We start from the raw sequence: 40,734 nt of genomic DNA, 5'->3' as shown, positions 1-40,734 counted from the left end.
AAACCACTCGCCTGCTGACGAGGGTGCGGAACTCCAACCCCGTCGCGGTCAGGAGGACCCGGCCATAGATCGAGATGATCGTGCTGAAGACCGCGACCACGGAGAAAACGCCTACACCACCGACCCACCACCATTTTCCCGGTTCATGCGTGGTCAAGCTCATCGCCACCATCACACCAGCGAGCGCCAGCATCAGGATGCCGGTCCGCCACCAGTACCTCTGCCGATCACGAGAGTTGAAGCCGATCCACACATCGGGCATGTCCATAACACTACCGACGCACGCACAAACAACGACCACCCTGGCTTGACGAGTTACCTGCCCGAGATGTCTCGGATCGTGTCCCTCGTCGTGGTGTACGGGTCAGCGGCTGGGAGTGCGCGGGCGTCTGCCCGGGGCGCACTTCCACGGGTGAGTACCGGTCCTTCATCGCCCGCCGCCGGTCACTGCGGCCCAGTGAGGAGTACCGCGAACGCACCGTGCAGGAATGGCAGGACTTCCTCGCCCACTTCGAGCTGCGAAAGGTCGCCCTCGGCGTCTGCGCACGCGACTTCGGCACCCCCTGCGTCCATGAACACGCCTGCTTCTCTGAACTAAGGGCCGCAGCAAAACGCGAGACTTGAGGTCGACAGCAAAGCCCCTTCACTCACCCACCGTTCGCAACCTGGACGGTTTCCGGTACCCCGGGATCGAAAGACTGCGGCATCGGACACATGGACACTCGGTCAGCTTATTGGCGCGTTCCCCGGCGTAGCCACCCTTCATTACCCAACGGCCGAGTCAAACATGGCCACGCCCACTGCGACGACAAGCAGGATGACCCCAAGCGACGCGTACTGAGCTCCGCGGTCGAGCTTTGGGATCTGGCCAAGAGTGCCTTTGGCGATTTGACTCAGCAGCTGACCTGCTACGGCAGGACTCACTGGCGGAACGGCTTCCGACTGTGGTGTCGCCGTCGCGGGTGTGCGATCCATACCCGAAACTGGCACCGGGGTTTGCCCAATAGCGCTTTGATTCTGCAATTGTTCGATCTGTGCGATTGCTGCTTGAAGTTGCTCCCTGTCCTCTGCGTTGAGATCCACGCGTTCGACAAGCTGAGTAATCTTCGATTGGATAGCTTGTAGGCGGGTCTGCACTGCTGAAAGGACAGCGATACGTTCTGCCGAAGCTAGTTCATTGAGCGCGCTGCTGAGCAGACTCGCGCTTCGCTCGATAGCTGGTACACGCTTGACGATCTCGGTCATTCCGCCGCCAAGCTTACCCATTCCGTCGCCCAACTCGCCGAAAGCTCTGGCGAACTCGCCGAAGTCGACCTGCTTCAGGCTATTGATGAGCGCGTTGTGCTCCTTTGATTCTCCGTGCGACAAGAAGCAGCCGAAGCCGATCATTGTCAGGCCCAGAACCAGCGAAACAACGAATGAGGCGTCGATCATTGAAATGCTGCGGCCCCTTCTCCTCGAAGGCTGTACGTCAAGGCAGGTCGGCCAGCTTGCAGCGCACTGCGGCCAACTGCCAAATGATGGACTGCACGAGCGTGTAGCTAACTGTCGGCGCATTGAGCCCACCAACGACGTGACCAAGGAGCACGTCGCTTCCTGACCTGGTGACAGCTGCTCCGGAGTCTCCTGCAACTGTCACAGCTCGACTGAGGCGCATGCAAGCGCCGACGAAGGCATTGGATTGATTACCGTTCGGATCCTCGTATCGGATGTAATCCAGGTAGCTATTGATGCTATCCGTGACGGTTCCGCTGCGGAGATGTACATCCACGCTGTCACCGGCGTAGGCGACGTCATATCCATTGATTGCCTGCGTACTGGTAGGCGATCCCTGGCCGAAGGAAACGACGGCGACATCCGCGCAGACGGTGTCTGTGGGCCAGCTGAACGGTTCCTCCTCGAACTCAGTCTTTCCCTGGTCACCGTGCTGCGTCTGGGGATCATTCCAGCTGCTGGTCACGTGCCCGGCGGTAAGCAGAGCGGTATCTCCGCCGGGACGGACGACAGCGCCCCCAAACGTTCCAGATTTGAGCGTCGTATTCGCTGCGTCTCCGAGCCCCCAGTGCGCCCGCGGAGGAGGCTCGACGTGCACCCTCACCGACGACATCAGCTCGTCCCAACCCGCCTCCGGCGGACGAAGACGCAATTGATCGAACGCGGCTCGGAGCTTGGTAAGAGCCGACCTAATTCCGGCATCCTGGATGCCTCGCCCCACGTAGCCTGCCTGCTCCTCTGCGAACTGGGGAGTGACGATGAGAAACGGCTCGGCTCCCTCCTCCGTGCTGACGCCGGCTGCGACTACACCATCACGGATGCTGGGGAAGGCAAACTCGCCGTGCGACGCGGTTGTGATCACCCGGTAGACCGCCCGGCTGAGGAGGTCGGCACTCTCAGCCATACCGGCAACCCAAGGATCATCACGCGACAAATCATGAAGAAACGGACGAATCATGCGTTGGAGGCTACAGCATTCTGCGACCGTAGCGGTGCATGGCCTCATGCGGATCACGGGTGAACGCTGTCCCAGGGAACGTCCACGCCACCGCAACAGATCCATCCCGTAGGAGCGAACCGTTGATGGCGCTTTCCCCGGCTGCCCACAACTCCTGGAAGTAGATGGCGATCGCCTCGACGGCCGCTCCGTCGGGATCGATCAGCCGGTAGGGCTCGTACCGGTCGCCAATCTCCAGCAGCCGACCCAACCGGGGGACCACCAGGGCTGCCAAATCTCGTCGGGGAGCATCGTTCATCACAACAGGTGAACGTAGTGCCCAATGACTCCACCCTCCCACTGAACTGGGCAATCTCCAGGCTTTGTTCAGTCAACGGGGCATCCGCTGTCCCGTCCTGCGGCCCGATCCCGAGCAGATGCCTCGATTGAAGGAGATCCACGCGAACCTGCTCGACCGGCTCCAGGAGGCCAAGGAACAGGGATAGCAAGGCGAGGTCGCCGCGATCGAGGCCAGCCTCGCCGCTGCCGAGCAGAAACTCACCGCCATACGCGACCTCGCCACCCGGCACACCACCGTCCACCTCGGCATGCCCGACTTCCGCAGCAGTGCCGGACGTGTTGATGCCGAGCAGTGACAGTGGCCCCACGAACGTCGAGGTCTGCATCGGCTGCGGCAAACGCCGACGAGTACAGAACCGCACCTCCGACGGCCCTCTCTGCCCCAACTGTTGCCCCCTACCCATCGTGGTCTGCTCGATCTGTGGTCGCACCGCACCCGGCACCCACTCCCGCCTGACCGGTCTGCCCCGCTGCGGCGGCTGCGACAGACGCCAAGCACACTGCACCTCCTGTGGGAGACTCCGCGGCATCCACTCCGGCACCGCCGAAGCCCCCGTCTGCGGACCCTGCACCGCACCGGACGCCGAGCGCTGGCGCCCGTGTCCCACTTGCGGTGAAGCAGAACGACTGCGAACCTCCGGTCCGTGCCCTCGCTGCACGCTCAAGCAACGACTCCACGAACTCCTCACCAACGGCTCGGGCTCCATACCCCCGAAGCTGCAAGCCCTCCACGACGCTCTGGCCAGCACCGAACGAGCCGCCACCGGGCTGCGCTGGCTCTCCGGCAGCATCGTCTCCACCGTCCTGTCCGACCTCGGCTCCGGCCGTCGGCCCTTGACGCACGAATCCCTGGACGAACTCCCGGAAGGCAAGGTCGTCGAACACATCCGCAGCGTTCTTGTCGCCAGCGGCGCCCTGCCCAAGCGGGACGAGCAGATGGTCCGTCTGGAAGGGCACGTCAAAGACCTCGTCACCTCCCATTCGAGTGCCGAGGGACGGAAAGTCCTGCATCGGTACGCGACTTGGCACCTCCTGCGAAGGCTTCGTCGCCGCAGCCGCGGCAAGGAGACCACGTACTACCAGCTCCAGGTCGCACGACAACATCTGCGGGCAGGCGTCTATCTCCTGGACTGGCTCAAGGGCCAGAACTTGACCCTTGCCACCTGTCGACAGGCCGACCTCGAACGCTGGATAGCCAGCGACGACGCCCGTCTCCGCCAGGAGGCAGGCCACGTCGTGCGCTGGGCCCTGGCTCAGGAGATCACCCGCGATCTCAGCTTCCCAGCCGAGCGATGGAACGGCCCCTCCCAGCCGATGGACGACGAAGCCCGCTGGACCATCGCCCGACGCCTGCTGCACGACGACACCCTCAAGCCCGAAGACCGCCTCGCCGGCCTGCTGTTGCTCCTCTACGCCCAGTGGCCCGCTGCGATCTCCCGGCTCACCGTCGACCACATCGAGGAGACGGACGGAGCGGTCCGCATCCGCCTTGGCGCCGTCCCGGTCGAGTTACCCGAACACGTTGCTGAACTGGCCCTCCAACAGGTCGAGGTTCGTCGCAGCCATGCCGTCCTCGGGCGCACGGACTCACCCTGGCTCTTCCCCGGAGGCCAGCCCGGCCGCCCGATCAGTGCCTGGGCCATGGGCGAACGACTCCGCAAGCTCGGCATCCGGCTCGCGGAGGCCCGCTCGGCCGCGCGGTTCCAGCTCGCCACCGAGCTTCCCGCCGCGGTCCTCGCCCGCACCCTCGGCATCGACATCACCGTCGCCGTCAAATGGCAGCGCGCCGCCGCCGGAGACTGGGGCGCCTACGCCGCCGAGATCAGCCACCGGACGAGCACGTCGTGACACCTGGACCTGCTGCGGAGCAATCGGGCTCGCTCATCGAGTGCAGCTGGGCGAACTCGTCCGCGAGCACGCCCATCATGATGAGATCGTGGTGCTGGCCAGCAAGAAACACGTGATCGCGGAGGCGGCCCTCCTCGACGAAACCGAGCCGACGGTGAAGTGTCAGCGATGCCTCATTGTGAGCGAAGATCCGCGCTTGGCACTTGTGATAGCGCCGCTCGGCGAACATGAAACGCAGCAGCATCACCACAGCCTCGGCCGCATAGCCCTTGCGCCGATGATCAGCGCCGATCGTGATGCCGTACTCGAACCAGCCCGCACGCGGGTCAGCCTGGTGTGAGCCGACAGCACCGACTATTTCTCCCGTGTCGACGGCTTCGATCGCCAACCCGAAGCAGTCTTCATTGGACTTGGCGGCGGCCTGTTCCTTCGCCCAGACGCGGAAGCTCTCGGCGGAACGCGGTGGGTTCAGTAGGTCTCCCGTCCGCTCCTCGTCCACGGCGAAGCGCATGAACGCGGTCCAGTCGTCAGGCTCGATACCGCGCAGGCGTATCTGTTTGCCGCTCCAGAAGGATGTCATCCCCTATTCGATCACGCTGCAGCGCGCGAAGTACAGGCCCTTCGCCAACGTCAGGACGGCCTGTGACCTGGCACTTCAAGATTGTCGAACGCTCACTGCGGGGCGGTCAGGTCCCACTGGGGAAACCGCTCGAACCAGAGGCATTCAGACAGTTGCAATACCCGACTCCACCATTAGCCTCGCCGTTTCGGTTGGGGCGATGAGGCGTCGCTGAGGGTCAACTGCCGGGTGACCGAAGCGATTTCGGTGCTCGGACATGTCGGAATCCCGGCGCGGTGGTCGGGTTCTCCGGAGTCCTTCAGGTCGTGGGTGGGCAGGGTGGTTTCCGGTCAGCTGGCTGGGCGGGGCAGTGCGGCGAGACGGTGGAAGGCCGCGACCAGTTCGTTTCTCCAGGGCCAGGTCGCCGATATCCGCAAGCGCAGGCGTCGGCCGCCGCGGGTGAGGCGGGCAGCGACGTGCAGCAGCCGGTAGCGGAGCTTCTTCGGCTCGGCAGTGGCCAGCTTCCCGTCCAGAAGCAGGACGCGCGTCCAGGCCAGCAGGTCGATCGCTGTGAGGCTGAGTTCGAGCCAGACAGCGTTGACGTCGAAGTGGCGGGAGGGGAAGCGGCCGAAGCCGGTGGTCTTGCCGCACCGGATGTGGTCCTCGACGGTGGCATGCCCGCGGTGGCGGACCTCCAGGAACTGGGCGGAGCCACCACCGGAGTACGGGGTGTCGGTGAGGAGCACCTGATGTCGCAGGCCCTCGTCCTGATCGAACAGGGACAGCTGGGCTCCGGGGTGCGGCCGCTCGCGGCGCACGATGATGCGGGTGCCGGCCGGGTAGCCGTCCAGATCAACCAGCCCGGTCAGCTCGGCAACCTCTGCGCCATCACGCAGCGTCCCGTCCTGGTCCAGGGCGGGACGCCAGAGGCGGTCGGGCACCGAGCGGATCGCGCGGCGGACGGGCTCGGTGATGGCGTATCCGACTGAGAAGAAGGTACGGAATCCTCGTTTCCTCAGGTCGCGGACGTGGGTGAGGAAGGCTTTCGCGGATCCGGCACTGTCGGTGCGGACCAGGATGTCGGTGCCGTGCCGGTGAGCGTCGGGGATCTGCGTGAGCGCCTGGTCGAGCACCGCAACGTGATCGGCGGCAGTGTTGGCTCCAAAGTTGCCGGGCCGCAGCCGTCCCGACACGGCCTCGCCGGTGTTTGCGAGGAAACACAGCAGCGGATGGAAGCCAAAGCCGCCCTTGTAGGTCGGGGCAGCCTGCTCTTTCTCGGAGTGGCAGGTGACCAGCGTGGCGTCGAGATCCAGGACCAGGCCGGGAAGTTCTTGTCCGCCGGCCCGAGCGGCAGGTATGCCCTCGCCGGTCTCGGCGGCCTGCATCCAGGCGACTTCCCGGGCTGAAGCGCGAGCCGCTCGCAGCGAAGCGAGTGCAGCCTCGTCGGTGTCGGCGAGCAACCGCCAAGCCGTGGGTGTGGAGGCGACCGGGCCGAACACCTCGCCCTGGTCCCGCAGCACGGCCAGATCCGCGATCGCCTCACCACCGTCGGCGAGCATCACCGCGAGATCGGTGGCGACCCGTCCCGGGTCGTGCCCGGTCCCGCGCGGCCGAAGCGGCCTGAGAGCGGCAGAGTACGCGGCGGTCAGACCAGTGGCATCGGCAAGATCCGCCAGCAACCGTGCCCCGGCATGCCCGACCACCCCCGAACCATCGGCACAGACATGGACCTTGGGACGCAACCCGATACCCTGCACGTAGAAAGTGCCCTCCGCCTGGACCGACAGAACCCCTCAGCAAGGTTCATCGTCCCAGGTCAGGAAGGCACTTTCGCGTTTCCGCCCCCAAGCCAGCCGTACTCAAGTGAAACGGCGAGGCTAACGCCTCGCAAGGAGGCGGAAGCCTGCTGGCGCTCGGACACGTCCGCGACGATGAGGGATTCAGGGGTTCCCTGGGGCCTGATCCGGCTGGCTCTGCACCGCGGCGACCCGGATCTGGACACGCTCACCGGTGACGACGTCGAGGAGATGCGGCACGCCATCCGCCACTGCGAACACATCCCCGGCCTGCTCCAGGTCGTCGGCGCAGACCACTGCCCCACTCTCAAGCTGGCCTGGTCGACCAACGCCTTCCGCACCGGCCTTGCGCTGTTCCACGCCGGCATCACCGACCGGCCGCCCCTGCGCGAGGAGACGACCCCGCCGCCGCGGCTGTGCTCCAAACCGCGAATCGACGCCGTCTTCGAACGCTTCCTCGCCGAACGTGCCTTGGTGCTGCGGCCGGAGAGCATGTCCAGCACCCGAGGCGGGCTGCGCCGCTTCGGCCTCTGGCTGGACACCGAGCGCCCGCACGTCGACAGCCTCGATCAGCTGGGCCGCGCCGACCTGGTCGCGTTCATGGAGTCGGTCCACCGGCTGCGAAAGATCAAGCATCCCGACCAGCCGCTCAGCCAGGCCTACCGGGCCGGCATCATCTCGACCGTCGCCGTGTTCTTCCGTCATGCCGCCGTCGCGGAATGGGACGACGTCCCGGCTCGCCCCTGATCACGCACGCCGACATGCCCCGCGTCGTCGAGCGCGTCCCCCGGTTCATCCCCGAAGACCAGCTCGGGCCCGTCATGGACCACGTCCGGCAACTGGGCTGCCCGTTGCAGCGGTGCGCGCTGCTGGTCGCCCGGTGGAGCGGCGCCCGCCGCACCGAGATCCGCGAGCTCCACCTCGACTGCCTCGACGCCTACCCGGACGGCACCCCGCGGCTGCGGCTCGCGGCAGGCAAGGCCCTCAAGGAACGCACCGTCCCACTCCATGAGGAAGCCGCCGAGGCGATCCGCACGCTGGTCACGCTGCGGCAGACCCACCACGACCGAGGCATCCACGATGCCGATCTCGGACAGCCGGTGCGCTACCTGTTCCTGCGCAACGGCCGCCTCGCGGGCCCCGACTACCTCATCGCCAACCCGCTCCGCGCCATCTGCCAGGAGCTGGGCATCCTCAACGGAGTGGGCAAACCCGCGATCCACCCGCATCGTTTCCGGCACACCCTGGGCACCCAACTCGCCGAAAAAGGCGCCCGCATGCAGACCATCATGAAGGTCCTCGGCCACAAGAGCCCCGGCATGTCGATGACCTACACGCACATCTCCGACCCCACGGTCCTGGCCGACTACCAGGCCGTGCTCAAGCCCGGCGCGGTCATCGCCGGGCCGCTCGCCGGTACCCTGCGCTCCGGGCAACTCGACCAGGACGCGTTGGACTGCTCAAGACCGACTTCTACAAGCAATGCCGCGGAGTTAAGCCGTCCCGCATCACGTCAAGTTGATCAGTTTCAGTCAGCAGGGGCGAGCCATTCGGGGGCGATCCGGTATCTCCCTCGTCCTTCCCGGATCAGCATGGTCTGCTCGGCCCACTGGTTGATCTGCGTGCACAGACTGCGGTACTTCGCCCTCACCGTGATGCCGAGGGCCTTGCTGATCTCGACAGTGCGCCACGCTCGTCCTGGATCAGTGCGTAGGAGACGGAGGGTGCGCTCCCTGAAGCCCAGGTCATCGGGCTCGGTCTTGTCACGCCGGTGGACGGCAATGTGCATGGAAGTGATCAGCTGGCTCTTCCTGGGACGTTCCTGGGAGACCACGGTGTACTGCGAGATCGGGCATTTTACGAGCCGGGCGCTGGTGCGTGCCCGACGCGGCGGCAGCAGAGCATCGAGTACGGCCTGCGCGATGCCGCCGTTTCCGTCGGCGGGTTCGAGAACCGCCCGCGCGGTGATCACCTGTTCTGCCGCCGCGCGGAGGGCAACGGTGAAGCTGGCGCGGTCTGGGTCTGTGCCCGGCCGGAACTCGACGGCGTCCACCATGGCACGACGAAGGCTCTGGTAGACGACCAGCAGAGCCCACAGCTCCTGCTGCAAGCCCACCGGGTCGCCCGAGCGCAGAACCCGGCCGGCAAACAGCGTGTCCTTGAGCGCAAGGAAGGACAGTTCGATCTCCCATCGCTCGTGGTAGAGCGCGACCAGCCGGTCGGCCGGATCGGTCCGGTGGTCCAGGAGCGTCGTCGCCAGGCGGTATCGGTCCGTGGCGCGGCTCCCGTCGGCGCAGTTCGCCGTCACCTCGGCCTCGATGATCCGGAAGGTACGGCCGCGCAGTCGGGTCAGGTAGGAACCGTCCGGCAGTACGGAGATCACAGCCGGACGACGGCGGTAGGTGAGCCGTGCCAGGAGCTGGGCGCCGGTGTCGGCGGCCTCGTTCAGGAACTCGTCGCCGGAGAAGTTCCGGTCGGTGAGCAACAGCATGCTTGCGTCCAGCAGTGGCAGCAGACGTCTGGCGTATCCGGGTTCACCCGTGCTCGTCGGCCCGAACACGGCCCCGAGTAGACCGCGGGTGCCGGTCTCGCACAGAGCCATCAGTCGGACGTGCGGGTACCCCTCCACACCTCGGTGGCGGCGGGTCTTTCCCAGCACCCCACGGACCCGGACGGTGTCGGAAGCCTGCAGCGAGCTGCATCCGTCGAAGGCGACCGTGCGCCATCGCCGGTAACTCACTCCGGGCATCGAAGGGCGGGCGAGCGGGCCGGCCACCGTCTCGAACAGCTCCTGGAACGGAGCCGTCCCCAGACGGCGGCGTACCTCGCGAAGTGCCTTCTCCGAAGGGACCTTCGAGGCCAGGGTACGCACCCCGGCAGTCAGGCTGCTCCAGACGCGCAGGTATCCGGCTTCCGGGAAGAGGCACATCGCCAGGACGAAGTACACCCCCACGCGGGAGGGGATGAGGCGCAACCTGCGCTGCACCGCCCTGGTGTGTTCCAGCACGTCGTCGATCAGTTCGAAGGGAAGAAGCTGCGTGAGCTCCCCCAGATGTCCGGGCGCGAAGAGGCCCGAGGCGACGGTGATGCTGCGAGTCACCGTCGTGGTGGCAGACTGGTCGGGCAACGGGACCTCCGCTCGGAGTAGTGAAGACCTTGGTCGGCTTCACCTCTGTAGCAGAAGTCCCGTTCTTCATGGTCGCCTTGGACCGGAAGCTGATCAACTTGACGTGATGCGGGACGGCTTAACTCCGCGGCATTGCTTCTACAAGACCGAACTCGAACTCGGCCGCTGCCTGCGCCTGCCCCAGGAAGGCCCCTGCGAGTGCGACCTCTACCTGAGCTGCGCGAAATTCATCACCACACCCCAGTACGCGCCCCGGCTGCGGGAACGCCTCTGCGTCGAACGGCAACTGATCGCCGACGCCGAGACCCGCGGCTGGGACCGTGAGATCGAACGCCACCAGCGCGTCGCCGACCGCATCACCAGCCTCCTGGATGACCTCGGCGAACCCCGCGACGAGCCAACCGCATAGCGTCGCCAGACAGATCACGTGATCACGGAAACCACTACCCTGTCGGCCATGGCGATACGACGGCGGACATGGCGGAACGTGGATGGCGAGCAGATCGAGGGAACCTGGCGGCACGCCTTCATCCGCAACGCGGGGACGTACTTCCTCACCGACCTGTTGATCTACGCCGACGGCATGGTCGACTGCTGGGATCTGGTGACTCTGGAGGAGTTCGCCGGCAAGCTCGCATCCGGGTGGGTAGCCACCGACTTGGCCGACGGCGCCCAAGCATCGGCCCATCACCTCGCATCGTGGAAGTTCGCCGAGCCACGCATGTCGCTGACTCCCGAGATGCTGCTTGGCGAGATCCGCGACGACATCGACCAGCTCAACGGCCGACCGGACTCCACAGCACGCTGCCTGGCTGCCCTGGACACCTTCCGCGGCCAGCCGACTGAGGACAATCGGGCGGCGCTTCGCGAAGCTTACGAAGCCATCCCCGAACACCTGCGGATCTACGCCCTCGGCGACATGGACTCCCAGGACTGGCCGCTGCGGGTGCTGGTGACAGGACCCGGACATCGCCTCGAAAGGCACGGCGAAGACGAAGTTGTCACCGAGGACATGCATGCCGCAGCTCTGCGTTACTTCACCGACCGGGAGCAGCAGCGCCAGCGTTACGCCGACAAGGCCCCCGCGGACGGTCCGGCAAAACCCGTCGAGACCAGCGTCCTCATTAACCAGACGGTCTTTCCCCGCGGCTGGCCGCAGGATCCAGGCAAACTGGTACTGCGCAACGAGTTCCCCACACCCATTACCGTCGGCGTTCTGACCTACCCGACCGTCACGCACGCTTACTGGGCGCTGGCGGTTGCCGACGAGCATCGGCAGGATGAGATCCTCCGCGCTGACACCCCTTATGCCGCACAGAAGCTTGCAGAGAGCTCCACCCTGCGCGATGGCTGGCCCCAGGCCCGGACGGCGATCATGGCGGACCTACTGCGTGCGAAGTTCAACCAGCACCCCGACCTTGCCGAAGCGCTGACGAGCACGGGAACATCGCGGCTGATCTACACCGAGATGGACTCGACGTTCTGGGGCCAGCACGGGCTGGAGGGCCGCAACTGGATGGGACGGCTGCTTGAGCTGATCCGCTCCGAACTGGCCGCCGGCAAGTTGAACGCGCCGTCGTGAACGGCGGATACGGTCGGACGCGGATCGCCTCGAGCGAGTGACACACGACCGTGTGAAATCACTTCCGGAGATCATGAAAGTGTCCAGATAAATCGCCAACACCCGGCCACTGCACTGAGGTGCCCGCACCGATCACCGATCCGGAGAAGATCACCCGCCTCGACATACGCCGACACGAACGGCTCGGCGGCATCCTGCACGCATACGAACACGCCGCATGACCTGCACGGATGAGTCTTCCCGCAAGGGCAGGGCTGACCGCTACCGTTCGAGCTCCGGTCCGGCCAGTCCCCCGAGGGCTTGGCCAGGGCGGTCGAATCCGCCACGGATGCGCTGGGCCTCGGGCCGGATCGTGCAGTCCCGGGCGTGGTCGTTGATCAGTCCCATGGCCTGCATGAATGCGAACACCGTGGTCGGCCCAGCGAACTTCCAGCCGCGCTTCTTCAGGTCCTTCGACAGGGCGACCGAGGCGGGTGAGGTCGAGGCGGTCTGCGGCTCGGTCAGGTCGGCGGCGTCGGGGTCGTAGCGCCAGACGAACGCCGCCAGCGACCCCTCGCGCTCGATCAGGTCCTCGGCCCGGCGGGCGTTGTTGACCACCACCTCGATCTTGCCGCGGTGCCGGACGATGCTGGCGCCGACCAGGAGGCGCTCGACGTCATGCTGGTCGAATCGGGCGACGGCCGGAATGTCGAAGGCCGCGAAGGCGGAGCGGAAGTTCTCGCGTTTGGCCAGGATCGTGCACCAGCTGAGCCCGGACTGGAAGCCCTCCAGGCTCAGCTTCTCGAACAGGCGCTGGTCGTCACCGACGGGGAAGCCCCACTCGGTGTCGTGGTAGGCGAGGACCTCCGGGGCGGCGCCGCTCCACGCGCAGCGCGGTGCGCCGTCGGGTCCGAGGAACGGTGTCGTCACAGCAGGAAGCTCAGCCGCTCGTCCGCCATGCCCGGCGCGATCTCGATGATCTCCGCCGTGACGACGTCCTGGGCGACGAACGGGTCCTCGTCGACGCGCTTGTGCAGCTCCTCGGGCGAGATGTTGTGCGCGAGGACCACGCCCCCGAGGCCCGGCTGGATGCTGCCGACCAGCAGGAAGACTCCATCGTCCAGGCCGCGCTTGATCCACTCCTGGTGGCCGGCCATGTGCTGGGCGGCAGCGGCCTTGTTGTCGGAGAACCGGAGCAGGACCACGAACATGCTTTCTCTCATCTCTCGTAGGTGTGCAACCAGTCACGCATCCGGTCGACTTCGCGCTGGATGAACGCCTCGTCGTGGAAGGCGTTGGCCATGACGGCGACGCCCTGACTGAAGGCGAGCACATGCATCGCCAGCTCGTCGGCCTGTTCGGCCGGTCCGAGCAGCGCGAACTGCTCGCGCAGCCAGGTGCGGAACAGGGTGAACAGGCGGCCGGCCTGACCGAGCATGGCGTGCTCCAGCTTGGCCAGCTCCGTGGTCAAGGTGCCCACCGGGCAGCCGTAGTCCTGGATGTCGGCGCGGTTGGTCAGCACGATCTCGACGTACCGCATGATCCGGCCCGCCGGGGTCGGCGCCTCGGCCTCCCACTGCTCCAACATCCTGCGGGTGTTCGCCAGGCGGGCGTCGATCACCGCGTCCAGGATCGCGTCCTTGGACTTGAAGTGGTAGTAGAAGTTGCCCCGCGACAGGCCGACGGCTCCGGCGATGTCCGCGAACGAGGTGTGCTCGTAACCGTGGTGGTAGAAGAGCCGGTCGGCCGCCGCGACGATCTGTTCGCGGGTCGCCGCAGCAGTCACGGTGAGCCCCTTCCAACGGCGTAGGACAGTTGACCTAGAGCCACAACATAGGTCAGCCGTCCTAGATCGTCAAGCTGTTGACACCGCCGGGACCAGCGGCCTAGCGTGACGGCGCCCTAGGACGACTGTCCTACAATGTTCGCCCGCACCGCTGGAGATCCGCATGCACCTCGACCTGTTCGCGCCGTTCGACCTGGGCGGCCTCACGCTCGCCAACCGGATGGTGATGGCGCCAATGACCCGCAACCGCGCCGACGCCGACGGCTGCGTCCCTGCGCTGATGGTCGACCACTACCGGCAGCGCGCCACCGCGGGCCTGATCATCGCGGAATCCACCACCGTCTCCCCCCAGGCGGTCGGCTACCCCTTCACACCCGGCCTGTACACCGACGCCCACGCGGCGAGCTGGCGGCGCCTGACCGACACAGTCCACGCGGAGGGCGGACGCATCTTCGTCCAACTGCAGCACTGCGGCCGTATCTCCCACCCGGACCTGCTGGACGGGCAGGCGCCAGTCGCCCCCTCGGCGCTCGCACCCTCCGGTCAGGCCGTCACCTACACCGGCCCGCAGGACTTCGTGACGCCCCGCGCGCTCGACACCGGCGAACTGCCGGGCATCGTCGACCAGTTCCGCCGAGCCGCCGAGCTCGCGAAGCAGGCGGGCTTCGACGGCATCGAGATCCACACCGGCAACGGCTACCTGATCGACCAGTTCCTGCGCGACCAGACCAACCACCGCACGGACGCGTACGGCGGCAGCGCGGCCAACCGCATGCGCCTGTTGAACGAGGTCCTCGACGCCGTGTGCGAGCAGTGGCCCGCCGAGCGGGTGGGCGTGCGCCTCACCCCCGAGAACGGCTTCAACTCGATGTCGGACTCCGACCCGCAGGGCCACTTCGAGTACTTCCTCGGGCAGCTGAGTGCACATGGCCTGGCCTACGCCCACGTCCTGGAGGGTGGCATGGCGACGACGGCCGTCTCCCTCGACTACCGCGCGCTGCGGGAGCGGTTCGCCGGCACGTACATCGCCAATAACGGCTACGACCCCGCCCGCGCCCAGGCAGCGGTGCACGCCGGCGATGCCGACCTGGTCGCCTTCGGCACGCCGTTCATTGCCAACCCGGACCTAGTCCGCCGCTACCGCGAGAACCTCCCACTGACCGCGGCCGACCCGGCCACGTTCTACGGCGGCGGGGAGGCCGGCTACACGGACTACCCGTTCCACCAGGACGGCGCAGCCCAGACCCGCGCCCTCGCGACCCAGGCCGAGGCCGGGTCTGCACACTGACCAGCCCCCTGGGCGGTTCCTGACGCTCAGTCCGCTCCCGCCTCATCGTCCTCGTCCGCAGCCTCCGCCGGGTCTCGAAAGGGCCGAAGTCCGCCGCCGGCCGAGCCGGAGGCGCGGAAGGTGTAGCGGCCGTACTTCTCTACCCAGTTTGTGCAATAACCCGCAGGTTCGTCGTGAAGATCAGTCCGTGGGCGTGGAGGCTGACCAGGTGGTTCGTGGTCATCGGCCACAACATCTGTAGATGGATCATGACGGTCCTTCAGGAACCTCGAAGAACCATCATGACCCGCACTGCCTCGCCGACACCGTCGATACGGCCGACCTGCCGCAACGAGGGTGAAAGCCCACGTTGAACCCGAGGGATATTGCACATTACCGGGACACGCTCCTAGGGTGCGTTTCAGAAGTGGATCTTGATGTGTCAAGATCCGCTTCGTGGCAAGGCACGATCTGACGAATGCGCAGTGGGCGAAGCTGGAGCCGCTGCTGCCGGTTGGGAGGAAGCCTGGACGGCCGCCGGTGCACACCAGGCGGCAGTTGATAGACGGCATACGCTGGCGTACCCGCGCCTGCGCTCCCTGGCGGGACGTGCCCGAGCGGTACGGTCCGTGGGAGACGGTGTACGGCTTGTTCCGGCGCTGGCAGCGGGACGGCACGTGGCATCGCATCTTCGAGCAGCTCCAGGCGCGTGCCGATGCCGAGGGACTGATCGCCTGGGACGTCTCGGTGGATTCGACCGTCGCCCGCGCCCACCAGCATGCGGCTGGTGCCCGCAAAAAGGGGATCTGCAGATCGAGCCGCCCGGTGGCGTGTTCACCGAGCCCGACGACCACGGGCTCGGACGCTCCCGGGGCGGGCTGACCACCAAGCTCCATCTGGCGGTCGAGCAGAACCAGAAGCCGATGTCGCTGGTCATCACAGCCGGACAGCGCGGCGACTCCCCGCAGTTCCAGGTGGTTCTGGAGCGTATCCGGGTGCCCAGGCTCGGGCCGGGCCGCCCGCGTACCCGGCCGGACAAGGTCCGGGCCGACAAGGCGTACAGCTCCCGCGCGAACCGTGCCTACCTGCGCAAGCGCGGTGTCCCCTGCACGATCCCGGAGAAGCGCGACCAGATCGACAACCGCAAGAAGCGCGGTTCCCACGGTGGCCGGCCGCCGAAGTTCGACGCCGCGGATTACAAGAAGCGCCACGCCGTGGAACGCGGCTGGCGGGACATGAAGCAGGTCATCGACCTGCGGCCGGTGTTCCACCGCAAGGAGGAACACATACGCGCTCACGTTCTGCTCTGCTGGCTCGCCCTGCTCCTGGCCCGCATCGCCGAAACCCACACCGGGCAGACCTGGCCGAACCTGCGCCACGAACTCGACCGCATCAAGCTCGGCACCTTCACCGGCCCCGCCGGCACCTTCCAGCAGCGCACCGAGATCACCAAACCGCAACGCGACCTCCTCCACGCCCTCAAGCTCGACCCACCGCCACGGATCTACCAGCTCACCCCCGCGAGCCGCTGACCAGCACGAACCACCAGCCCTAGATACACGCCGTCACACCAGCCGACGGCGCGTTTCCGCACGTAAACCCCCGAATTCACGGACTATCCCGCTACATCAGCTGCGGAACCCGGGTCCGCGGGGTTAGAGCCTTCTGCCCGTCGATTCCCGCCGTCTTCTTGCCGGTGCTGACCTGGCAGACCCGCCTGACACTCGTCAACGTGTTGGCCCTGGACCGCAGCATCAGCCTTTGCAGGTTGCGCACCTGCTTCATGTCACCCTCGCGGGCAGCCCTGAAAATCCTCTGACGCAGCCGCCTTACAGACGTCTCCTCCCGGCTCCAGCCATTGCTGTGCCAGAACTCGGCGTCGCCCTCGGGTCCGTTCATCCGGGGTTCGGCGATGGCCAGTTCGGTCAACGCAGCCCTCCCTTCAGTCCAACTTGCGCCTCGGTGCAAGTGCTTGCTCATCGTCTCTTCATGGCCTACCTGGTCCACGTCAGCCGCCTTTCGGCTCCAGCCACAGGCTGGTGTCCACCGGGTTATGGGCCGCCAGGTGGAGACTCCTGGTCGGCGGCCGCTTCCCCTGGGCTTTCGCCCTGGTGGCGTTCGCTTCTTGGACCATCCTGTTCCCGCACGGGGGTTCGGCCTCCGTTGCCTTCGGCTTACCGGCTGACGAGGCCGGACCCGTACGGGGTTTCCGTGTTCCACATCGTGCAGTTGCGCCCGGGTGGGGTGCTCCCTTTCCGCCGTCCTCCGCGGTGACCAACAGGTCCCTTCCCGATGGGGACCCGCCACGCCGGGCTTCCCAGCCCCAGAGGATTCCACCGCCGAGTGCTGACCATTGAGCGGTGTAAGTCTGACGACGAGAGTTCGCTTTCGCTCACCCGTCCGGACTTCCCCTTCGCCTGTAGCTTGCGAATGCGAGCCCTTGGGCTTGACCGCCTCCGCTCAGCACCCCGGGATTACTCCCGACGCACCGGAGGCTGGGGACTGACCGTCGGTCACTGGTCAGGTCCGCATGACACGTCTCCTCCCCTGCGGACTCTGCGTGCGATGTGACTTCACGTCGCACCGGGCGTGCCTTCCCTACCCGCGCTGCGAACGCGGGCCTACTCGGTGACCATCACAGGATCAATCGGGAAGGTACGCCCTCCGCGTCCCATCCCGAAGGCCGATCCACAAGTCCTGAGCACTGCTCCTCTCGCCTGCAAACCTGCACCCACCGCTCCATGATCGAGTTCATGCGCGGCATGCGAATGCCGGTGGTGACGACCTCGATGCCCTCAGCTTCGAAGACGGCATCGAACGTGCGGGTGAAATTGCTGTCGCGGTCCCTGATCAGGTGTCGGACGGTGGCGCCAGCATCCTGGAGGTCCATGACCACGTTCCTTGCGGCCTCGGTTACCCAGTCCGCAGTGGGATGGGCGGTCGCGCCGAGGACACGGATGCGGCGGCTGGTGTGCTCGATGACGGCGAAGACGTATAGCGTCGCACCGTTGAGGGTGGTGGCGGTGAAGAAGTCGCAGGCTAGGATCGCGTGGGCCTGGCCGCGCAAGAACACGGCCCAGGTCAGACGGTCACGTTCGGGCGCCGGCTCGATCCTGTGCGCTCGAAGAATCTCCCATACCGTGGACGGTGCCACCTTGATGCCGAGCAGGGCGAGTTCGCCGTGGATACGCCGATACTCCCAGGAGCTGCTCTCGCGGGCCAAGCGCAGGACAAGGGCTCGGATACTCCGGCGGGTCGGCGGCCTGCCAGACCGCTTGAGGCGGGAGGCGTCAGCGTGACGACGGCGCATGAGGTCACGGTGCCACCTCAGGACCGTATCCGGCGAGACGATCAGATGCAGCTGCCGCAGTGTGGGCCTGGGGAGCCGTTGGAGGAGCGCGGCCAGAAAGGCACGGTCCGCCTGCGTGATGCGCGGCCTGTCGATCTGCCGCTGCAGGACAGCCAACTGGTGGCGCAGCGTCAATATCTCGATGTCCTTGTTCACAGCGCTCATCGGCAGCAGCCGTATGACGGCGAACACGCTCGACACGGCCAGGTAGGGCAGTTGCAACAGCACGGTCCACCAGCATGACACGACCCATCCGACGATCACTGGCCGGTCGTGAGGATCTGCAGGTCGCAGGCAATGGATGAGGTCTTCGGCACCCGCACGGCCTCGGCGTAACCGAGCGCACCGGCGACACCTTCACCCTCACCCCGCTCGGCCACGCCCTGCTCCGCGAGGGCCTGCTCCTCGGCACCGCGAACCTGCCGGACGTCGACCCCGACACCTTCCCGACCGAGGAAGCGGTACGGGCGGCCTGGGACGCGGGCCGGCTGGTGGCCGCCGCCCAGTGGTGGCCGTCAGGTGCGGCCCGCAAGACGCTCGGCGACTGGCTGTCCGGTCGCGGCGCCGACGGCTGGTCCGAACTCCTCGCCGCGCTCGCCGACACCCCCGCCGGGCCGGACGCGGCCCGTCGGCGTGCCCTGCTCGGCCTGCTCGACGCGGCGGCAGCCCCGGTGCCGGCCTGGGAGACCCTGCTCGACGACCCCGTACTGGGAGAACACGCCGCGCACACCCTGCGCGCTCTCGGCCACCGGGCCGACTCCACTCGGGTACCCGAGGCCGCCCGCGCGACGTACCTGGCCGACCGGTTCGAGGAGATCCGCCTGGCCGCCGCCCTCACCCGCCGCATGGCCGTCCGTCCCGACGCGGCGGATGACGGTGACGGCGAGGGAGCGCAGCCGCCAGAACGAAACGCCGCGCTGTACGCCGCTTTCGACGAGGCCGCGGCCGAGTGGCCCGGAGGCGGCCAGGCCCTGGTCGCGGCTCTGGCCGTCGCCGATCCGTACGCCACACCGCCAGTCCTCGAGGAGCTTTCCGGTCATCACAACGCGACGGTGGCCGAGGCGGCGCGGCGTGCTCTGCGTGCCCTCCGGGCCGAGGCGCACGCCAGGCCCACCCGCCGAGCAAAGGACGCGAAGACAGCCTCGCGAGGCAGGCCGCAGGCCGGGAAACGGTCGAAGAAGCAGCGCAAGAGGCACTGATTCCGCACGGTCGGTGCCGGTGGACGCGTCCGCAGGAGCCGGACCGGCGTCGGCTCTGATCCGTACCGCGGATCTCACCCGCACACGCGTGGGGGTGGTGTCACCACGCCTCGGACCGCGTCGACGAGCCCGGAACACGGAAGCCGTGGATTCGCGACGGCTCCGGGGTGCCTCCGACGTCCCACGCGCCTGAAGGATGTCGGTGCTGTCGGATAGCGTGTGTGCCGTGCGCTACTTCAACACGGCAGGGCCGTGCCTCCCCACGCGCCACTACATGCTGCCAGCCCAGGAACGGCTGCCGCAGGCCCGCGAGATCGTGGACCAAGGCCAGTACTTCGTGGTGCACGCACCCCGGCAGACCGGCAAGACCACGGCGCTGGCGGCGATGGCCCGGGACCTGACGGCCTCGGGCCGGTACGCGGCGCTGCGTTTCTCCTGCGAGATGGCCGAGGCCGCGGATCAGGACATCGAGCGGGCGGAGCTGCTGGTGCTGAGCGCGATCCGGCAGTCCGCCGAGGCGGCCGGGCTGCCGGACGAGCTGGCTCCCCCGAGCCCGTGGCCGGATGACGCGCCCGGGGCCCGGCTCAAGCGGGGACTGTTGGAGTGGGCGCGGAGCTGTCCGCGTCCGCTGGTGCTGGTCTTCGACGAGATCGACGCGCTGCAGGGGCAGAGCCTGCGCAGTGTGCTGCGTCAGCTGCGGGACGGCTATACCGACGTACGCGATCAGTTCCCGCACACGGTGGCGTTGTGCGGGCTGCGGGACGTGCGTGACTACAAGGCGGCCTCGGGCGGGGATACGGGCAGGCTGGGGACGTCGAGTCCGTTCAACATCAAGGTCGCTTCGCTGCGGTTGGGTGACTTCACCGAGGCCGAGGTCGCCGAGCTGTACGGGCAGCACACCGCGGAGACCGGTCAGGAGTTCACCCTGGACGCGGTCCGGCGCGCCTTTTGGTGCACGCAGGGCCAGCCCTGGCTGGTCAACGCGCTGGCTTATGAGATCACCAGTCGGATGCGGGTTCCGCTGTCAGAGCCGGTCACGGCCGAGCATGTGGACGAGGCGAAGGAGCGGCTGATCCTGGCCCGGGCGACGCATCTGGACTCGCTGGCCGCGCGCCTGGGCGAGGACCGGGTGCGCCGGATCGTCCAGCCGTTGATCGCCGGTGAGCTGCTGCTGCCGACGGACACATACGACGACGACCTGGCCTACGTGCGCGACCTGGGCCTTGTCGCCCCGGACACGCCGGTGCGGGTGGCCAACCCGATCTACAAGGAAGTCATCGTCCGCGTCCTGGGAAACAACACGGAGAGCCAGGTCGTCGACGCCCCGAGCAGCTTCCGGCTGGCGGACGGCCGGATCGACATGGACAAGCTGTTGCATTCCTTTGCCGAGTTCTGGCGGGAGAACGGGGAGATCCTGGCCACCAGCTCGACCTATCCGGAGGCGGCGGCGCAGCTGGTGATGATGGCGTACCTGCACCGCATCGTGAACGGGGCGGGCTTCATTGACCGTGAGTACGGGGTCGGCCGGCGGCGCGTCGACCTGCTGATCCGTCAGCCGTACACCGCTGCCGACGGTTCGCGGGCGGTGCAGCGCGAGGCTCTGGAGCTGAAGGTGTGGCGCCAGGGCCGCACCGACCCCCTCGCCGAGGGGCTGGCACAGTTGGACGACTACCTGGACCGCATGGAGCTGTCCACGGGCACCCTCGTCGTCTTCGACACCCGCCCGCAGGCAGCCCCGGTCCACGAGCGCACCACCTTCTCGCAGCAGACCACGCCCTCCGGGCGCACCGTCACCCTGCTGCGCGCCTGACGGCCGGGAGACCTCAGCCAGGAGCGTGTCGGGCTCGAAAAGTCATCGCTGCACGTCAGGCCGCGTATCGGTACTCGTTGATGACGCCGCCGAGGACGCGGGTGCGCAGGACCTTCCGGCCTTCGATGTCGTGCGCGGTGGCGGGCTGCTGGTCGGAGTCAGGCGGCAGCTGATGGCGGGCCCGGTGCGGCCGATGCCCGTTGTAGTGCTGCTGGTAGGCGGCAAGGACCTGCCGCGCATGGGCTTCGCCCACGATGAGGACGTGGTCGAGGGCCACGCGTCGGATACTGCCGATCACCCTCTCACAATGCGCGTTCATCCGCGGGGGGCTCTTGATCACGTCCATGTCTTCAGCCTCGAAGATCGCATCGAAGGCCTGGCCGTACTTGTCGTCGCGGTCGCGTAGCAGGAACCGCAGGCTCTCCATACGTGTGCCCAGGTCGGCGGCGACGTTCCTGGCCTGCTGGGTGGCCCACTCGCGGTTCGGGTGGGCGGTGACGCCGGTGATGTGCAGGCGTCGGGTGCCGTGTTCGAGGAACGCCAGCGCGTAGAACCGCTCACCGAGCGCGGTGTCCACATGCAGGAAGTCGACCGCGACGATGCCCTTGGCCTGGTTGGTGAGGAATTCCTGCGAGGTTGGGCCGGTGCGGCGAGGGGCCGGATCGATGCCCGCCGCGTGGAGAACATTCCACACGGTGGAGGCGGCGATCGGGTGCCCCACGCGGGCCAGCTCGCCCTGGATCCTCCGGTGCCCCCACCGGGGATTGTCCCGGGCCAGGCGGAGCACGAGCTTGCTGATCGCCTCCCTGGTCGGCGGGCGACCGGTACGGGCGCGCCGCGCTGGCACCGGGCCTTCGTTGATCTTGCCGAAGGGGTGGTGGTGCTCGGGTGAGTCGCCGGGCAGGGTCAGGTCGTTGCGGTTTGCGACGAGAGGCGGGGATCCTGATGGGGAGCGGTTTTTGTTCAGTCGGTCACCATGCGGCGTTGCTCCAGGAGAGCCCCTACCGTCTCCCGGTGGGAGGGCAGAGACCGTGAACTCAGCTGCGCAGGTGGGAGGGTAGGGCGAGTTGCTTCCAGGAGACCGTCGGCGGAATCGCCGCGACGTTGGTCAGCCGCAGTGCGAGGCCAGACTCGCCGCGTTGATCCGGACGGCTCAGGCCTGGACACGTCATGGTGAACGCGGTCCTGCTGCTGCGCCGCCCCCTGCTGGTGACAGGGGGTGGGCAGATCCCGGGAAGGTGCCCCTCGTGTACTGGATCGTCCAGGTACTGAGGCTGGGCCGGGTGCTGCGCTGGCGCATCAGCAAGCAGATCTCTTCGCGGAGCGGTGTGTATGACTGTGACGCAATAGAACGAGTTGAAGACGCTGCGGCGGCGCACCGCGCGGACGGCACGTTCAACCTGCAGGCCCCCCATGCTCCGCGCAGGACCGGCCGCTTCCTCCACCCGGGCCCCTCGCGGGCCGCGCTGCCACCCCACAGACTTCCCCGGGTGCTGCTGGTCGACGAGTTGGACAAGAGCGGCATGGATCTGCCCAACGACCTGTTGCGCATGTTCGAAAAGAGCCGGTGCATCCCTGGGCCGGCGGGTGCACCCCCGAAAGATGCTGCCGAACGATGCCCCGCCTCACCGCAGCAGGCGCGCCAGGTGCGGCGCCTCTTGCATCGTGGTCGTCTCCTTCACCTGCAACAGCGAACGGGACTTCCCCGCGGTGTTGGTGGGCCGTCGTATGCGGCTGTGGCCGCCCGACCCTCCGCGGCTGGCCTGCATGGTCAGGCCCCACGCCCGAGAACAGCAGACAGCGCTGCGGCGAGCTGTCAGGGTGCCCGCGGAGTAGATGCCAAGGGATCGGGGGCTAGATGATCGCAATGTGAGGTCCGCCGCCACAATGCCGTGAAAGGACGGACGGCGGACCCCTCCACCTACGGGACGTAGCCCGTGACCGGCAGAAGGTGGCCGCCTTACTGCCGGCGCAGACGTCGAGGACCGGGCGCTTGCTGGTGCCCGGTTCCGATGACTTGCCTCTCCAGTCTAAGGGCGGGTCCTACCCGGCGACATGCAGCGTGTGGCGCCGTATCACCTCACCTCAGTACGGAGAAACGCATGCCCATTGGCATCGCAGTCCCCTTGGTATCCCTGATCGTCGCGATCGCCGGCTGGCTCGTGCTGGCCCTGATCGAGAATCACAAGACCGACAAGGAGGACCTGGAGAAGACCGCAGGCGTCCTGCGCAGGATCGATCTCGGTGTCCGCGACCTCAAGGAGCTCAAGCGGGCAGCGACATTCCTGGAGCTCCAGGGGCTGGGGAAGTTAGTCAAAGAGGTTGAGCGGGACGTTGACCAGTACACCGGTGACCTGCAGAGCAGACTGGAGTCGGTGGCCGAGCTGCTCCGCCGGTATGTGGAGGCGGCCGCGCCTGCCGTGGACGACGTCCGCGCCGCCCACCTGTCTGCTTCTCATCGCGGTGATGTGCCGACCGAGTTGACGGTCGAGTTCCTGGTGGCGCGCTGCGAGGAGCAGGCACTTCTGCGGCCGCACCTGGAGAGCGCGGTGGCCGCCGCTGAAATGCGCATCCGCCGGCTGCGGCGCCTTCGCCTTTGGAACTGAGCGGCTCCTCGATCCGGCACGAAACCAACCGTCTTGCGCCTCCGGATGCACCGGGGTTCCACCGTCTTTGTCGGCGCAGGAGAATCAGCCGACCGGCTTCGACAGCGTCGGTTCTCACCTGGCGCTGCTCCGTCGCGCGGCTATGCCGCCCTGCTCCCCACGATTTGAGGACACTGCAACCGTGAACGCAGAATTCTGGGTCGCCTTCGGCACCGGAGTCGTTGCTCTCATCGCACTGATAACCAGTTCGGCCAGCACCGCCAAAGCCCGTGTCAAGGCTGTCGAAGACGCCTACATCGCCCGCTACTGGCAACTCCTCGACCGCTTCCCGGCCGCGGCTCTCGTCGCCCAGGACGGCACGTCATGCACGGAGGACGAACTCAAAGCCGTGCGCCTGTACTTGCGGCTGTGTGAGGACGAGTTGGAACTCCGCCAGCTCGGCTGGGTAGGCCGCAGGACGTGGCAGCAATGGCGTCCCGGTATCCAGGCCCAGCTCAACCAGTGGCCTGTCGCCGATGAGTGGGCTCCCGTCCGAGACCACCAGCGTGCGCCTGACCAATTCACCCTGCTGCGCCAGTTGGATGCCACCGCCGGTTTCGACCCCTACCAGCCTCACCCCTACATCGGCCGGATCACCCGTCTGTGGCGGGGTCTGTGAGAGCACGTCACCGAAACTTCCTGCAGCCCGGGACGCGGCAAGGTATACGGCTGCGGCCGCCTCAGCGTCGCCCCCGCCAAGAACACACCATGACCCGCAACCACCCGTGTCCATCCGCGCGAGTCGAGATGATCCTCGAACGCCTCACGAATGATCTCGCGAGCCGCGCGAGTGTCCAATAGGACGGGTCTGGCCCGTAGTCGGTGGTGACGGCGGGTAGTCATCAGTGCAGGAGTATGCGCTGGTGGAGGAGGGTGAATCCGGCGCGGCCGTGCATCTGTCTCATGATCCGTTTCGTTCTGGTGTTGACGCCTTCGGAGCGGCCGTTGTGGTAGGGCAGGGTGAGGCCGGCGTCGACGGCTGAGCGGTCGAGTTCGAGGCCGTTGGCGAAGCTGTGCAGGTGGGGCAGGTCCGCGGCGCGGGTGTCAGCGATCCAGCCGGTGAGTTCTGCATCGTTGCCCTGGGCCGGTGTGAGCAGAGCGGCGAAACCGCGTACGAGGTCGGCGAGTTCGGTCATCCCTCCGGGCGGGCCGCGGTGATCTTCTCCAGCAGCGTGGCCTCCTTCGCGTTCGAGGAAGGCGGCCAGTGCCCCGCGGGTGGCGAGGGTGTTCTTCAGGGCGGGCCAGGTGTCCGGCAGCCGGGGTGATTCCATCACCACTGTGGCGGCGCGGGCCCAGCCGGAGTCGCGGTGTGCGGCGTCGTGGTGGAAGCCGGGGTCGGTTACGGCGGCGGACAGGTCGTCCTGGGAGGGTCGGTCTCCTGCGCGGGCCAGCGCGGTCAGGACGGCGGCCCACTGCGCGTCGGTGCGGGCGGGGGCATGGGCCCAGGTGCGCTGCACGCCGACGGTTTCCGGGACCGCACCTGGCCCGGGCACTCGACCACAACCCGCGCCGCGCTGCCGCGGCCGCCCTCGCCCTGGCGATACAGGACGGCCATCATCCCGACGACACCGAACTCCAGCACCACCCTGATCACCCGGTGCACCCAGCTGGCCGGCCCCGATCTGCCCCGTCTGCTCGCCGAGTCCCTGAACGGCTGCACGGAAGCGGAACTGATCAGCCTGGCCATCGCCCTCGCCGCCACCGCCGGTCCGTTGAGCAGGGCCAGGGCGGTCAGGGTGGTGGCGGTGCGGTTCCAGTCGGTGGTGGCCGGACTGGCCGCGGCCTCGGCGAGGACTGGTGAGCGGCGGGTGACGGTGACAGCCGCATCCAGCAGCAGGCGGTGCAGTTCGCTTGCCTCGGACGGGAAGGACGGTGCTGCGGCCACGGCGCCCAGCCACCTGTCCGGGGAGGCTGCGAGGCCGTCCGCAGTGCGGTACAGCTCGCGGGTGATCTGCTGCCACAAGGGGCCGGGTGGCCCCTCCCCCGTGGTGAGCGCGGTCAGGGTGTGGCGCAGGCGGGTCTCGCTGAAGGCCCGGCGGCGCTGTTGTTCCTCGCGTGCCTGCTGCTCGGTGTCGTCATCGGCGGGGCCGTCCCAGCCGGGGGGTGGCGGCCCTCAGGTCCGGGTAGCGCTCGCGCAGTGCCCGCGCCTGCGGCAGGTCGGGGTCTGCCGGGTCGGGCCGTGCGGTCGCCAGCCACGCGGCGTGCCGGCGGGCCTGCGGGCTGAGGGCGGGCCACTGCAGGGCGCAGTACACGGATTCGTCGGCGGACAGCACGGCGGGAGTGTGCCACTCCCCCGAGCAGAGCCTTCCCCCACAGCCCCGCGCCGGGCGATCTCCGGGAGCCGGCATCGCACGACGAAACGCATGACCGCCCAGTACACAGCCACCGTGGCGACCGCACCCAACAGTGATCAACCTTGAGAACGGCCGGGCCTCACCACGAATCGCGTGGGAGCGGGTCGCCCGGCCACGCTCGGGCTCTAGAGTCGCCCCATGAGAATCCTGCGTACGCCTGATGAACGGTTCGACGGCCTACCGGACTACCCCTTCTCCCCCTCCTACACCGAAGTAGCGGCGGACGACGGCGCCAAGTCGCTGCGGGTGCACTATGTCGACCACGGAGACGGCTCCTCGGGCGAGACCGTGCTGCTCCTTCACGGGGAACCGTCCTGGTCCTACCTCTACCGGCACATGATCCCGGTTCTCTCCGCAGCGGGCCACCGATGCGTCGCTCCCGACCTCATCGGCTTCGGCAGGTCGGACAAACCGACCCCGCGCTTGGAATACACCTATCAGCGGCACGTTGACTGGATGCGCGAAGCCCTGTTCGACCGCCTGGACCTGCGCGGCATCACTCTCGTGTGCCAGGACTGGGGCGGGCTCATCGGGCTGCGTCTGGTGGCGGAGTCCCCCGACCGCTTCGCTCGGGTCGTCGTCGCGAACACCTTCCTTCCCACCGGTGACCGCGAGCCAGGTGAGGCCTTCCTCGCATGGCGCGAATTCAGCCAGAACACCACCGAGTTCCGTGTGGGCGACATCGTCAACGGCGGATGCACGACCGATCTCGCCCCCGAGACCGTCGCCGCATACGACGCCCCCTTCCCTGATGAGACGTTCAAGGAAGGCGCGCGGCAGTTCCCGCTGCTCGTACCCGTGTCCCCGGACGATCCTGCCGCCGAACCGAACCGCCTGGCCTGGCAGACCCTTCAGAGCTTCACCCATCCCTTCCTCTGTTCGTTCAGTGACCAGGATCCGATCAGCCACGGTGCCGATCGCGTCTTTCGAAAGCTCGTTCCCGGCTGCCGTGGCCAGGAACACGCCGTTGTCAAGGGCGGAGGGCACTTCCTCCAGGAGGACCGAGGCGCCGAATTCGCAGAGATCGTGAACCGATTCATCGCCACCACCTGATACCGCGGCTGGTTCTCCATACCCTGGGCTGGTCGCGATCAGTGACGGTCTCGGACCGTCCGGCGGTCGTGCCCACGCCCAGCGGGGCGGTTCGCTTGAGATTCGAGCCGGGGCTGCCATTGCCTGGCCGTTTCGGTTCGGGTGCAGGGGCCGGGCCATGGCAGGTGAGGACACCCGTGAGCGATGCGCCAGCCCGAGGTGACCGAGGCCGGGTGACGCTCTGCGTCACCGGCGCCGCCTTCCTCTGCCGACCGCCTCTTCGTCAGGGCTCGAACCGGTCCGAAGCACTCCCCCGTCAAGGGCTGTGCCAAAGCCCACCGTTGGGGCTGAAGGCCACCTCGGCCCAGGTGACCTCCGACGGCCGGCACGTCACCCTCAAGGGCGCACAGGCCGAGGTACACGAGAGAGTCGGGTCGACCTGTACAGCGGGGTCACCCGGTCGGGCCCCCAACAGCGCGTTGCCGCCGCCGAGTAATCGGGTCTGCTCGTAGCTGAACCAGCGTGGAAAGAACCGCTCGACGTACGCGCGGGCCACACGGTAGCCGTCCGGGGGTCTTGGGGGGCGCCCGCCTGCGCAGACGAGGTGCCGAGGAGCACGCCGACGGCCAGGAGCGCGGTCAGCCGCTTCCATCGGGTGTGCATCGTGAGGTGCAGCATGGACTGCCAGGTCTTCCCTTCGGGCGGAGCCGCCGCCTCGGTCGTGCGACCGGCGGCCCAGGCCGGCCTCGCCCCGGTCGCGATCGGTACCCGCTTGAGATCGGCGGAGACACGGAGAATCTGCCCGCGGCGACGCACGATGACAAGGCTGCGGAACGCCACATCCCGCGCTCCGAGGAGAGCGGTGCGGCCAACTCACCCGTCCTGCGCGGCAGCGTCATGCCCAAGGGGTGATCCCGGTGTCGGTTTTCCTGGTGCTGTCACGTTGTCGGGCGCGTGACTGTCTGATGGTGCGTCAGGGCGTGCTGGGGCCGGGTTTCGGGTCCTGGGTCAGTCGGCGGCAGGCCATGCTGCCGGCGCTGCGGTCCCGGAGGGTGAGGCGGAGGGACATCTCGAGACGGTTCTGAGCGGCGGCCAGGAGGTGCCGTCGGGGCCGGGAATGAGGCGAGGTGCCACTGAACGCGGACAGGAACCGTTGCGCGGCGCCGGGCGGGCGGAAATACTTCATCGCGCGTTCACGCTGCCTCGTCGGCTGGTGGCTGTTCTCGGCCCGGCTGTCCAGCCCCTTGTGGGAGCGGTGTCCGACGGAGGCCACGAGTTCGCGGTGGGCGACGCCGCAGCTCTTCAGCTTGTCGGTGACGAGCACGCGCGGGACGCGGCACTGCTTCTTCATGAGCTTGGCCATGAACCGCTTCGCTGCCTTCGAATCACGCCTGGACTGGACCAGGATGTCGAGGACGTCGCCGTCCTGCTCGACCGCCCGCCACAGGTACTGCCGCTCGCCACCGATCTTCACGAACACCTCGTCGAGATGGCACGTGTCGCCGGGCCCGGGCCAGGCGGCGCCGCAGCCCGCCGGCGTACGCCTGGCCGACACACCGGCGGCGCACGGTCCCGTAGGACACGATCACCCCGCGCTGGAGCATCAGCTCCTCGACCTCGCGGTCGCTGAGCGGGAACCGGAAGTACAGCCACACGCAGTGCGCGACGATTTCTGCCGGGTAGCGGTGGCCCTTGCACGACGGCGACACGCGCTTCACGGCAAGCCCCTCCCGCCCAAACCCAACCCGAAGATCATCTCGTCCACTGGTCAACATGACAGCACCCGGTCGGGTGCTGGAGCTGGAGTTCCAGCTGAGGGGCGCGTGTGGCGAGTATGGGCGGCTGGAGTACCCGTTGGGCAAAAGTTGCGTTGATGTATGCGGCGATTTCCCGCGAGACCTGTCCCGGACCGGGATGATGGGTAATCGGTAGCCGAGGTGGCCGTCCCCGAGGCGATCGCCCATCCCGGGACACCTGCCGCGTGCGCCGCCATCATGAGTCCTGCCAGTGAAGCCGGCAGCAGCAGTGCGATCTGGAACACGGCCGGCCAGGCTTTATCGTTCTTGGCGTAGATGCGTTCCACAAAGCGGTCCAGGAAATCCAGGAAACTGTCGGGCGGAGCAGCGGACCGGTCATTTGCCGTCGCAGCCTGCCGTCCACGGGGAATCGCGCCTGCCGGCGGGCTCCCTGGTCTCGTCCTGCGCTGCCCGGGCTCTTGCAGCGCGCCGCTGCGGGCTCCATTCTGCGCTGGGATTTCCGGCGCACCGGGACCGGGCTCAGGCGTCCCCGATGCCGCGGGAAAAGGGTCGGGCACCTGGAACTCCTGACTCACACACGAAACATGACGCAGCGGGATGTCGGCCTGCCGAACCAGACAGCCACCCCGTTAACTGCTGGTCAAACGTCTGACGCCGGGGTCGCGGGTGCGGCTTGAGGCGATCCGTTGATCGTCTTGTGCCACCGGATGTCGGCCCTCCATCGGTTGACGGAGCAGTTGGCGCAGGCGCAGACGAGAACCCAATGTATAGCCCTGCGCGCCCTGCACGTGTCAGCTCAAAGAGCAGCGCCGCGTATCCGGGAACTGCCCGTATCCCCTGCGTACGGCAAGGCCGAAGTCCGCTATTCACATGCACGGACTCTTTATGCCGGTCCGGGGTTGCGGAAAAGCGCCCCTTTTCACCCCGGGGAGTGACACCACACGCCCCTTTGGCAGCGGAGATCTCACCGAGATCGACACGGGCGAGGGCAAGCTGTACTTGGCGACGGTCATCGACCTGCTCTCCCGCCGCCTGCTCGGCTACGCGATGGCCGAGCAGCACGACGCCGACCTGGTCGTCGCGTCCCTGAACATGGCCGCGGCCACCCGCGGCGGCGACGTGCGCGGCGTGATCATGCACACGGACAGGGGCAGCGAGGGCGGGTTCAAGCGGGCGTGCCGCACACTCGGCGTGATCCAGTCCACGGGCCGGGTCGGGTCATGTTTCGACTGTGAGGATGATCAGGTGCCGCTTCGGGCGGTGGCCTGACCCGTGTTTCGACTGGCGTTGTTGCCTTGGCGTTGATCTGTCGGCCACTGCCTGGAGGGGTACTCGCTGCCGCCGGGCAGGGGACGTGTCCCGATAGGGGCCTTCGCGACAGGCACCTTCCCAGTCTTGACCGCCCCCCGGCCCGGCGACGGCCACCAGCACCCGAGGCAATCAGGAGACAGGCGACCTTGCCCAACATCACGCAGTCCGAAGCCCCGTGTCACATCCCGGCCGACGCCGCCGAGCAAGTCCTGCTCGGGGTTGACACCCACAAGGATGTTCACGCCGCGGCCGTCATCACCATGCTCGGCGCCGTTCTGGATGGCCGCAGCTTCCCGACAACCGCAGAGGGCTACCGCCAACTCGTGGCCTGGGCCCGTTCGTTCGGCGTGCTGCGGCGGGCCGGGGTCGAGTGCACCGGCTCCTACGGGGCCGCCCTGACACGGCACCTGCGCGCCGAGGGCATCGAGGTGACTGAGGTCAACCAGCCGGACAAGGCGGCCCATCGACGTCACGGCAAGACCGACGCCATCGATGCCGAAGCCGCTGCTCGCGCCGTGCTGTCCGGCCGGGCCACCGCCGCAGCGAAGAGACCGACGGGCCGGTGGAGATGCTGAGGCTATTCAAGCTGGCCAAGGGGTCCGCCATCAAGTCCCGCACCCAGGCCATCAACCAGCTCAAGAGCGTCCTGGTCTGCGCCGACGCCGAACTTCGCGAGTCCCTGACCGGACTGAGCAACCCGAGGCTGTTCACACAGTGCGCCGCACTCGCGCAACCGGAGATCTCTGGGCCGGCAGGGGCCGCGCGTCACACCCTGAGACTGCTGGCCCGCCGTATCCAGAGCCTGACCGAGGAGATCAATGACCTGAACAAGCGGATAACCGGCGCGATCACAGCGAGCACTCCTGGTCTGCTCACATCCGCGGCGTCGGCCCGGACACGGCGGCTGCCTTGCTCATCTCGGCCGGCGACAATCCGGAACGCCTCGACAGCGAGGCGTCCTTCGCCGCTTTGTGCGGCACCAGCCCGGTCGAGGCATCGTCCGGCAAGACCCAGCGCCGCAGGCTCAACCGCGGCGGCGACCGCCAGGCCAACGCCGCTCTCTTCCGGATCGTCCTCAGCCGTCTGCGCTGGGAGGAGCGTTCCCAGGACCACATGCGGCGACGCCTCGCGGAGGGCAAGACGCGCCGCGAGATCATCCGCTGCCTCAAGCGGTACGTCGCACGAGAGATCTACCGGCTCATCGCCCATTACCTTCGTCGTAGAGCCCGGTTCGGGTTCGTGGCCATCGGGGCCGGTATGACTCTTTGCCCCTGTCCTTGATGATCCGGGGGGTGCTGTCACTGGTCCCGGCGGCACCGGTTGATCGCTGATGGAAGCGTGTCCGCCCACGGGCAGGGCTGCGTAATGTGGCTGCCGATCTCCGGTGTCCCGGCAGGCCACCCGTTGTGCCGGGAGGGGAGGGAAAGCCCGGTGACCAGCAACGACTTCACGTCTATCGATGTCTTCTGCGCCCTGGATGTCGGCAAGTCCGAGCATCACGGCACGGCCCTGCTGCGCGATGGCCGCACGACCTTCGACAAACCGCTGCCCAACGGTGAGCCGCAGCTGCGGGAACTGTTCGCCCGGCTGCAGCGCAAGGGGAAGGTCCTGGTCGTGGTCGACCAGCCGGCCTCCATCGGCACCCTGGCGGTCACCGTCGCCCGCGCTTGTGGATGCGAAGTCGCCTACCTGCCGGGCCTGTCGATGCGCCGACTGGCCGACCTGCACCCCGGCACCGGCAAGACCGACGCCCGCGACGCCTACGTCATCGCCGATGCCGCCCGCGCCATGCCCCACCTGCTGCACTCCATCGAGGCCGACGAGAGCGTGCGGGCCGAACTGACCATGGTCCTGGGCCACGACGACGACCTCGCCCAGGACGCCACCCGCACCTCCAACCGGCTGCGTGGCCTGCTCACCTCCATCCACCCCGCCCTCGAACGCGTCCTCGGGCCCCGCCTGCGCCACCCGGCCGTCCTGGCCCTGCTGCAGACCTACGGCTCCCCCACCCAGCTGGCCCAGGCCGGCACCGAGCAGATCGCGCAAGTCATGCTCCGCGCCGCTCCGCGGATGCGCAGTGCCCACACCCTGGCCGGCCAGATCACCACCGCCCTGACCGAGCAGACCGTGCAAGTCCCCGGCACCGAGTCGGCCGGGGAGATCGTCTCCGGCCTGGCCGAGGCCCTCGCGGTCCTCCTCAAACGCCGGGACATCCTGGAGATGCGGGTCGCCGCTCTGCTGGAGGCCCACCCTCTCGCGAAGGTCCTGACCTCCATGCCCGGGGTCGCGGTCAGGACCGGTGCCCGCATCCTGGCCGAGGTTGGCGACGCCAGCGCGTTCCCCACCGCCGCCCACCTGGCCTCCTACGCGGGACTGACCCCCACCACGCGTCGTTCCGGGACCTCCATCCGCGGCGAAGGACCACCCCGCGGCGGCAACAAGACGCTCAAACGGGCGCTATTCCTGGCCTCGTTCGCCTCGCTGAGCAGCCCCGAATCGCGGGCCTACTACGACAGGAAGCGCGCGGAGAAGAAGCGCCACAACGCCGCGCTCATCTGCCTCACCCGCCGCCGCGTCGACGTCCTGCACGCCATGCTCAAGCACCGCACCCTCTACCAACCCGGGCACGAACAAACAGCCTGACCAAGCCCACAGACCTTGACCGAACAGATAGAAGCACCCCCCCAAGCCACCCCGGAAGACCGCGCAGAACGCGCCCGAGACGCCGCTTGACATCCATAGGGGCATCAACGCCGTGAGCGAGGCGTTCAACAGCGTGCTCAAGGTCGAGTAGGTCCACCGGCACACCTTCCGCACCCGCACCGAGGCCCGCGTCAAGATCGCCACCTGGATCACCGACTTCTACAACACCAGGCGGCTACACACCATATGCGGGTTCAAGAGCCCGATCGACTACGAACATGACTACCGAGCCACCCTCGCCGAGGAACTGGCGGCATAGATCGTCTCCATGATGCGAGGGGATTGACACTCACGGCGTCACCTCTGGTGCTCGTGGTTTTCCCCCCGCGACACGCCCACTTCGCATACGCCAATTGCATCAACGGGCCGCGCCCATCGCACCGCGGTACGCCGGTCACCCGCCTGGGTTCGCCCTGGTCGCGCGTTGTGCTCCGCACGGATCTGCTGGTGGCCATGAGCGACAGCGGTGACGAAGAGCTCACTGCCCGTGAGCGCAGCGAGTTGGACGCGCTGCGGCAGCGGGTGAAATCGGGCGTGAGTAGTTGGCGTACAGGAAATCCCGGTCAGATTGATCTTGGTCGGCTAGCACATGCACCGAGGACGCCGCTGGGCTTCGCGGAAAGGCCGCCGGGCGGGCGCCGGTGCTGGCTACGGTCCGGTCGTGCCGGTGGAGTTTCTGACTGATGAGCAGGCCGAGGCGTACGGGACGTTCACCGAGGTGCCCACGCGCCCGGAGCTGGAGCGGTTCTTCTTCCTCGACGATGACGACCGCGACCTGATCGCGGTGCGCCGTACGGACGCGCACCGCGTGGGCATGGCGTTGCAGATCTGCACAGTCCGCTACATCGGCCGGTTTCTGGGCGAGAACCCGCTCGCCGTGCCGTGGGAGGCCGTGGAGTATCTGGCCGGGCAGCTCGGCATCGCAGATGCCTCGTGCGTGAAACGGTACCCGGAGCGTCGCTCGACGGTGTACGAGCACGCGGCGGAGATCCAGAAGCGGTTCCAGTACCGGGACTTCACCGACCGGCGATGGGGCCGGGAGTTCCGTGGCTTCCTGTACGGGCGGGCGTGGACGCACGCCGAGGGACCAGTGGCCCTGTTCAACCACGCAGTGACGTGGCTGCGCAGGAACCGGGTGCTGTTGCCCGGCGTCTCGGTCCTGGCCCGGCAGGTGTCGGAGGCCCGCACGGCGGCAGAGCGGCGCCTGTACGAGGCAGTGGCCCGCGCCGCGCACCGGGCCGATCCCGCGCTCGCGCCGGCGCTGGCTGAACTGCTGGTGGTGCCGGAGGGCAAGCGGGTCTCGGAACTGGAGCGGCTGCGCACTCCACCGACGAAGTCGACGGGCACCGCGATGGTCCGGGCCATGGAGCGTGTGGAGGAGATCTCCGCGTTCGCGCTGGGGCGGGTGAACCTGTCCCGGGTGCCGGTGAACCGGCTGTCCACACTGGCCCGGTACGGGCAGCTGAGCAAGGCGCAGACGATCGAGAGGGCCCCGGAGCCGCGGCGGACCGCCCTGCTGACGGCGGTGGTGAGCCAGTTGGAGGCGCAGGCGGTCGACGATGCGCTCGACCTGTTCGCGGTGCTGATGGCGAACCGGCTGATCAGTCCGGCGAGGCGGGCGTCGGACCGGGAGCGCCTCGCGATGCTGCCGCAGCTGGAGAAGGCGGCCCGCATCCTGGCGAAGGCGTCGAAGATCCTCACCGAGGAACTGGACCTGGTCCCCGAGCACGACGCGGACCTGGACGTCGCGGCGCTGTGGGCGGCGGCAGAGGAGGCCGTGCCGCGTACAGCGGTGGCCGGGGCGGTCGCGACTGTCGAGGACCTGGTGCCCGAGGACGACGGGTCGGCCGAGGCGGGGATGCGCGAGAAGCTGGTCCTGCGCTACAACACCGTGCGCCCCTTCCTCTCGGTGCTGGGCGAGTCTGACGCGCTGGGCGCTGCCCCGGCCGGGTGGCGCATCCTGAAGGCGGTGCGCCGCCTGCCCGCGCTCTCGCGGCGGCGGGTCAAGGACCGGCCGTTGCTGCCCCGTGAGATCGACGCCGAGCTGGTGCCCGCCATGTGGAAGCGGGCGGTGTTCTCCAACGCCAAGCTGCCCCAGGGGGCGGTCGACCGGGACGCGTACGTGGTGTGCGTGCTGGAGCAGCTGCACCGCGGGCTGAACCGGCGCGACGTGTTCGCCGCCCCGTCGAACCGGTGGGCGGACCCGCGCGCGAGGCTGCTGGACGGAGCGCGGTGGGAGGCGATGCGCGCGGATGTGCTCGCGGGCCTGTCCCTGACCGAGGACGCCGGCGAGCACCTGGCCCAGCTCACGTGCGGGCTCAATGCGGCCTGGCGGCAGATGGCCGACCGGCTTGCCGAGGCCGGCGACGGTGCGAAGGTGGAGATTGTCGTCCCCGAGGGCGGCGGCCGGGCCCGCCTGTCGGTGGACAAGCTCGGCGCGGTGGGCGAGCCCGAGTCGCTGACCTGGCTGAAGACCACCACTGAGGCCATGCTCCCCAGGATCGACCTCCCGGACCTACTGTTCGAGGTCCACTCCTGGACCGGCTTCCTCGACTCCTTCGGCCACGTCTCCGACCGGCGCACCCGTATGGAGGGCCTGCTCGTCTCCCTGGTCGCGCTGCTGGTCTCGCAGAGCTGCAACATCGGCCTGACCCCGGTCATCGACACGGAGAACAAGGCGCTGACCCGCTCGCGCCTGTCCCACGTCGACCAGACCTACGTGCGCGCCGACACCCTGGCCGCGGCGAACGCCGCGCTCATCACCGCCCAGTCCCGTATCGAGCTGGCCCAGATGTGGGGCGGCGGGCTGCTCGCCTCCGTCGACGGGCTGCGCTTCGTCGTCCCCGTCAAGAGCATCAACACCGGCCCCTCGCCCAAGTACTACGGATACAAACGCGGCGTGACCTGGCTCAACGCAGTTAACGACCAGGTAGCGGGGATCGGCGCGATGGTCGTGCGCGGCACCCCGCGCGACAGCCTGTACACGCTGGACACCCTGCTGAACCTCGACGGCGGGGTGAAGCCGGAGATGGTGGCGACCGACAACGCCTCGTACTCGGACATGGCGTTCGGCCTGTACAAGATGCTCGGCTTCCGCTTCGCCCCGCGCTTCCGGGACCTGGAAGACCAGCGGTTCTGGCGTGCGGACCTACCCGGCGGGGACGGCCCGCCCTGCGGGTACGGGCCGCTGGAGGCCGTCGCCTGCAACAAGGTGAACCTCAAGCGGATCGCCACGCACTGGCCGGACATGCTCCGCGTCGCTGGATCGCTCATCACCAACCAGGTCCGCGCCTACGACCTGCTGCGGATGTTCGGCCGCGAGGGCCACCCCACCCCGCTGGGTGCCGCGTTCGCCGAGTACGGCCGCATCGACAAGACCATGCACCTGCTCGCCCTGGTCGACCCGGTCGACGACACCTACCGGCGGCTGATGAACCGGCAACTCACCGTGCAGGAGTCCCGCCACCGCCTGGCCCGCGCGATCTGCCACGGCGGCCGGGGCCAGATCCGCCAGGCGTACCGCGAGGGCCAGGAGGACCAGCTCGCCGCCCTCGGCCTGGTCCTCAACGCCGTCGTGCTGTGGAACACCCGCTACCTGGACGCAGCCGTCGCCCAGCTCCGCGCCGAGGGCCACGACATCAAGGACGAGGACGCCGCCCGCCTCTCCCCGCTGAAGGACCGGCACATCAACTTCCTGGGCCGCTACCTCTTCAACATCAAGGCCAGTAGCCCCGGCCAGGGTCTGCGGCCCTTCCGGGACCCGGACGCCATCGAGGACGACGAGGACGAAGCCTGAGAACCTGACATGGATGCCCTGCGCATGAAGCCGTGGCCTGTGGTCTGGCCGCGGTGCGACGCTCGTGCAGTGAGCCCGCGGCTTGACGCCGGGAGAGTCCTCGTCCCGGGCCGGAGGGCAAGTTGTCCGTTGACTGCGAGCTCACCGGTGGCCGCACCGCAGGGGACGGAGCCGTTCGTGGAGTCCTCATCGGCCAACGGCTCCCTTCGGGTAGTGGCGGCGCAGGTTGGCGGCGAGGACGCGGTCGAGCGTGCGGTCGGACAGCATCGGGCCCAGGCGCATGATCAGGGCGGCATCCCGGCCGGCGGTGTAGCGGGTGCGCGGTCTACGCGTCGTCACGGCCCTCGCGATGACCCGGGCGGCGGCGTCGGCGGGCAGGCCTGAAGCAGTGCCCGAGGCCATCAACTTGTTGTTCGCCTGGACCAGGCTGCCGTAGCGCTCGTCCTGCTCCGGCGTCATCTGGGCAGCCAGGTGGTTCGCCGTCTCGACCCCGCGGGCAGCCATCTCCGTGCGGACGCCGCCGGGCTCGACCACGACCACCTGTACGCCCAGCGGAGCGACCTCCCGGCGGAGCGAGTCGCTGACCGCCTCCAGGGCGAACTTCGCGCCGGCGTACGCGCCGTATGTGGCCATGGCGAACTTGCCGCCGACCGAGCTGATGTTGATCACACGACCCTTGCTGCGCAGCAGCGCGGGTAGGAGCGCTTGAGTGACGGCGATGTGGCCGAACAGGTTGACTTCGAACACCCGCCGCCACTCCGTCATCGGCAGGGCTTCGACCGGAGCGTTCACCTGGACGCCGGCGTTGTTGACGAGCGCGTGCAGTGCGCGCGGGTCGTCGGCGACCCGCGCGGCGAGTGCCTCCACCTGCTCGGACTTGGTGATGTCGAGGATGACCGGCTCGATGCCGGTCGATCGGATGGCGTCGGCGTCACGGTCGCGTCGCACGCCTGCCAGGACGTGAAATCCCTGGCGAGCCAGTTCGCGGGCGGCTGACGCGCCCATGCCCGTGGAGGCCCCGGTTACGACGATCAGCTTCTGGATTTCAGATGACGTTGTCATCTTGACTACGGTACAGGTTCAGATGACACCGTCAACTGTATGATGGGCGTCATGACCAGCCGTGCGGAGTCCGCCGCCGCCACCCGCCGCGCTCTGCTCGACGCGGCCGCCGAGCTCCTCGACCTCGGCGGCCCCGAAGCGGTCACCTTGCGCGAGGTGGGCGCGCGGGCAGGCGTGACCCGGGGAGCGCCGTACCGACACTTCACGAGCAAGGACAGCCTGCTGACCTCCGTCGCGGCCAAAAGCTGGGAACGGATCGGCGACCAGGTGCACGCCCTTCGGACCGACCCGGCCCTGTCTGCCTGCGAGAAGCTGCGCGGCGCTCTCCGTGCCCTCATCGACGTCGGCCGGGACCAGCCGCACCTGTACCAGGTGTTGTTCAGGCGGCGCGCAAACCTTCCTGGGCAACTCGGTGACGGGATGGATCGCATCCGGCGTCAGCTATGCGGGCCGGAAGGCGACCCGGCCGTGGCCGACCGCGCGGCCGAACGCTTTCAGGACGAATTCCTGGACATCGTCGCCGCCCTCGTGGGAAAGCGGAACGCACGGCACTACGGCGCCCTGCTGCTGACCAGCGCCCACGGCATCGCGGGCATGGAGCTCAGCGGCCACCTCGACACAGGCAAGTGGCACACCACCGCCGACGAACTCGTCGACACCCTCGTCCGCATGGTCACGGACGCCGGCGAAATGACATAGCAACGCCCACGCCCCCTCGACGGCAGACGCCGGGCGAGGACGGCGAGGACCCGCGGCGAGCTGATGCTCTCCTTCTCGTCTCGCTCAACCTGCACCTCCTGGGTACCTTCGCTCTGCCGGTTGCGGAAGCCATCCGCACTATCCCCCGGGCCGCCTGAACCCCTGCCGGTTCGTCAAGAAACCTACGTTTTCTGAAGATCACCCTGCGGAGCTGTCCGGACCCCGCAGAGCCTTCAAAAACCCCTTCAAAAACCCGAGTGATTCAACAACCCCGCACCACCGTTTTCTGACATGATCCCGGGCCATGACCGCCCTCGAACCGGCCGACGAGCCGGGTCTCCTCGTCGCCGAACCGCTCGTCCGCACCGAAATCAAGATCGGATACGCCCGGGTCTCCACCGGCGGGCAGAAGCTGGAGCGGCAAATCGACGCGCTCACCGCCGCCGGGTGCCGGAAGATCTTCGCGGACAAGAAGTCCGGCAAGAACGCGCTCCGCCCCGAACTGAGGGCGTGCCACGCCTTCCTCGACCCCGGCGACACCCTCGTGGTCCCCTCGCTCGACCGCTACGGCCGCAGCCTCCAGGACCTCATCAACATGGTCGCCGAACTCCGCGAGCGCGGCGTCGGCTTCACCTCGCTCCACGAGAACCTCGACACCACCACCCCCGGCGGCCGGCTCGTCTTCCACGTCTTCGCCGCCCTCGCCGAGTTCATCCGCGAACTCATCGTCATCGGCACCAACGAGGGCCTGGCCGCCGCCCGCGCCCGCGGCCGTATCGGCGGACGCCCCAGCGTCGCCACCGAGGAAGTCATCCGCGCCGCCCGCGACCTGCTGCCCGACCCCGGTCGCTCCATCACCTCGATCGCGAAGCTACTGGGCGTCTCCTCAGGCACGCTCTACAACCACATCCCCGACCTCCGAGAACTCCGGGCGGGCGCAGTGCCCCGCCAGCTCGAAACCCCCACGAGGTAGGCGAATCACAGCAAGATCGTTCTCACCGGGATTTCCTGTACGCCAACTACTCGCACCCGGAAATGCGCTGGAGAGCGCCGTGCCACCCCGGGCGGCGCGGCGTCACCCGTTCCGCTCGCTCAGCTCGGTCCTGCTGATTCTCCTCGCCGCGCTGCTTTCGCTGCTGTCCGTCGTCGCGGTGTGGGCGAACAGCATCGTGCAGGACACGGACCGCTACGTCGCCACCGTCGGGCCGCTGGCGAGCGATCCCGATGTGCAGGAAGCGGTCACCAACCGGGTCACCGTCGCCGTGCTGGCGCAGATCGACGTGGACGCGCTGGTCAAGGAGCTGACGGACGCGGCTGAGCAGCAGGGTGTTCCCCCGCGGGTGGCCGAGTTGCTGGGCGATCTGGACGGCCCGATCGAGAACGGGCTCAAGCAACTGATCAACAGCACCGTGGAGCGTGTCGTCACCAGCAGTGCCCTCGAGGTCGGTCTGGGTGAACACCAACCGCAGGGCGCGCTCGGCCCTGGACAAGGCCCTCACGGTCCGGTCCGACAGCGCGGTCAAGCTGGAGAACAACCAGGTCGTCATCGATCTGGGGCCGATCGTCGCCAACGTCAAGAACCAACTGGTCGATGCCGGTTTCTCAGCCGCCGCGAAGATCCCGGCCGTCCACACTGACTTCGTGGTGTTCGCGTCGGAGGACATCGGCAAGATCAAGTCCTATGTGCGGGTGCTGGAGATCCTCGGCGGCTGGCTGCCTGTTATCTCGTTGCTGGTTGCGGCCGTCGGGGTGTGCGTGGCGTTCAACCGCCGGCACGCGTTGATCGGAGCCGCACTGGCGGTGTTCGTCGCCATGCTCGTGCTCGGAATCGGCCTCACCGTCGTCCGTGACGTCTATCTGGACCATCTGCCTCCCGGGGTTTCCCAGGCCGCCGCGGGCTCCGTGTACGACGCACTGGTCAAGTTCCTACGGGCCGACGTGCGGGCGCTCGCCGCGGTCGCCCTCTTCACCGCCGCCGGTGCCTTTCTCGCCGGCCCGTCCCGGATCGCCGTTCTCACGAGCACCGGCTGCCGGAGGAGCATCGGCGGTCTGCGCGACGTGGCGACGTCGGCGAGGCTGCGGCTCGGTGCGTCGGGCGGTTCGTCCATCGCTTCAAGCGCGGGATCAGAGCGGCCATCCTGGTGATCGCGGCGGTCGTTCTGTTCACCTGGAGCTACCCGACCACGGCGGTTGTGGTGTGGACCGCGGTGATCACGCTGGTGGGCTTCGCCATCCGTGAATTCCTAGACGCTCCCTCCGCACCGCCCGCCGACTCACGGACT

At 67.9% G+C, this 40,734-nt stretch carries 34 protein-coding genes and 6 pseudogenes; 21 read left to right on the top strand and 19 right to left on the bottom strand.

Annotated elements, in window-relative coordinates:
• The 4 genes and pseudogenes from AC3ETA_RS33350 to AC3ETA_RS33335 all read right to left on the bottom strand — a co-directional run.
• A pseudogene (locus AC3ETA_RS33350) lies at nt 1-262 on the bottom strand (hypothetical protein); the annotation flags it as partial.
• Between the two features lie 503 nt (nt 263-765).
• Complete coding sequence (locus AC3ETA_RS33345; protein WP_432196624.1) at nt 766-1,434, bottom strand: hypothetical protein; 669 nt, start codon at nt 1,432-1,434, stop codon at nt 766-768.
• A gap of 37 nt (nt 1,435-1,471) precedes the next feature.
• Nucleotides 1,472-2,452, bottom strand: coding sequence for a chymotrypsin family serine protease (locus AC3ETA_RS33340; protein ID WP_432196623.1), 981 nt, complete (start codon nt 2,450-2,452; stop codon nt 1,472-1,474).
• 10 nt (nt 2,453-2,462) lie between these two features.
• Nucleotides 2,463-2,750 carry a hypothetical protein gene (locus AC3ETA_RS33335; protein ID WP_432196622.1) on the bottom strand — a complete coding sequence of 96 codons (288 nt, stop codon included), beginning with the start codon at nt 2,748-2,750 and terminating at the stop codon, nt 2,463-2,465.
• Nucleotides 2,751-2,814: 64 nt separating this feature from the next.
• Here AC3ETA_RS33335 and AC3ETA_RS33330 point away from each other — a divergent pair, with 64 nt between their 5' ends.
• Nucleotides 2,815-2,937, top strand: coding sequence for a hypothetical protein (locus AC3ETA_RS33330; protein ID WP_432196621.1), 123 nt, complete (start codon nt 2,815-2,817; stop codon nt 2,935-2,937).
• Nucleotides 2,938-3,625: 688 nt separating this feature from the next.
• Nucleotides 3,626-4,639 carry a hypothetical protein gene (locus AC3ETA_RS33325; RefSeq protein ID WP_432196620.1) on the top strand — a complete coding sequence of 338 codons (1,014 nt, stop codon included), beginning with the start codon at nt 3,626-3,628 and terminating at the stop codon, nt 4,637-4,639.
• On the opposite strand, the gene AC3ETA_RS33320 is transcribed toward AC3ETA_RS33325, so the two are convergent.
• Complete coding sequence (locus AC3ETA_RS33320) at nt 4,614-5,219, bottom strand: GNAT family N-acetyltransferase (RefSeq protein WP_432196619.1); 606 nt, start codon at nt 5,217-5,219, stop codon at nt 4,614-4,616. The two genes, AC3ETA_RS33325 and AC3ETA_RS33320, sit on opposite strands and share 26 nt — an antisense overlap.
• 329 nt (nt 5,220-5,548) lie before the next feature.
• Nucleotides 5,549-6,985, bottom strand: coding sequence for an IS1380 family transposase (locus tag AC3ETA_RS33315; RefSeq protein ID WP_432196627.1), 1,437 nt, complete (start codon nt 6,983-6,985; stop codon nt 5,549-5,551).
• Between the two features lie 144 nt (nt 6,986-7,129).
• On the opposite strand from AC3ETA_RS33315, the gene AC3ETA_RS33310 reads away from it, so the two are divergent.
• Together AC3ETA_RS33310 and AC3ETA_RS33305 are read left to right on the top strand one after the other, a co-directional pair.
• Entirely contained in the window at nt 7,130-7,741 is a 612-nt protein-coding gene (locus tag AC3ETA_RS33310) for a hypothetical protein (protein WP_432196618.1), read from the top strand.
• Nucleotides 7,714-8,280: pseudogene (locus tag AC3ETA_RS33305) on the top strand (tyrosine-type recombinase/integrase); the annotation flags it as partial. The gene AC3ETA_RS33310 and the pseudogene AC3ETA_RS33305, both read left to right, overlap by 28 nt.
• 242 nt (nt 8,281-8,522) lie before the next feature.
• Here the strand turns inward: AC3ETA_RS33305 and AC3ETA_RS33300 are convergent.
• The gene (locus tag AC3ETA_RS33300; RefSeq protein ID WP_316728600.1) at nt 8,523-10,121 is read right to left on the bottom strand and encodes an IS4 family transposase; all 1,599 of its coding nucleotides are present in this window, start codon (nt 10,119-10,121) and stop codon (nt 8,523-8,525) included.
• Between the two features lie 106 nt (nt 10,122-10,227).
• On the opposite strand from AC3ETA_RS33300, the gene AC3ETA_RS33295 reads away from it, so the two are divergent.
• Together AC3ETA_RS33295 and AC3ETA_RS33290 are read left to right on the top strand one after the other, a co-directional pair.
• Entirely contained in the window at nt 10,228-10,530 is a 303-nt protein-coding gene (locus AC3ETA_RS33295; RefSeq protein WP_432196617.1) for a hypothetical protein, read from the top strand.
• Between the two features lie 48 nt (nt 10,531-10,578).
• The gene (locus tag AC3ETA_RS33290) at nt 10,579-11,703 is read left to right on the top strand and encodes an NADAR family protein (RefSeq protein ID WP_432196616.1); all 1,125 of its coding nucleotides are present in this window, start codon (nt 10,579-10,581) and stop codon (nt 11,701-11,703) included.
• Between the two features lie 261 nt (nt 11,704-11,964).
• On the opposite strand, the gene AC3ETA_RS33285 is transcribed toward AC3ETA_RS33290, so the two are convergent.
• From AC3ETA_RS33285 to AC3ETA_RS33275, 3 genes are read right to left on the bottom strand one after another with little or no spacing between them, the layout of a single operon-like run.
• Nucleotides 11,965-12,612: a DNA-3-methyladenine glycosylase I gene (locus AC3ETA_RS33285; RefSeq protein WP_432196615.1), complete on the bottom strand. Its 648-nt coding sequence runs from the start codon at nt 12,610-12,612 to the stop codon at nt 11,965-11,967.
• Nucleotides 12,609-12,905 carry a YciI family protein gene (locus tag AC3ETA_RS33280; RefSeq protein WP_432196614.1) on the bottom strand — a complete coding sequence of 99 codons (297 nt, stop codon included), beginning with the start codon at nt 12,903-12,905 and terminating at the stop codon, nt 12,609-12,611. The genes AC3ETA_RS33285 and AC3ETA_RS33280 overlap by 4 nt, the downstream gene beginning before the upstream one ends.
• Complete coding sequence (locus AC3ETA_RS33275; protein WP_432196613.1) at nt 12,902-13,468, bottom strand: TetR/AcrR family transcriptional regulator; 567 nt, start codon at nt 13,466-13,468, stop codon at nt 12,902-12,904. The genes AC3ETA_RS33280 and AC3ETA_RS33275 overlap by 4 nt, the downstream gene beginning before the upstream one ends.
• A gap of 163 nt (nt 13,469-13,631) precedes the next feature.
• Between AC3ETA_RS33275 and AC3ETA_RS33270 the strand changes: the two genes are divergently transcribed.
• The 3 genes from AC3ETA_RS33270 (at nt 13,632) to AC3ETA_RS33260 (ending at nt 16,267) form a co-directional block, all read left to right on the top strand.
• A complete protein-coding gene (locus tag AC3ETA_RS33270) occupies nt 13,632-14,756 on the top strand; it encodes an alkene reductase (protein ID WP_432196612.1) in 1,125 nt (374 codons plus the stop codon).
• A gap of 435 nt (nt 14,757-15,191) precedes the next feature.
• Nucleotides 15,192-15,617: an IS5 family transposase gene (locus tag AC3ETA_RS33265; RefSeq protein WP_432196611.1), complete on the top strand. Its 426-nt coding sequence runs from the start codon at nt 15,192-15,194 to the stop codon at nt 15,615-15,617.
• Nucleotides 15,566-16,267: a transposase gene (locus AC3ETA_RS33260; RefSeq protein WP_432196610.1), complete on the top strand. Its 702-nt coding sequence runs from the start codon at nt 15,566-15,568 to the stop codon at nt 16,265-16,267. The genes AC3ETA_RS33265 and AC3ETA_RS33260 overlap by 52 nt, the downstream gene beginning before the upstream one ends.
• 91 nt (nt 16,268-16,358) lie before the next feature.
• Here AC3ETA_RS33260 and AC3ETA_RS33255 read toward each other — a convergent pair whose 3' ends face one another.
• Entirely contained in the window at nt 16,359-16,664 is a 306-nt protein-coding gene (locus AC3ETA_RS33255; protein WP_432196609.1) for a reverse transcriptase N-terminal domain-containing protein, read from the bottom strand.
• Between the two features lie 706 nt (nt 16,665-17,370).
• Nucleotides 17,371-18,312, bottom strand: coding sequence for an integrase (locus AC3ETA_RS33250; protein WP_432196608.1), 942 nt, complete (start codon nt 18,310-18,312; stop codon nt 17,371-17,373).
• Between the two features lie 263 nt (nt 18,313-18,575).
• Here AC3ETA_RS33250 and AC3ETA_RS33245 point away from each other — a divergent pair, with 263 nt between their 5' ends.
• Together AC3ETA_RS33245 and AC3ETA_RS33240 are read left to right on the top strand one after the other, a co-directional pair.
• Nucleotides 18,576-19,283 (top strand): hypothetical protein, encoded by a 708-nt coding sequence (locus tag AC3ETA_RS33245; protein ID WP_432196607.1) that lies wholly within the window; start codon nt 18,576-18,578, stop codon nt 19,281-19,283.
• Between the two features lie 226 nt (nt 19,284-19,509).
• On the top strand, nt 19,510-21,093 hold the full coding sequence (locus AC3ETA_RS33240; protein WP_432196606.1) for an ATP-binding protein: 1,584 nt from the start codon (nt 19,510-19,512) through the stop codon (nt 21,091-21,093).
• A gap of 55 nt (nt 21,094-21,148) precedes the next feature.
• Here the strand turns inward: AC3ETA_RS33240 and AC3ETA_RS33235 are convergent.
• Nucleotides 21,149-21,931 (bottom strand): annotated as a pseudogene (locus AC3ETA_RS33235) (integrase core domain-containing protein); the annotation flags it as partial.
• Between the two features lie 1,264 nt (nt 21,932-23,195).
• On the opposite strand from AC3ETA_RS33235, the gene AC3ETA_RS33230 reads away from it, so the two are divergent.
• Together AC3ETA_RS33230 and AC3ETA_RS33225 are read left to right on the top strand one after the other, a co-directional pair.
• Entirely contained in the window at nt 23,196-23,699 is a 504-nt protein-coding gene (locus AC3ETA_RS33230; protein WP_432196605.1) for a hypothetical protein, read from the top strand.
• 181 nt (nt 23,700-23,880) lie between these two features.
• Entirely contained in the window at nt 23,881-24,357 is a 477-nt protein-coding gene (locus AC3ETA_RS33225; protein ID WP_432196604.1) for a hypothetical protein, read from the top strand.
• Nucleotides 24,358-24,580: 223 nt separating this feature from the next.
• Here the strand turns inward: AC3ETA_RS33225 and AC3ETA_RS33220 are convergent.
• The 3 genes and pseudogenes from AC3ETA_RS33220 to AC3ETA_RS33210 all read right to left on the bottom strand — a co-directional run.
• Nucleotides 24,581-24,894, bottom strand: a pseudogene (locus AC3ETA_RS33220) (transposase); the annotation flags it as partial.
• A 240-nt stretch (nt 24,895-25,134) separates the two neighbouring features.
• Nucleotides 25,135-25,701, bottom strand: coding sequence for a hypothetical protein (locus tag AC3ETA_RS33215; RefSeq protein WP_432196603.1), 567 nt, complete (start codon nt 25,699-25,701; stop codon nt 25,135-25,137).
• Nucleotides 25,702-25,813: 112 nt separating this feature from the next.
• Nucleotides 25,814-26,011 (bottom strand): hypothetical protein, encoded by a 198-nt coding sequence (locus tag AC3ETA_RS33210; protein WP_432196602.1) that lies wholly within the window; start codon nt 26,009-26,011, stop codon nt 25,814-25,816.
• Between the two features lie 219 nt (nt 26,012-26,230).
• Between AC3ETA_RS33210 and AC3ETA_RS33205 the strand changes: the two genes are divergently transcribed.
• Nucleotides 26,231-27,145, top strand: coding sequence for a haloalkane dehalogenase (locus AC3ETA_RS33205; protein WP_432196601.1), 915 nt, complete (start codon nt 26,231-26,233; stop codon nt 27,143-27,145).
• Between the two features lie 952 nt (nt 27,146-28,097).
• Here the strand turns inward: AC3ETA_RS33205 and AC3ETA_RS33200 are convergent.
• A pseudogene (locus AC3ETA_RS33200) lies at nt 28,098-28,842 on the bottom strand (IS6 family transposase).
• 909 nt (nt 28,843-29,751) lie between these two features.
• On the opposite strand from AC3ETA_RS33200, the gene AC3ETA_RS33195 reads away from it, so the two are divergent.
• The 4 genes and pseudogenes from AC3ETA_RS33195 to AC3ETA_RS33180 all read left to right on the top strand — a co-directional run bounded on the left by AC3ETA_RS33195 (nt 29,752) and on the right by AC3ETA_RS33180 (nt 36,691).
• A complete protein-coding gene (locus AC3ETA_RS33195) occupies nt 29,752-30,150 on the top strand; it encodes a DDE-type integrase/transposase/recombinase (protein ID WP_432196600.1) in 399 nt (132 codons plus the stop codon).
• A 188-nt stretch (nt 30,151-30,338) separates the two neighbouring features.
• Nucleotides 30,339-31,473, top strand: a pseudogene (locus AC3ETA_RS33190) (IS110 family RNA-guided transposase).
• Nucleotides 31,474-31,623: 150 nt separating this feature from the next.
• Nucleotides 31,624-32,835 carry an IS110 family RNA-guided transposase gene (locus AC3ETA_RS33185; protein ID WP_432196599.1) on the top strand — a complete coding sequence of 404 codons (1,212 nt, stop codon included), beginning with the start codon at nt 31,624-31,626 and terminating at the stop codon, nt 32,833-32,835.
• 721 nt (nt 32,836-33,556) lie between these two features.
• Entirely contained in the window at nt 33,557-36,691 is a 3,135-nt protein-coding gene (locus AC3ETA_RS33180; protein WP_432196598.1) for a Tn3 family transposase, read from the top strand.
• Between the two features lie 186 nt (nt 36,692-36,877).
• On the opposite strand, the gene AC3ETA_RS33175 is transcribed toward AC3ETA_RS33180, so the two are convergent.
• Entirely contained in the window at nt 36,878-37,753 is an 876-nt protein-coding gene (locus AC3ETA_RS33175; RefSeq protein WP_432196597.1) for an SDR family NAD(P)-dependent oxidoreductase, read from the bottom strand.
• 51 nt (nt 37,754-37,804) lie between these two features.
• Here AC3ETA_RS33175 and AC3ETA_RS33170 point away from each other — a divergent pair, with 51 nt between their 5' ends.
• Both AC3ETA_RS33170 and AC3ETA_RS33165 read left to right on the top strand, forming a co-directional pair.
• Nucleotides 37,805-38,452, top strand: a complete 648-nt coding sequence (locus tag AC3ETA_RS33170; protein ID WP_432196596.1) for a TetR/AcrR family transcriptional regulator — start codon at nt 37,805-37,807, stop codon at nt 38,450-38,452.
• 304 nt (nt 38,453-38,756) lie between these two features.
• Nucleotides 38,757-39,425 carry a recombinase family protein gene (locus tag AC3ETA_RS33165; RefSeq protein WP_432196595.1) on the top strand — a complete coding sequence of 223 codons (669 nt, stop codon included), beginning with the start codon at nt 38,757-38,759 and terminating at the stop codon, nt 39,423-39,425.
• Between the two features lie 46 nt (nt 39,426-39,471).
• Here the strand turns inward: AC3ETA_RS33165 and AC3ETA_RS33160 are convergent, their stop codons facing one another.
• Complete coding sequence (locus AC3ETA_RS33160; protein ID WP_432196594.1) at nt 39,472-39,912, bottom strand: hypothetical protein; 441 nt, start codon at nt 39,910-39,912, stop codon at nt 39,472-39,474.
• On the opposite strand from AC3ETA_RS33160, the gene AC3ETA_RS33155 reads away from it, so the two are divergent.
• Complete coding sequence (locus tag AC3ETA_RS33155) at nt 39,905-40,597, top strand: hypothetical protein (RefSeq protein WP_432196593.1); 693 nt, start codon at nt 39,905-39,907, stop codon at nt 40,595-40,597. The genes AC3ETA_RS33160 and AC3ETA_RS33155 overlap by 8 nt on opposite strands.
• The last annotated feature ends 137 nt before the right edge of the window (nt 40,598-40,734 follow it).

The sequence above is a fragment of the Streptomyces sp. bgisy027 genome, from assembly GCF_057710365.1.
This window is presented reverse-complemented; position numbering and strand designations above follow the sequence as displayed.

What these genes read in the sequence shown, in the direction of transcription:
- AC3ETA_RS33205 (WP_432196601.1), top strand. Translation starts at nt 26,231, where the DNA reads ATGAGAATCCTGCGTACGCCTGATGAACGGTTCGACGGCCTACCGGAC.
- AC3ETA_RS33295 (WP_432196617.1), top strand. Translation starts at nt 10,228, where the DNA reads ATGCGGGACGGCTTAACTCCGCGGCATTGCTTCTACAAGACCGAACTC.
- AC3ETA_RS33320 (WP_432196619.1), bottom strand. Translation starts at nt 5,219, where the DNA reads ATGACATCCTTCTGGAGCGGCAAACAGATACGCCTGCGCGGTATCGAG.
- AC3ETA_RS33335 (WP_432196622.1), bottom strand. Translation starts at nt 2,750, where the DNA reads ATGAACGATGCTCCCCGACGAGATTTGGCAGCCCTGGTGGTCCCCCGG.
- AC3ETA_RS33310 (WP_432196618.1), top strand. Translation starts at nt 7,130, where the DNA reads ATGAGGGATTCAGGGGTTCCCTGGGGCCTGATCCGGCTGGCTCTGCAC.
- AC3ETA_RS33195 (WP_432196600.1), top strand. Translation starts at nt 29,752, where the DNA reads ATGCACGGACTCTTTATGCCGGTCCGGGGTTGCGGAAAAGCGCCCCTT.
- AC3ETA_RS33340 (WP_432196623.1), bottom strand. Translation starts at nt 2,452, where the DNA reads ATGATTCGTCCGTTTCTTCATGATTTGTCGCGTGATGATCCTTGGGTT.
- AC3ETA_RS33290 (WP_432196616.1), top strand. Translation starts at nt 10,579, where the DNA reads ATGGCGATACGACGGCGGACATGGCGGAACGTGGATGGCGAGCAGATC.
- AC3ETA_RS33175 (WP_432196597.1), bottom strand. Translation starts at nt 37,753, where the DNA reads ATGACAACGTCATCTGAAATCCAGAAGCTGATCGTCGTAACCGGGGCC.
- AC3ETA_RS33345 (WP_432196624.1), bottom strand. Translation starts at nt 1,434, where the DNA reads ATGATCGACGCCTCATTCGTTGTTTCGCTGGTTCTGGGCCTGACAATG.
- AC3ETA_RS33230 (WP_432196605.1), top strand. Translation starts at nt 23,196, where the DNA reads ATGCCCATTGGCATCGCAGTCCCCTTGGTATCCCTGATCGTCGCGATC.
- AC3ETA_RS33270 (WP_432196612.1), top strand. Translation starts at nt 13,632, where the DNA reads ATGCACCTCGACCTGTTCGCGCCGTTCGACCTGGGCGGCCTCACGCTC.
- AC3ETA_RS33165 (WP_432196595.1), top strand. Translation starts at nt 38,757, where the DNA reads ATGACCGCCCTCGAACCGGCCGACGAGCCGGGTCTCCTCGTCGCCGAA.
- AC3ETA_RS33170 (WP_432196596.1), top strand. Translation starts at nt 37,805, where the DNA reads ATGACCAGCCGTGCGGAGTCCGCCGCCGCCACCCGCCGCGCTCTGCTC.
- AC3ETA_RS33280 (WP_432196614.1), bottom strand. Translation starts at nt 12,905, where the DNA reads ATGAGAGAAAGCATGTTCGTGGTCCTGCTCCGGTTCTCCGACAACAAG.